The sequence below is a fragment of the Nostoc sp. genome (assembly GCF_036916735.1).
GTDB lineage: Bacteria > Cyanobacteriota > Cyanobacteriia > Cyanobacteriales > Nostocaceae > Nostoc.
In genome coordinates this window covers 1-51939 of sequence record NZ_JBALFV010000032.1, presented here as the reverse complement: position 1 = coordinate 51939, position 51939 = coordinate 1, and the positions used below count along the sequence as shown (strand labels likewise).

46 protein-coding genes, 1 tRNA gene and 2 pseudogenes are annotated in these 51939 nt (G+C 41.3%); 30 read left to right on the top strand and 19 right to left on the bottom strand.

Annotated elements, in window-relative coordinates; all coding sequences use genetic code 11:
* Positions 1 to 37: 37 nt before the first annotated feature.
* Positions 38 to 1045 carry a tetratricopeptide repeat protein gene (locus V7L20_RS08065; protein WP_442943512.1) on the top strand — a complete coding sequence of 336 codons (1008 nt, stop codon included), beginning with the start codon at positions 38 to 40 and terminating at the stop codon, positions 1043 to 1045.
* Positions 1046 to 1131: 86 nt separating this feature from the next.
* On the opposite strand, the gene V7L20_RS08060 is transcribed toward V7L20_RS08065, so the two are convergent.
* The 4 genes from V7L20_RS08060 to V7L20_RS08045 form a co-directional block, all read right to left on the bottom strand.
* Complete coding sequence (locus V7L20_RS08060; RefSeq protein WP_334743567.1) at positions 1132 to 1377, bottom strand: toxin-antitoxin system HicB family antitoxin; 246 nt, start codon at positions 1375 to 1377, stop codon at positions 1132 to 1134.
* The gene (locus V7L20_RS08055; RefSeq protein ID WP_334743566.1) at positions 1374 to 1802 is read right to left on the bottom strand and encodes a putative toxin-antitoxin system toxin component, PIN family; all 429 of its coding nucleotides are present in this window, start codon (positions 1800 to 1802) and stop codon (positions 1374 to 1376) included. The genes V7L20_RS08060 and V7L20_RS08055 overlap by 4 nt, the downstream gene beginning before the upstream one ends.
* Positions 1803 to 2139: 337 nt before the next feature.
* The gene (locus V7L20_RS08050) at positions 2140 to 2793 is read right to left on the bottom strand and encodes a (2Fe-2S) ferredoxin domain-containing protein (RefSeq protein ID WP_334743565.1); all 654 of its coding nucleotides are present in this window, start codon (positions 2791 to 2793) and stop codon (positions 2140 to 2142) included.
* Positions 2794 to 2859: 66 nt separating this feature from the next.
* Positions 2860 to 3111: an Asr1405/Asl0597 family protein gene (locus V7L20_RS08045; protein ID WP_334743564.1), complete on the bottom strand. Its 252-nt coding sequence runs from the start codon at positions 3109 to 3111 to the stop codon at positions 2860 to 2862.
* A 490-nt stretch (positions 3112 to 3601) separates the two neighbouring features.
* Here V7L20_RS08045 and V7L20_RS08040 point away from each other — a divergent pair, with 490 nt between their 5' ends.
* The 7 genes from V7L20_RS08040 to nblB all read left to right on the top strand — a co-directional run bounded on the left by V7L20_RS08040 (position 3602) and on the right by nblB (position 12641).
* Entirely contained in the window at positions 3602 to 4156 is a 555-nt protein-coding gene (locus V7L20_RS08040) for a Dps family protein (RefSeq protein ID WP_100898647.1), read from the top strand.
* Between the two features lie 510 nt (positions 4157 to 4666).
* The gene (carB, locus tag V7L20_RS08035) at positions 4667 to 7972 is read left to right on the top strand and encodes a carbamoyl-phosphate synthase large subunit (protein WP_334743563.1); all 3306 of its coding nucleotides are present in this window, start codon (positions 4667 to 4669) and stop codon (positions 7970 to 7972) included.
* A gap of 658 nt (positions 7973 to 8630) precedes the next feature.
* The gene (locus tag V7L20_RS08030; RefSeq protein WP_334743562.1) at positions 8631 to 9587 is read left to right on the top strand and encodes an RNA polymerase sigma factor, RpoD/SigA family; all 957 of its coding nucleotides are present in this window, start codon (positions 8631 to 8633) and stop codon (positions 9585 to 9587) included.
* Positions 9588 to 9878: 291 nt separating this feature from the next.
* Positions 9879 to 10223 carry a DUF760 domain-containing protein gene (locus V7L20_RS08025; protein ID WP_334743561.1) on the top strand — a complete coding sequence of 115 codons (345 nt, stop codon included), beginning with the start codon at positions 9879 to 9881 and terminating at the stop codon, positions 10221 to 10223.
* 595 nt (positions 10224 to 10818) lie between these two features.
* Positions 10819 to 11274 carry an 8-oxo-dGTP diphosphatase MutT gene (gene mutT / locus V7L20_RS08020; protein WP_334743560.1) on the top strand — a complete coding sequence of 152 codons (456 nt, stop codon included), beginning with the start codon at positions 10819 to 10821 and terminating at the stop codon, positions 11272 to 11274.
* A gap of 158 nt (positions 11275 to 11432) precedes the next feature.
* Positions 11433 to 11897 (top strand): CBS domain-containing protein, encoded by a 465-nt coding sequence (locus V7L20_RS08015; protein ID WP_334743559.1) that lies wholly within the window; start codon positions 11433 to 11435, stop codon positions 11895 to 11897.
* A gap of 78 nt (positions 11898 to 11975) precedes the next feature.
* The gene (gene nblB, locus V7L20_RS08010) at positions 11976 to 12641 is read left to right on the top strand and encodes a phycobilisome degradation protein NblB (protein ID WP_334743558.1); all 666 of its coding nucleotides are present in this window, start codon (positions 11976 to 11978) and stop codon (positions 12639 to 12641) included.
* A gap of 159 nt (positions 12642 to 12800) precedes the next feature.
* On the opposite strand, the gene V7L20_RS08005 is transcribed toward nblB, so the two are convergent.
* Together V7L20_RS08005 and V7L20_RS08000 are read right to left on the bottom strand one after the other, a co-directional pair.
* Positions 12801 to 13460 (bottom strand): PEP-CTERM sorting domain-containing protein, encoded by a 660-nt coding sequence (locus V7L20_RS08005; protein WP_334743557.1) that lies wholly within the window; start codon positions 13458 to 13460, stop codon positions 12801 to 12803.
* 551 nt (positions 13461 to 14011) lie between these two features.
* The gene (locus V7L20_RS08000; protein ID WP_334743556.1) at positions 14012 to 14530 is read right to left on the bottom strand and encodes a DUF456 domain-containing protein; all 519 of its coding nucleotides are present in this window, start codon (positions 14528 to 14530) and stop codon (positions 14012 to 14014) included.
* Between the two features lie 376 nt (positions 14531 to 14906).
* On the opposite strand from V7L20_RS08000, the gene V7L20_RS07995 reads away from it, so the two are divergent.
* Positions 14907 to 15821, top strand: coding sequence for a M48 family metallopeptidase (locus V7L20_RS07995; RefSeq protein ID WP_334743555.1), 915 nt, complete (start codon positions 14907 to 14909; stop codon positions 15819 to 15821).
* Positions 15822 to 16016: 195 nt separating this feature from the next.
* Here V7L20_RS07995 and V7L20_RS07990 read toward each other — a convergent pair whose 3' ends face one another.
* On the bottom strand, positions 16017 to 16655 hold the full coding sequence (locus V7L20_RS07990; RefSeq protein ID WP_334743554.1) for a cofactor assembly of complex C subunit B: 639 nt from the start codon (positions 16653 to 16655) through the stop codon (positions 16017 to 16019).
* Between the two features lie 138 nt (positions 16656 to 16793).
* Positions 16794 to 17522 carry a response regulator transcription factor RpaB gene (gene rpaB / locus V7L20_RS07985; RefSeq protein WP_100898636.1) on the bottom strand — a complete coding sequence of 243 codons (729 nt, stop codon included), beginning with the start codon at positions 17520 to 17522 and terminating at the stop codon, positions 16794 to 16796.
* 173 nt (positions 17523 to 17695) lie between these two features.
* On the opposite strand from rpaB, the gene radA reads away from it, so the two are divergent.
* From radA to V7L20_RS07970, 3 genes are all read left to right on the top strand, one after another.
* Positions 17696 to 19222, top strand: a complete 1527-nt coding sequence (gene radA / locus V7L20_RS07980; protein ID WP_334743553.1) for a DNA repair protein RadA — start codon at positions 17696 to 17698, stop codon at positions 19220 to 19222.
* A gap of 136 nt (positions 19223 to 19358) precedes the next feature.
* Positions 19359 to 20066, top strand: a complete 708-nt coding sequence (locus V7L20_RS07975) for a Uma2 family endonuclease (protein WP_334743552.1) — start codon at positions 19359 to 19361, stop codon at positions 20064 to 20066.
* A gap of 384 nt (positions 20067 to 20450) precedes the next feature.
* Complete coding sequence (locus V7L20_RS07970; protein ID WP_334743551.1) at positions 20451 to 20600, top strand: hypothetical protein; 150 nt, start codon at positions 20451 to 20453, stop codon at positions 20598 to 20600.
* Positions 20601 to 20682: 82 nt separating this feature from the next.
* Here the strand turns inward: V7L20_RS07970 and V7L20_RS07965 are convergent, their stop codons facing one another.
* Positions 20683 to 21009 (bottom strand): hypothetical protein, encoded by a 327-nt coding sequence (locus V7L20_RS07965; RefSeq protein WP_334743550.1) that lies wholly within the window; start codon positions 21007 to 21009, stop codon positions 20683 to 20685.
* A 20-nt stretch (positions 21010 to 21029) separates the two neighbouring features.
* A pseudogene (locus V7L20_RS07960) lies at positions 21030 to 21314 on the bottom strand (hypothetical protein); the annotation flags it as partial.
* Positions 21315 to 21740: 426 nt separating this feature from the next.
* Between V7L20_RS07960 and V7L20_RS07955 the strand changes: the two are divergent.
* Together V7L20_RS07955 and V7L20_RS07950 are read left to right on the top strand one after the other, a co-directional pair.
* A pseudogene (locus V7L20_RS07955) lies at positions 21741 to 22573 on the top strand (Uma2 family endonuclease).
* A 582-nt stretch (positions 22574 to 23155) separates the two neighbouring features.
* Positions 23156 to 24406 (top strand): serine/threonine-protein kinase, encoded by a 1251-nt coding sequence (locus V7L20_RS07950; protein ID WP_334743549.1) that lies wholly within the window; start codon positions 23156 to 23158, stop codon positions 24404 to 24406.
* A gap of 85 nt (positions 24407 to 24491) precedes the next feature.
* Here V7L20_RS07950 and V7L20_RS07945 read toward each other — a convergent pair whose 3' ends face one another.
* Positions 24492 to 25382 carry a c-type heme family protein gene (locus V7L20_RS07945; protein WP_334743548.1) on the bottom strand — a complete coding sequence of 297 codons (891 nt, stop codon included), beginning with the start codon at positions 25380 to 25382 and terminating at the stop codon, positions 24492 to 24494.
* A gap of 298 nt (positions 25383 to 25680) precedes the next feature.
* On the opposite strand from V7L20_RS07945, the gene V7L20_RS07940 reads away from it, so the two are divergent.
* Both V7L20_RS07940 and V7L20_RS07935 read left to right on the top strand, forming a co-directional pair.
* Entirely contained in the window at positions 25681 to 27570 is a 1890-nt protein-coding gene (locus tag V7L20_RS07940) for a serine/threonine-protein kinase (RefSeq protein WP_334743547.1), read from the top strand.
* A 127-nt stretch (positions 27571 to 27697) separates the two neighbouring features.
* Positions 27698 to 28591, top strand: a complete 894-nt coding sequence (locus V7L20_RS07935) for an SDH family Clp fold serine proteinase (protein WP_334743570.1) — start codon at positions 27698 to 27700, stop codon at positions 28589 to 28591.
* A 30-nt stretch (positions 28592 to 28621) separates the two neighbouring features.
* On the opposite strand, the gene V7L20_RS07930 is transcribed toward V7L20_RS07935, so the two are convergent.
* Entirely contained in the window at positions 28622 to 29302 is a 681-nt protein-coding gene (locus V7L20_RS07930) for a peptidoglycan-binding domain-containing protein (protein ID WP_334743546.1), read from the bottom strand.
* 539 nt (positions 29303 to 29841) lie between these two features.
* Here V7L20_RS07930 and V7L20_RS07925 point away from each other — a divergent pair.
* The 8 genes from V7L20_RS07925 to V7L20_RS07890 all read left to right on the top strand — a co-directional run bounded on the left by V7L20_RS07925 (position 29842) and on the right by V7L20_RS07890 (position 38811).
* On the top strand, positions 29842 to 31260 hold the full coding sequence (locus V7L20_RS07925; RefSeq protein ID WP_334743545.1) for a hypothetical protein: 1419 nt from the start codon (positions 29842 to 29844) through the stop codon (positions 31258 to 31260).
* Positions 31261 to 31540: 280 nt separating this feature from the next.
* Positions 31541 to 32002: a ribosome maturation factor RimP gene (rimP, locus tag V7L20_RS07920; protein ID WP_334743569.1), complete on the top strand. Its 462-nt coding sequence runs from the start codon at positions 31541 to 31543 to the stop codon at positions 32000 to 32002.
* Between the two features lie 270 nt (positions 32003 to 32272).
* On the top strand, positions 32273 to 33559 hold the full coding sequence (gene nusA, locus V7L20_RS07915; protein WP_334743544.1) for a transcription termination factor NusA: 1287 nt from the start codon (positions 32273 to 32275) through the stop codon (positions 33557 to 33559).
* Positions 33560 to 33707: 148 nt separating this feature from the next.
* Positions 33708 to 33977, top strand: a complete 270-nt coding sequence (locus V7L20_RS07910; RefSeq protein ID WP_334743543.1) for a YlxR family protein — start codon at positions 33708 to 33710, stop codon at positions 33975 to 33977.
* A 188-nt stretch (positions 33978 to 34165) separates the two neighbouring features.
* A complete protein-coding gene (locus V7L20_RS07905) occupies positions 34166 to 34372 on the top strand; it encodes a hypothetical protein (RefSeq protein WP_334743542.1) in 207 nt (68 codons plus the stop codon).
* A gap of 90 nt (positions 34373 to 34462) precedes the next feature.
* Positions 34463 to 37624: a translation initiation factor IF-2 gene (gene infB / locus V7L20_RS07900; protein WP_334743541.1), complete on the top strand. Its 3162-nt coding sequence runs from the start codon at positions 34463 to 34465 to the stop codon at positions 37622 to 37624.
* A gap of 105 nt (positions 37625 to 37729) precedes the next feature.
* On the top strand, positions 37730 to 38350 hold the full coding sequence (locus V7L20_RS07895) for a low-complexity tail membrane protein (protein ID WP_334743540.1): 621 nt from the start codon (positions 37730 to 37732) through the stop codon (positions 38348 to 38350).
* Between the two features lie 263 nt (positions 38351 to 38613).
* Positions 38614 to 38811: a hypothetical protein gene (locus V7L20_RS07890; protein WP_334743539.1), complete on the top strand. Its 198-nt coding sequence runs from the start codon at positions 38614 to 38616 to the stop codon at positions 38809 to 38811.
* Here the strand turns inward: V7L20_RS07890 and V7L20_RS07885 are convergent.
* Together V7L20_RS07885 and V7L20_RS07880 are read right to left on the bottom strand one after the other, a co-directional pair.
* The gene (locus tag V7L20_RS07885) at positions 38808 to 39095 is read right to left on the bottom strand and encodes an alpha/beta hydrolase (protein ID WP_334743538.1); all 288 of its coding nucleotides are present in this window, start codon (positions 39093 to 39095) and stop codon (positions 38808 to 38810) included. The two genes, V7L20_RS07890 and V7L20_RS07885, sit on opposite strands and share 4 nt — an antisense overlap.
* Before the next feature lie 8 nt (positions 39096 to 39103).
* Positions 39104 to 39343, bottom strand: coding sequence for an alpha/beta hydrolase (locus V7L20_RS07880; protein WP_334743537.1), 240 nt, complete (start codon positions 39341 to 39343; stop codon positions 39104 to 39106).
* Positions 39344 to 40087: 744 nt separating this feature from the next.
* On the opposite strand from V7L20_RS07880, the gene V7L20_RS07875 reads away from it, so the two are divergent.
* Complete coding sequence (locus tag V7L20_RS07875; RefSeq protein ID WP_334743536.1) at positions 40088 to 41782, top strand: DUF1565 domain-containing protein; 1695 nt, start codon at positions 40088 to 40090, stop codon at positions 41780 to 41782.
* Positions 41783 to 42212: 430 nt separating this feature from the next.
* Here V7L20_RS07875 and V7L20_RS07870 read toward each other — a convergent pair whose 3' ends face one another.
* Positions 42213 to 42506 (bottom strand): DUF3493 domain-containing protein, encoded by a 294-nt coding sequence (locus V7L20_RS07870; protein WP_334743535.1) that lies wholly within the window; start codon positions 42504 to 42506, stop codon positions 42213 to 42215.
* Positions 42507 to 42539: 33 nt separating this feature from the next.
* On the opposite strand from V7L20_RS07870, the gene V7L20_RS07865 reads away from it, so the two are divergent.
* Positions 42540 to 42611: transfer RNA gene (locus tag V7L20_RS07865), tRNA-Thr, on the top strand.
* Between the two features lie 716 nt (positions 42612 to 43327).
* On the opposite strand, the gene V7L20_RS07860 is transcribed toward V7L20_RS07865, so the two are convergent.
* Complete coding sequence (locus tag V7L20_RS07860; protein WP_334743534.1) at positions 43328 to 44386, bottom strand: 3-deoxy-7-phosphoheptulonate synthase; 1059 nt, start codon at positions 44384 to 44386, stop codon at positions 43328 to 43330.
* Positions 44387 to 44406: 20 nt separating this feature from the next.
* Between V7L20_RS07860 and V7L20_RS07855 the strand changes: the two genes are divergently transcribed.
* Positions 44407 to 44544, top strand: coding sequence for a hypothetical protein (locus V7L20_RS07855; RefSeq protein ID WP_334743533.1), 138 nt, complete (start codon positions 44407 to 44409; stop codon positions 44542 to 44544).
* A 121-nt stretch (positions 44545 to 44665) separates the two neighbouring features.
* Here V7L20_RS07855 and V7L20_RS07850 read toward each other — a convergent pair whose 3' ends face one another.
* A complete protein-coding gene (locus V7L20_RS07850) occupies positions 44666 to 46324 on the bottom strand; it encodes an alpha-amylase family glycosyl hydrolase (RefSeq protein ID WP_334743532.1) in 1659 nt (552 codons plus the stop codon).
* A 505-nt stretch (positions 46325 to 46829) separates the two neighbouring features.
* Complete coding sequence (locus V7L20_RS07845; protein WP_334743531.1) at positions 46830 to 47207, bottom strand: DUF1823 family protein; 378 nt, start codon at positions 47205 to 47207, stop codon at positions 46830 to 46832.
* A 349-nt stretch (positions 47208 to 47556) separates the two neighbouring features.
* Here V7L20_RS07845 and V7L20_RS07840 point away from each other — a divergent pair, with 349 nt between their 5' ends.
* The gene (locus V7L20_RS07840) at positions 47557 to 47859 is read left to right on the top strand and encodes an acylphosphatase (protein ID WP_334743530.1); all 303 of its coding nucleotides are present in this window, start codon (positions 47557 to 47559) and stop codon (positions 47857 to 47859) included.
* Positions 47860 to 48136: 277 nt separating this feature from the next.
* Here V7L20_RS07840 and tmk read toward each other — a convergent pair whose 3' ends face one another.
* A complete protein-coding gene (gene tmk / locus V7L20_RS07835; protein WP_334743529.1) occupies positions 48137 to 48796 on the bottom strand; it encodes a dTMP kinase in 660 nt (219 codons plus the stop codon).
* A gap of 93 nt (positions 48797 to 48889) precedes the next feature.
* Between tmk and V7L20_RS07830 the strand changes: the two genes are divergently transcribed.
* On the top strand, positions 48890 to 49270 hold the full coding sequence (locus V7L20_RS07830) for a hypothetical protein (RefSeq protein ID WP_334743528.1): 381 nt from the start codon (positions 48890 to 48892) through the stop codon (positions 49268 to 49270).
* Positions 49271 to 49412: 142 nt separating this feature from the next.
* Positions 49413 to 51503, top strand: coding sequence for a hydantoinase/oxoprolinase family protein (locus V7L20_RS07825; RefSeq protein WP_334743527.1), 2091 nt, complete (start codon positions 49413 to 49415; stop codon positions 51501 to 51503).
* Positions 51504 to 51939: the final 436 nt, after the last annotated feature.

Below are 51939 nucleotides of genomic sequence, written 5' to 3'. Positions count from 1 at the left end.
CTGGGCGATCGCAAGTCGTGGTCAAACTTATTGCTCAATGGAGCGTTACACGGAAGCTCTAGAAGATTTTGACCGCGTGATTGAACTTAACTCTAAATCTACCTGGGCGATCGCAAGTCGCGGTGAAACTTATCGCTTAATGGAGCAATACACGGAAGCTCTACAAGACTTTGACTGCGCCATTGAACTTGACCCTAAACTTGACTGGGCGATCACACTTCGCGGTGAAACTTATCGCTCAATGAAGCGATACACGGAAGCTCTACAAGACTTTGACTGCGCCATTGAACTTGACCCTAAACTTGACTGGGCGATCGCACATCGGGGTCAAACTTACCGCTTAATGGAGCGTTACCCACAAGCCCTAGAAGATTTTGACCGCGCCATTGAACTTAACCCCAAATCTGCCTGGGCGATCGCAAGTCGCGGTGAAACTTATCGCTTAATGAAGCGTTACCCAGAAGCCCTAGAAGATTTTGACCGCGCCATTGAACTTGATCCCAAATATGCCTGGGCGATCGCACTTCGCGGTGAAACTTATCGCTCAATGAAGCGATACACGGAAGCTCTACAAGACTTTGACTGCGCCATTGAACTTGACCCTAAACTTGACTGGGCGATCGCAAATCGCGGTTATACTTACCTGATGCTAAAGCTATATAATGAGGCTCTTGCAGATTTTAACCGCGCTATTGACTTAGATTCTGACAGTAATTGGAAATTGTATAATCGTGCTTTAGCCTACCAAGCCCTTAACCAACCAGATAAAGCACGGGCTGACTTAGCACTTGCCATCAAGCTTGCTAAACAGGATTACGAAAAAGATCCCCAAAACTGGAATAATGCCTTTAATTTAGCCCTTTACTATTTAGCTGCTCAATATAATCAACCAGCAGAGCAGTTATATCGCTATGTTTTATCTCAAAGTGCTTCCTTAGAGCGCATCCATGCAGCTATCCAACATCTAAATGATTTTTTAACCGTCTTCCCTGACCATGTGCAGGCTACATCCATGCGACAGTTGTTGCAGTCTTCTCTAACTTAGGTTATGTAATTTTCAGTAGAAATATTAAGCGATCGCCTTTATAACTGTGTCCTTCTAATGAGAGGCTGTAGGCGATCGCTTTGTTGTTAGGCTGTGGGTAATTGATCGTAAGATTCCGGTTCAATATTTGGTACTTTTGCTAAAACTGCATCGTATTTTTCTCGACTGCCTCGCTTTGCCAACTCCCTTAGATAAATTTCAGTTGTTAGTGCAGCGATTTTCTCCGCAACTGCTGTCGCCACAAACTGATCAATAGAAATGCCGTCTTGTTTGGCAAGTTCCTGCAAACTTTTGTACAAAGAGTCAGGAAGCTGGACGCTCAGGTTGCTCATGACAATGCTCCAATAGATTGCAAAAACTCCGCAGGTGTCAATATTTTTATCCCAAACTGCTCAATGCCATTAAAGTCACGAGCATTATATGTTATTACGCTATCACATCCCGCCTTGACTGCTAACTCCAGCACCATATCGTCTTTCGGATCAGGCAAGTAAGGTCGCCAGAGAAAGAAAATCTGATGCTGCGTTGCAACCGAGCAATGAAACTCGATAAATTCTTCAATGTCTAGTGCAGTAACATACAGATTTGGGAGTTCCCGCGATAATACTTCTTGATACTCCAAAACCAGTGGAACTGAAAGATGGATATCAAAAACACCTGTACCCACGAGCGTCAGCAGACGGAAAGCACTTCCTCGTTGGGAACGCAGACCAGCAACGATAACATTTGTATCAAGGACAACTTGTGGAACTGCCATAGAGGCATGATACTGGCTCTCACTTTAGGAATCAATGCTGTTTTGCAGTTCTAATACCAATTTAAAAATGATTACGAGGGATTTTACCTTTGGGATGACAAGCTGCATTGCGTAGGCTAGCAAGAACCGCAGGCATCGCTCAACCCAATTGAATACAAACAAATATTAAGCGATCGCTACTACTACTTTGCCTTGCTCATGACAAATCGTAGGCGATCACTTAATTTGAAACTCTTACAAATACTGGACTAAAACTGAATGCCGAGTATTAATGGAACACACTTAATGAAGATATTATGAAGCTTTTTCATGAAAATGTCAAGATTTCGCTATTTTTTCAGAAAAACTTAGCATTAAATATCGCCGCTTCCCTTAAATTTTCAGACTGTCTTTCTAAATTATTGTCACCAAAATGCTTATCCATCAAGGCCGGGACTTGTGTAGCTTCAATTCGGCTATGACGAGTTTTATCTGGCATAACTAGGTTAGGTCCAGCTTTACAATTCTTCATACAACCAGTGCCCTTGATTGTAACTTGGTCTTCTAAACCGCGATCGCTCAAAGCTGCCTCCAACGCCTGACAAACTGCTTTACCACCACGTTTTATGCAATCAGACTTTTGACACACCAAAATAGTAGCTTTAGTTTTAGCTGGTTTTACCTTGGCATTATCAATAGACGGGGGTTCTTGCACTGGGGTAGCCATCTGAATCCTCATGTCAGAACGCGCCGCCATTACCCGTTCAGCCTTCAGAGTAACAGTACCATCCTTTAAATCATGTTTTTTGTAACCAACAACTTGCAACCAAGTACCTGGTGGTAAGCGCAAGTCAAAAGCAGCCCGTAAATGTTTAGCCAGTTTAATATAAGATTCACCTTCATGAGTCCTCAGCATTAAGCCTTTAAGCTTGTACCCATCTTTAATAACAAAATCTATAAATCTGCCCTCAAAGCAAAATTCTGATACTTCTATATTGTGAGATCCACCCATTTTTTAACCTCCTTTTAATTAATACAAGCTATCAAGCGAGATATTCTCAGCAGCTAAAGATTAGAACTATTGGTAGCGACTTTTCCAGCAACACTCAAGAGTCCAAATCTGGTCTTGACGGGAGGCTGTTAATCGCCGTATCACACTCCAAAGTTGAACAGCTGTCATAGGAGAGCCAATTTCAACTTTCAATGGCTGGTTAGCCGTACAACTACAGGGAATGTCTAACTCCTTTAGGCGTTGATAGACTTGCCAGCGATCTGCCCAATTCACCTCTACAAAGTGGTTGCTTTCTATTTCTGAACTAAACGATTTCAAGAGAATTGCCCTCAAAGTGCAACAAACTTGCAGTAACTACTGCGATTTAACTCTCTGCTTTTTGAAAGTCTGAGAAGTTTAATCTCTTTAAACCAGCATACCTTAAGTGCAAACAATTCTCAGTAATTTTTGAAAAAAATCAAATTATTGTAGCTATCCCATGCTGATAGGGGGAAGAGGACAAGGGGATAAGGAGAATTGGGGACAAAGAGAAAGACTTGTTGCAAGTTCTCACCTTTTGTCTCCTTGTCTGCTTGGCCCACTGCTCTTATTCAGAAATATACATTTTTAGTCCATTTTGTCAATGGTAATGATAAAATTATGCAACTTGATCAGCGTGCCATCATCTAGAAAACAATAAACCTGAGATTTTTAGTAAGCAAAAATACAAAATCTTGAGATGGCGAATTGGCTTGCCCTTATTATTAAAATGTTAATATGTTAAGAATAAGCAGTTAAAATCTATAACTGTAAAGAAGAGAGGAACACAATGTCTGAAACGCAAACCTTGTTACGGAATTTTGGTAATGTATATGACAACCCTGTGTTGTTGGATCACAGTGTAACTGCTCCAGTAACAGAAGGATTCAACGTTGTATTAGCTAGTTTCCAGGCACTATACTTGCAGTACCAAAAGCATCATTTTGTAGTTGAAGGCTCAGAATTTTACTCTCTGCATGAGTTTTTTAACGAAAGCTACAACCAAGTACAAGACCACGTTCATGAAATTGGAGAACGTTTAGATGGATTGGGTGGCGTGCCAGTAGCGACCTTCAGCAAATTAGCAGAATTAACCTGTTTTGAACAAGAATCTGAAGGCGTATATTCCTCTCGTCAAATGGTTGAAAATGACCTAGCTGCCGAACAGGCAATTATTGGCGTAATTCGTCGTCAAGCTGCTCAGGCAGAGAGTTTAGGCGATCGAGGCACACGCTATCTGTATGAAAAGATTTTGTTGAAAACTGAGGAACGTGCATATCATTTGTCTCACTTCCTCGCTAAAGACAGCTTAACTTTAGGGTTTGTCCAAGCTGCTCAAAGCTAAAACTCTCATAATCTAGATTTGTCTACGTAGACTGAAACAAAAAGTTAGCATCTCTAAACTCTTAAAATATTATAAAGAATGGCAGAAGATGATATCCCTATCTCTCTGCCATTTAATTTAAGTAAACATAATTACATAATATTTAACGTTGGTAATATTTAGCAACTAGATAGTTAATAAAAATTTTTAGTTAAGAAATTTATTTATATTTAATAATTAGATAGATATATGTCAATATAGATAACCAACCCTTGCCAAATTTTACCAACTTAAATAATAAAGATTCGCAAAAACTTTAAATATCTTAGCATCGCAATTAAATAAAATTAGAAATACAAAATAATCATTAGGCATTAGGTATTGGTTATTAATTCTTCTCCCCCCTGCCTCCTTTACTCCCCACTCCCCTTTGTCATCAAACTTAGAAAACTTAATAATAAAAAGCACGAGAGGGGATAAAGACCCTTAAAATAATCAGGATTTGTATTCTCGTATTCCAAGGCAACTACTATGCCCCGCCGTGATGACCTCCGGAAGATTCTACTGTTAGGCTCTGGCCCAATTGTAATTGGACAAGCCTGTGAGTTTGACTACTCTGGCACTCAAGCCTGCAAAGCACTGCGAGAAGAAGGCTATGAAGTGGTTTTGGTCAACTCCAACCCTGCAACAATTATGACCGACCCGGAAACGGCCGATCGCACTTACATTGAGCCGTTGACACCTGAATTGGTCGAAAAAGTCATTGAGAAAGAACGCCCTGATGCTCTTTTACCAACAATGGGAGGACAAACCGCCCTCAACATCGCCGTTGCTTTAGCCAAAAATGGGGTGTTGGAAAAGTACGGCATTGAATTAATCGGTGCTAAACTACCAGCCATTGAAAAAGCTGAAGACCGAAAACTTTTTGGTGAAGCAATGGCAAAGATCAAAGTAGCCGTATGTCCCAGTGGCACAGCCGAATCTTTGGAAGAAGCCAAAGCTGTTGCCCGCCAAATTGGTACTTATCCCCTAATTATTCGTCCAGCTTTCACAATGGGTGGAAGTGGCGGTGGTATTGCTTACAACCAAGAAGAATTTGAAGAAATGGCACAGGTAGGTATAGATGCCAGCCCCGTTTCGCAAATTCTCATTGACCAGTCTTTACTCGGCTGGAAAGAATATGAACTTGAAGTAATGCGTGATTTGGCAGATAACGTGGTAATTATCTGCTCCATCGAAAACCTTGACCCTATGGGCATCCACACTGGAGACTCCATTACCGTCGCTCCCGCGCAAACCCTCACTGATAAAGAATATCAAAGGCTGCGGGATATGGCAATTAAAATCATCCGCGAGATCGGTGTGGAAACTGGCGGTTCTAATATTCAGTTTGCTGTTAATCCGATTAATGGGGATGTGGTTGTAATTGAGATGAACCCCCGCGTTTCCCGTAGTTCGGCTTTATCTTCTAAAGCTACTGGTTTCCCGATCGCTAAAATGGCCGCAAAATTGGCTGTGGGCTACACCTTGGATGAAATTAAGAATGACATCACCAAGAAAACTCCGGCATCGTTTGAGCCGACAATTGACTATGTGGTGACAAAAATCCCTCGCTTCGCCTTTGAAAAATTCCCCGGTTCCGACGCAGTCCTAACAACCCAAATGAAATCAGTCGGGGAAGCAATGGCAATTGGGCGGACATTTAACGAATCCTTCCAAAAGGCGCTGCGATCGCTCGAAACTGGACGCGCTGGTTGGGGTTGCGATCAAGCCGAAAAATTACCCAGTGGTGAACAAATCCGCGCCCAACTGCGGACACCTAACCCCGATCGCATTTTCTCTGTGCGCCATGCCTTCCAACTAGGGATTAGTGCTGAGGAAATCTACGAACTAACTGGTATTGACCCTTGGTTCTTAGATAAATTTCAGCAACTCCTAGATATCGAGAAATTCCTCAAGCGGACACCTTTGCAACAATTGACAAAAGAGCAACTTTATGAAGTGAAGCGGGACGGATATAGCGATCGCCAGATTGCTTATGCCACCAAAACCACCGAAGATGAGGTTCGCGCCTACCGCAAGTCACTAGGAATTATCCCAGTTTATAAAACCGTAGATACCTGCGCTGCTGAGTTTGAAGCGTTTACTCCCTACTATTATTCTAGCTACGAAGAAGAAACAGAGGTTTTGCCAGCAACCAAGCCAAAAGTATTAATTTTGGGTGGTGGCCCCAACCGCATTGGGCAGGGAATTGAGTTTGACTATTGTTGTTGTCACGCCGCTTATGCTTTGAAGAAAGCGGGGTATGAGACGATTATGGTCAACTCTAACCCAGAGACAGTTTCCACAGACTACGATACCAGCGATCGCCTTTACTTTGAGCCTTTAACAAAAGAAGATGTCCTTAACATCATTGAAACTGAAAATCCAGTCGGAGTCATAATCCAGTTTGGCGGACAAACACCACTGAAATTAGCATTACCGTTACAGGAGTATTTGCAAAGACTGGGGACACTTCGACAAGCTCAGTGCATCGCTGGGGAGATTTCTCAATCCCCAATCCCCAAGATTTGGGGTACATCACCAGATTCCATCGACATGGCAGAAAACCGGGAGCGGTTTGAAAAGATTCTCCAACAGTTGGATATTGCCCAACCGCCTAATGGTATCGCTCGGAGTTACGAAGATGCGCTGATTGTCGCCAAACGCATTGGCTATCCGGTGGTGGTGCGTCCCAGCTATGTGTTAGGGGGACGAGCGATGGAAATCGTTTATTCTGATTCTGAGTTGGAACGCTACATGACCTTTGCGGTACTAGTGGAACCAGAACATCCGATTTTGATTGATAAGTTTTTGGAAAATGCGATTGAAGTTGATGTAGATGCGATCGCCGATCATACCGGACGGGTAGTGATTGGTGGCATCATGGAACACATCGAGCAAGCAGGGATTCACTCAGGAGATTCCGCTTGTTCCTTACCTTCCATTTCCTTATCACCAGCAGTTCTCAATCAAATTCGCACTTGGACAGTGCAGCTAGCGCAAGCGCTGTCAGTCGTAGGGTTGATGAATATCCAATTTGCCGTTGTCGGCGCAAGCAGTTATTCTCCCCAAGTTTACATTCTCGAAGCCAATCCCCGCGCCTCGCGTACAGTGCCCTTTGTTTCAAAAGCAACAGGCATACAGTTGGCGAAACTAGCATCCTTAATTATGTCAGGTAAAACCTTAGAGGAGCTACATTTTACCGAGGAAGTCATTCCTACACATATTGCTGTAAAAGAAGCTGTATTACCCTTTAATAAATTTCCAGGAACTGATACAATATTGGGCCCAGAAATGCGATCCACTGGTGAAGTGATGGGGATTGACAGCGACTTTGGCCGTGCCTTTGCCAAAGCAGAAATGGGTGCTGGGGAGCGTTTACCATTAAGTGGAACTGTATTTGTATCAATGAGCGATCGCGATAAAGCGTCTGCCAGTAGTGTGGTCAAGGAATTTATCGATTTGGGCTTTACAGTGATGGCTACCCTTGGTACACGGCGAGTTCTTCTCGAACAGGGATTAAATATTGAATTAGTGTTAAAACTCCATGAAGGTCGTCCCCATGTTTTAGATGCAATCAAGAACCAGAAAATCCAACTTATTATTAACACACCTTCAGGAGAAGAAGCCCACACTGATGCTAGGTTAATCCGCCGCACAGCTTTAGCTTATAAAATTCCTATCATTACTACCATCGCTGGCGCAAAAGCCACCGTCGCCGCCATCCGTTCTTTACAAAATACGACTTTGGACGTAAAAACCATTCAAGAGTACTGCCCGATTGCGAGGGAGTAGGGACTGGGGACTGGGGAACTCGGGGCCCCCACGGAGTGGGGATTAGGGGCATGGGGACTAGAAAAAAGTTTTTTAAATACTCAATATCTAATATCCAATGCCCAATTTCCAATCCCCAATACCCAATATTCAATACCTAATACCCAATCACCAGTCCCTAGTCTTTAGTCCCCATTCCCCATCCCCCACTCCCAGCAAAAATTAAGTAATTCTTATAAGAGAATGACTATAGTTCTCATTAGAGATATTTTAACAAATATGAGGAAAATTATTTGAACCTGAGAATTTATCAAGTTAACTTCTAGTCAGCCTGGAGAGAAAGGGCGACGTTGCCTGAACTGGAACAACCAGGAAATTTCATGTCGCCATCTAGCCAAAATATTCTCATAAATGTTACAATTGTTAATAAGACTCCAATAGAAAAATGTTTAAGAAGCTACCTTTTATCTAACTGTAGATACTTGTAAGAAGTAGGAAATAACTGTAACTTTTAGCAGTTAAGAAGCCTAAATTTGATTATTATGAGCAGCCGAGTTTCTCGGATGTGTAAGTTGCAAACCATAGCATAAGTTCCCAGTCTGACTGGGTAGTACCCTAAAAAAGCATCTATCCCTTAATGACCCTACCGCCAAACCCATCATTACCAAAGAGTAGCGCCATGAAGACCGCTCAGACAGCCACAGACCTCGTGCGGACTTACCTGCGTGAGATTGGCCGTGTGCCACTCTTAACACACGAGGAAGAGATTTTCTATGGTAAACAAGTGCAACGTTCCTGCGCTTTGCACGAATCAAGAGAATCTCTTGCCACCCAGTTAGGTCGTCAACCGACTTTAGAAGAATGGGCCAAAGCGACAAATCTAGAATCAGCACAGTTGAACGAAGCGATCGCAGATGGTGAGATTGCCAAGCGTAAGATGGTAGAAGCCAATTTGCGGCTGGTAGTTTCCGTTGCCAAAAAGTACATAAAGCGCAACGTCGATTTACTGGACTTAATCCAAGAAGGTAGTATTGGTATGCAACGCGGCGTAGAAAAGTTTGATCCTACCAAAGGGTATAGATTTTCTACTTATGCCTATTGGTGGATTCGGCAAGCTATTACTCGTGCGATAGCCGAAAAAGCCCGCACCATTCGGCTGCCTATCCATATAACTGAAAAATTAAATAAAATTAAAAAGGCACAGCGCCAATTGTCTCAAAAATTGGGACGCGCTCCGACAGCTGGCGAGCTAGCTCAAGAATTAGAATTGACCCCCAAACAAGTGCGAGAGTATCTAGAAAAGGCGCGTTTGCCCCTTTCCTTGGATTTGCGGCTGGGTGACAATTACGACACCGAACTTGGAGAAATGCTGGAAGATCCAGGAGCATCTCCAGAAGAATTTGTCATGCAATCTTCCCTATCTTATGACTTAGATCGCCTGATGGGTGACCTGACGCCACAACAGAAGGAAGTGATCACGCTGCGCTTTGGCTTAACTGATGGGCAAGCCCTGACACTGGCTAGAATTGGTGAAATCCTGAACATCAGCCGAGAACGAGTCCGGCAAATTGAGCGGGAAGCTTTAACCAAACTTCGCAAGTCTAAAGCCAACATGGGTGAATATTTGGCAAGTTAGGAATAGAGACGCGATTAACCCTTGTCTGTACAGGAGTTAGGAGTAGAGACGCGATTAACCCTTGTCTGTAGAGGAGTGAGGAGTTTTTATTAACTTTTCACTCCTTATTTTATTTGTTGGGTGAGAAAATACGCTGACTTTGGTACGGTTACGCCTACTTCCACTCTTTAGCTTGGCTGTTACATTAGTTGACAGGAAGACAAAAGAGCTAGCTAAGTCTAATCCAAAACAGACATTTAATATTTAGATCACAAGCACCACAGCTAGCAGTGGTAGTTAAGGAGCTAAAAAATGAATAACTCATCCAATCGTGTCTCAGAATTTTTCAATAGCGAATCAGAAACTAGTGATTTATTATGGCAGTATGTTAAATCTTTGAGTCCAGAAACAGTTACACAACTATCTAAACCCAAGTCTGCCGAAGTTTTTCAGGTAATGGAACGGAATATTATAGGACTATTAGGTAATCTACCTTCAGAGAGTTTTGGGGTTACTGTAACTACTAGTCGAGAAAGTTTGGGTAGGCTTCTGGCTTCTGCTATGATTAGTGGTTATTTCTTGCGTAACGCTGAACAGAGAATGGATTTTGAAATCGCCCTACAAGGAACTGAAATCAACACCAGTGAAATTGACTAGAAATATAATAGTAAATTCAATATTCTTATTGGGTTTCTAGCTAGTTACAGTAATGGTGATACGAATTTAAAATAAACCTCTGCGAAGTCTTTGCTCCTAATTCCCAATTAAGAATCAGCTAAATCTTTTTAAAATATTCGAAACAATGACAAATTAAGATTGAAATTTAAACGCATAGGGGCTTTGCCGAAACACATACTAGGAGTGCAGAGGTTATTGCAGAAGTTTAGAATGTGGTTTTATATTAACTTATGTAGTTTGGTAATCAGTTGAATTAGAGGCGTATTTCTAAATAATTAATACCCAAGCTAGGTAAACTAACGACAATAAATCATATTCGCAATAAATTCAAACTCGGCAGAGTAATATAAACTCTACCGAGTTTTCTTAGGAGTCAACAGAGTATTTTAAATCAAGGTTAAAAGTTAAAAATTAGAAACTTATTGTAAATTAAAGAGTTTAAAACCCCAACCATTATATTATGTAGCATTAATTACCTTGCGGGATTTTGCTACAATCGGGATTTAAATCTCTGCTTGAAATGTCTTTAATTTTTAATTTTGAATTGTTAACTCTGCCCATCTCCCCATAAACTATGAGTAAAACCAACTCTCTTGCACCGCATAAAATCATTGGTGTTGCAGTAATTTGGAACGATCAAGAGCAAATTTTAATTGATCGCCGTCGTCCAGAAGGATCAATGGGTGGTTTGTGGGAATTTCCTGGTGGTAAAATTGAGCCTGGTGAAACTATCAGCGAGTGTATTCAACGAGAAATTTCTGAAGAACTGGGAATAGTAATTGAAGTAGGAGAGCATCTGATTACTATTGACCACACCTATACAGACTTACGCGTTACTCTCACAGTACATCACTGTCGCCATGTTATAGGTGTTCCCCAACCTTTGGAATCTGATGAAATTCGCTGGGTAACCTTGGAAGAACTAGAGGAGTTTACTTTTCCTAAAGCAAATATTCAAATTATTGCTGCCTTAAAAGGGAGTAGGGAGTGGGGGATGAAGGAGCAGAGGAGAATTGAGGACAAGAGGTGAGAACTTGGAATAAGTCTTCTCCTTGTCCCCAATTCTCCTTGTCCCCTTGTCCTCTTCTTAATGCCCAATACCGTAACAATCTATTAATTGCATTAGGTTGAGTCCCGCAATTTTCTACAATAAGCGCAGGGACTTTGATTAAAGGTGTCAATAAATAAATGCCTAAAACCGTTGCCGATGTGATGAGCCGCGATCCTATTGTTGTCCAGGTGGAAACTCCACTGAATGAAGCTATCCAAATTCTTGCAGAACGCCACTTCAGTGGACTACCTGTTGTGGATGATGTCGGTAAATTGGTGGGTATTATATCAGAAACCGATTTGATGTGGCAAGAAACTGGTGTTACTCCACCTGCGTACATCATGTTTCTTGATAGCGTTATCTATTTAAAAAATCCTGCTACTTATGAACGTGATTTGCACAAGGCTTTAGGACAAACCGTTGGGGAAGTGATGAGTAAAAACCCGATCGCTATTTCCCCTGATAAAACTTTAAGGGAAGCCGCTACAATCATGCACGATCGCAGCGTTCACCGCTTGCCAGTACTTGACGACACGGATCAAGTAATTGGTATCCTCACTCGTGGTGATATTATTCGGGCAATGGCAGCAAGTCAAGATTAGTCATTTGTCATTTGTCCAGAGTTTTTTGACTGTTGACTAATGACTATTTTTTACAACTTTGAAAATCAGGATAATTAGATGAGTATTACTCCGGAGTCTGTTAAGCAATTGCTCAGTTCTGAGAATTCAGGCGATCGCTTACGTGCAGTAAATCAAATCCGCGAACTGGAACCTGCGATTGGCTTTGAATTAATTCAAACTGCTATTGGTGATAGCAATTCCCGTGTCCGTTACTCGGCGGTGAGTCAAATGGATACACTCGGAACACAAGATTTACAGTTATCTTTGGATATCTTGCGCGATCGCTTGCTTCATGACTCTGAAGTAGATGTACAAGCAGCAGCAGCAGACTGTTTGGGCGCTCTGAAGTTACATGAAGCTTTTGAAGACTTGCAGCACCTTTACCATACAACTGGTGAATGGTTAATACAATTCAGTATCATTGCTACATTAGGAGAGTTGGGCGATCCACGAGCCTTTGAACTACTCAAAGAGGCACTTTCATCAGAAAACGAATTAGTCCAAACTGCTGCTATTAGTTCTTTGGGAGACTTGGGAGATTTACAAGCAGTTCCTTTGTTGGCTCCTTATGCTACCAATCCAGATTGGCAAATTCGTTATAGAGTTGTACAAGCCTTGGCTCGTTTAGGTAGTGCAGAAGCTAAATCTATATTAGAAACTTTGGTTAATGATGAAATGGAAGCGATCGCAACTGAAGCGAAACAATCTTTGCAATCAGTTTAAGTCTATCTCAGGTTAAAAAATTCACCTTCAAATAGATTTGTTTGACAAAAGAAAAAATTCGACTTGGTTGAGAAAATTTTGCATTCTAGCCAAATCGAATTGATAAATTAGAGTTACTTTTAGCAACTAAAAGTAACTTTTTTATATTTAGAATTAGGTTTATTGAACGAAACTTTTGCGTCGGCGAGACATAGCCATTACTGCACCTACTGCACCCAAGCCTAATAATGCAGCTGGTTCGGGAACTGTACTTACCGCAAGACCTGTAAAGGTTGCATCAAATGTTTTACCATCATTGTAAGTTGTTTGTGCATTAGTATCTTGAGTAACAAAAGTAATGTATCCTTCTGCATTGGTTTTGTTACCAAATCCATCATCAAAAAATCCAAGGTAATTCACTCTTACACTTGTTCCTGCGGTCTGTACAGAGAATGTCGGGGTATTGAAAGATGTTAAGTTAAATGTATTTGCTCCATCTGTCAGAGTACCAGGGGTTGCAAATACACCTAAGTCAAGAAAAAGAGAACCAGCTGTCAAAGGGTTAGTAGTAACGTTAAATATGTTAGCTGCGTTGAATGCTGTAAAATCTCCACTTTGTAATGCTAATGAGGCTAAACCAGGGCTAGGAGCAAATTGTAAAGATGTTTTTGACACTTTAACCGTAGTTTGAGGAAACCCAGCACCACCGTAATTAAAACCACCATTGAGTGCAGCAGCTTGTGCAGAACTAGCAGAGGTAAACAACCCAGCAGTAGCTAAAGGAATTGCAGCAGTAACAGCTAGAGTTGCATTTAGGAATTTAGATTTAAAATTAATCATTATTGGTTTAGAGTCCTAGTAATAACCTTAAATCAGAGCAATTGCTTTACTTTTAATCTCAGTAATTTATGGAAAATACTGTCAGTGAAAGCATAACTTACGTGATTTATTTCTTATATCCATAAAATCACATAGACTTAGACCCTGCAATATTTACTGAGTGGTCTTCATCACATCTTTAAGGCATTACTATCCTTCATGAAATTTTAATTTCTTATATATGTGCGCTTCGTATATTTCAGGCTCTCTAAGGTTTAGATTGTTGGCGATAGCTCTGGCTTTAAGAAAAGCTGTTTACATTGTCTAAACAAAATAGTAATTTTATATACTTATAATTACTTAACCAGATTGTAAATAAATGGAGTATGGAGTGTATATCTGATAATCTATCTAGTTACAAATACTTAGTAAAACAGTTCCTTTTGTAGAATAAAGGAGAGAACTTTTGTATTTGTATACTATGGATGGTCTTTGTTATAACATTGAATATTTGTAATAAATAGCTAACTGCTAGCTATTTATTACTCTTCTCAAATGTGTCCTTTGAAATGTTAAGAGCCAAATACCTGCGGCCAAGTTGTCACAACAAAAACTACAACTGCGGCGATCGCTAACAACCCTTGAATCAAATTTCCAACCAAAGAGCCGACTACAATTCCTATACCCGCTTTCAGCGCCAACCAGAATTCACGTCGGTAAAGATACTCACCGATAATTGCTCCCAAAAGGGGGCCTAGTAAAATTCCTAACAGTGGACCACCAAAAGGCAATGTTGGTAATAATCCTAAAAAACCCACTACTAAACCGACAATTGCGCCAATTTGCCCCCACTTGCTAGCTCCAGCTTGTTTTGCTCCTACATAACTAGCTAAAAAATCCACTCCAACACTAAGCAGTAAAACTATAACCGTCACAATTAGGGGAATCTTGATAGCTGCAAAGGAACTACTAACGATTCCCCAGATGATAATTGCAATTAAAATTAAGCTGCTACCAGGAATGGCAGGAACTACAGCACCAATGATTCCCACAAGCATTACACCAAGTAATAGCCAATAAATAATTTGCATAAATAGAATTTGTACATTTCTAAATTTACCAGTAGTAGGGGCGCATAGCTAGCTGTACGCCCCTATTGCATATTGTATCTGGGCAAGATGGTGATAAATACTTAAGACTTTCAACCTGAACCAAATATGATTTTCTAGTTCAATCTGTTAAAATTTCTCTCTAGATTGTTCTTGGCTCGTCTTAGGAATTGTCGGTTGTGGGGACTAATTAATTTGCTGGATAGATGCGATTTATATTTAAAACTTACGCAAAAGTATACGCTATAGCGGCAATTCATAAATCCCAAGCCCATAACCATAGGCGTAATGAAGGCACAAGCCTGTTCGTACTGAGTAACTCAACTTCGCAGATACTCCAAAATAAAGCTTAAAACCCATGACGAGAAAAATTTTAACTGGACTGAGTTCAGCAGCTTATGAACACCCTTTTGATCGCAAAGCCTTGGCTTCTTTGCAAAATATGCCTGGTGTTTCTCTGCTACTCAAAAAAATTAACGAATACGGCATTGATCGCTTACTCAGACTGCAAAGCCTTGGTAGTGAAATCAGAATTTCATCCCGTAATTTTCCCCAATTGCATCAGATATTTATAGAAACCTGCCAAATTCTTGATGTTGCTCCACTTCCTGAACTGTATCTGTTTCGAGGTACAGGTCACATTCAAACCTACATTGTTGGCGTTGAAAAACCCCTTGTTGGTATAAATCTAGATGCAATGGAGTGGCTTGGCGCAGATGAGTTGATTTACGTTTTTGGACACGAAATCGCTCGAATCAAGAGTCAGCACATGGTTTATCACCAAATGGCAATTGTTATGCCAAGTTTAAAAAATTTGTTGAGCAGTACCACGCTGGGTGTCGGTGGCTTGGTAGCTAGTGGAATGGAACTAGCTTTGTATAATTGGCGGATGATGGCTAGGTTCACTGCCGATCGCGCTGCAATGCTTGCTTGTCAAGATATTGACGTAGCAACCACTACACTGATGAAAATCGCAGGTTTGCCAGATGATTATTTGACTACTGCTGTAATTGAAGATTTCCTCGTTCAAGCCCGTGAGTTTGCATCGAATAATTTTGACAGTATTGATAAGGTTACCAAAATATTAAGCTATACAGAACCGGGACTTTCTTGGGTAGTTATGCGGGCTGGCGAGTTATTGAAATGGGTTGATTCAGGAGAATATGAAAATGTAATTCAACTGAAAAATTTAAAGATAACAGAAGAAGCCCAAGAAAAAGAAGGGAAGACACCGGAAGAAAAAGAAGGGTGGAATTTTTTGACTTCTTGGTGATTGAATTTTAGATTTTAGATTTTAGATTTTAAATTTTGGACTTCGACTCCTTTCGGCTTCTCTACGAGACGCTGCGCGTAGCTTGCTTCCCCGTAGGGGTACGCTCAAGGCAAGTCGCTCAGTCCTTCGACTTCGCTCAGGAGCCATCGAACGATTTTGGATTGCTAGTTTGAAATTAGATTATAAACTAGCGAATCACCTCAGAGCTAAGGTAACGGCTAATTTATCAGCAATTCCGGCAATCCAGTTTTCATCTTGTTTAGTGTAGCTGCGAGGAGCATTTGCGCCCAAAATTAGAGCGCCTTGGTTACCAATAGGTTGACAAATTACACCTTGAGTATTTTCTGGTAAATAATCAAATTCAAATCTACCTGGATATACTTTTAACGCCACTAGATAAATCGGCTTTTGTTTTTCGAGTACCTGTTTTAAGATTACTCCTGGTACAACCTCAGATTTAGTACCCAGAATGCCGCGACGCAACAAAACTTTACCTTGATAAAAAACTACTAGTGATCGCGTTACTGTATTCGTCAACAATAAATGAGATGCCCAGGCTAGCTCTGTTTTCACGGCTTCAGGTAAATCTGCTACTACAAAACCTTCTTCTCCAATTAGTTCTACAGTATCAGGCGATCGCGGCTGAACTTGCTGCCAAATTAAACCGATCAAAATTAACACCGCACTCAAAATCACACCCACCACATCGCCACGCGATTGAGATTGGGTTAGTTCTGGTGTTAATAAACGGTTAATCAGCAAAAGTATAGCGCCTAGCCCACCCACGACAATGGGTAGACGCCGCAAAACTCGATTAGGATCAGGTTTAGTCATTAATCATTAGTCATTAGTCATTGGTCATTGGGCATTGGACAATAATTAATAGTTTTTCTCCCCCTGCCCCCTCTCCCCCAATCCCCACTCCGTGGGGGCCCCGAGTCCCCCTGCCTCCTGCTCCCCTGCCTCATCTCCTCACTCCTCCCCTGGTTCAATAATGCGCTGGAAAAGATAACCAGTACCTCGTGCTGTCAAAATCAATTCTGGGTTGCTAGGATCATCTTCTAACTTTGCCCGCAAACGAGATATATGCACATCCACTACGCGGGTATCAACATGGCGCTCTGGTGTGTAACCCCAAACTTCCTGCAAAATTTCTGAACGAGAAAAAGCTTCTCCAGAGCGACTGACTAATAACTCTAATAAGCTGAACTCCATACCTGTCAATCGAATCCGCTCATCGCCTTTGTAGACTTGTCGCTTATTCGTATCGATTTTAATATTAGCGACATGGATTACCCCAGAACTGGGAATGCCAGAAGCACCGTTTTTGTCTACTCTCCGCAACACCGAGCGAATTCGAGCTTCTAGCTCTTTGGGGGAAAATGGTTTAACTACGTAGTCATCAGCACCCAATTCTAGACCGGTGATGCGATCGGCCACGTCCCCCAAAGCTGTTAGCATAATAATGGGGACATCTGATTCTTTTCGTAATTCTTGACATACACCATAGCCGTCTAGCTTTGGCATCATTACATCCAAAACTACCAGGTCAGGATCAGTTTTGCGAAAAATATCTAATGCTTCTTCCCCGTCGCCAGCCGTCACTACATCGTAGCCAATCATCGAAAGGCGCGTTTCCAAAATCCGGCGAATGCTGGCTTCGTCGTCTACCACCAAGATTTTTTCTTTATGGCTTTCCAAGTTTCTCAACGCTCCTTTACTAAAAATTTACATGATTAATTTTTAATACCATAATATTAAGATATTATTCCATGAATTGATTTGGAAAAAGCTCAAAACACTACTATTCTTATTGGTTTTTAGTTTTTTTCCAGAATTAAGTAAATATTAAGATTATTTAATAAGATTTAAGAATGCCAAAGCCAAAAACCTTTTTTGTTTGTAATGAATGTGGAGCAGAATCGCCCCAATGGTTTGGTAAATGTCCAGCTTGTGGCACTTACAATTCTCTAGAAGAACAAATTTCTATTCAATCCTCAGTAGATGTACCGAGTCGGGGGGGAGTAAGTGGTTGGCAATCAACTCAAACTAATGGCAAATCTCAGACTAAACCAGCCAAAGCGCGAGCCTCTTTAACATTTAACCAAATTACCGATCGCCAAATTGCCCGGTGGGAATCTGGTTATGGAGAATTAGATCGAGTGCTTGGGGGCGGGGTTGTCCCTGGCTCTATGGTACTGATTGGCGGCGATCCGGGTATTGGTAAATCGACTTTATTGTTGCAAGTATCAAATCAATTAGCACAGAAATATCGCATCCTTTACGTAACTGGTGAAGAATCGGGGCAACAGGTAAAATTACGCGCTTCTCGTTTAGGAGTATCAAAAAGCGTAAATGTGGTTAATGATGAGAATACCACAGTGGTAGTAGATGCTACACTTTCCATAGACCCTGACAGTATAGGTGCAGATTTATATGTACTGCCAGAAACAGATTTAGAAGAAATTTTACGGGAAATAGACTCTCTCAAGCCAAACGTGGCGGTGATTGATAGTATTCAAACGGTGTTTTTTCCAGCGCTGACTTCTGCACCAGGTTCGGTAGCTCAGGTACGGGAATGTACAGCAGCATTGATGAAGGTGGCGAAGCACGAAGATGTCACTATGCTGATTGTGGGACACGTTACCAAAGAAGGAGCGATCGCCGGGCCAAAAGTTTTAGAACATTTAGTAGATACGGTGTTGTATTTTGAAGGCGATCGCTTTGCCTCCCATCGGTTATTACGGACAGTAAAAAACCGTTTTGGCGCAACTCACGAAATCGGCATCTTTGAAATGGTCACAGATGGACTGCGGGAAGTTGCCAACCCCTCAGAGCTATTTTTAGGCAACCGTGACGATCCGGCCCCCGGTACTGCTATTGTTGTGGCTTGCGAAGGGACTCGCCCGATAGTTGTGGAATTGCAAGCTTTGGTGAGTCCCACCAGCTACCCTTCACCCCGTCGTGCTGGTACTGGTGTAGATTACAACCGCTTAGTGCAAATTCTTGCTGTGTTAGAAAAACGGGTGGGAATTCCCATGTCGAAATTGGATTCCTACGTTGCTTCTGCGGGTGGGTTGAATGTGGAAGAACCTGCGGTAGATTTGGGAATTGCGATCGCAATTGTAGCGAGTTTCCGCGATCGCATAGTCGATCCCGGTACAGTATTAATCGGTGAAGTTGGGTTAGGCGGACAAGTGCGATCGGTTTCCCAAATGGAACTGCGGTTGAAAGAAGCAGCTAAGTTGGGATTTAAACGAGCGATCGTTCCCAAAGGGCAAAAATTCCCCGATTTTGGGATCGAGATTTTACCAGTTGCCAAAGTAATAGATGCGATTATCGCCGCTATCCCTCATCAGGAACTAACAGACGACGATTTAAAATTCGATGAAGATGAGTAACTATAGCCGCTCCAGGACTGGGTACTGAGTACTGGAAAATTGTTCCAAAATTTGGAAGGGGTCAAAGCAAATTCCATAATTTTTACGAGTGAAAACCAGTCCCCAGTCCCTTTTACACACCAAAGGACAACCCACTATGACAGCCCTCACCCAAGACTATCAAATCACTTGGGAAAAACTACCCGATGATTACAAACTGCCAGATGATCCAGTGGATAACATCAACCAACCAGCCTTAGCTGCTGCACTCACAGAAAGCCTACAATTAGCCGGAAAAATTTCAGCCAACGCCCTAACAACAACTAATTACGGCATTTGTGCCACTCTAAACAACAAAATGGTCATTAAAGCTCCTGATTGGGCTTTCATTGCCAAAATTAATGTTAGTAGAGAAGAAGTAATACGCAGTTACACACCTCAATTACAGGGTGACATTCCTGTAATTGTGATGGAATTTGTTTCCGATACACAGGAAACAGAATATTCTATCAAAGCGACATATCCCCCAGGAAAATGGTTTTTCTACGAGCGCATCTTAAAAGTGCCAAACTACATTATCTTTGAGCCAGATAGCGGCAGTTTCGAGATGTATCGCTTGCAGAATACAGAACAATACATTTTGCAAGAGCCTGATGAAAATCAACGCTACTGGATAGCAGAAATGAATTTTTACCTTGGGGTGTGGCAAGGTACTCGTGAAAATCGCCCAGGAAAGTGGTTACGGTGGTGGGACGAACAAGGAAACCTTCTACCTTGGGGTTGTGAGTTAGCTGAACAAGAACGACAACGCGCCCAACGATTAGCAGCACAATTGCGAGCGGTAGGAATTGAACCTGAAGATTAGACTTCTTATAAATAATTTAGGATTGCTAGGTTTAGTTAAAAATTTGCTAAATCTAGCATTTTTTTATAGCAATAAAATTTTAAATAACTCGAATTGGAGCTAATTTATTGACATTGAAATTTCGGAATTATTGATAGAAATTTTTGAATTCATAGTTAAAAAGTATAATTTTATACATTAAACTCAAACCATGATAAAGGCGATCGGCCAATCCTGGAAAGATGAATGCGATCGCCCTTATCAGAAGATAAATACAATCATGACATAAGAAGAAGATTCTGCCCAGTCAAAATTAGAACAGTTCTTAAGTGAGTATTTAGATACACCTACTGTCAAACAATCAACTGAACAGCCATTTCCAAGAGAGAACCGATTAAGCATATATTGATTGGTTCAACCAAAGCTGTTACCAGTACAATTCACTATTTGCAGGTAATTGGCTACGCCAGTGTAGGGGATTGGAGTCCACTGGTATCCACTGCCAACTCAGATGAGGTAATGAGTATTTTAATCCGGCAAATTCTGATGCAATAAACCCTAATTAGATCCCCGACTCTTTAAAAAAGTCGGGGATCTGGAGAGTGCAAATTTTCACAAATTAGATAAGATTATTGGATTAATTTCTGTCTATTCCCATGTCACTGTTTTCTATCTCGTTGGATTCTTGCGCTTCATTAGCAATCATCCCATTGATGTAGGTAACAATTATCACTAATTCACCAATTGCTTCCAGTTCAGCCGCTTCTTCTGGTGTTTGAGAATTAGCTGTTTTCTTATCAACAAGTTCTTGCATCCGATCTGACAATTCATCTGTAATTTTAAATAAATTAATATTACTGACTTTTTCAAGTTGAATACCTTTCTCTAGCCAGGATGAGGATTTAATAGGTGCGATCGCCATAAATTTATTACGATTGAATACACTGCTTATTGTAGGCTGCATCAGAATCGCTTAAAGTTTAGGCTTAGGAAAAGAAGTAGTTGCAAGTTAGGAACATGGTATTTGATTGGTTGGCCCATTTCATTCAAGTCAAAAGAACGAGGTAAGAAGTCAGGGTTTTGTATACCGATTTCCAACGCCTTACTCACAAACGCCCGACTCTTATCCCCCAGCTTAGGTAAAGCTTTACGCTCCTCGGTTGTCAAATCAATCAAGAACGGTAACTTTTAGCGGATAGTAGTAATAGCTTGCATCACGGCTTCCCTGTCTGCGGAGGAAAGTTTTGCACTGACTTTATTCTCTGCCATTTTTCATACACCTTTAATGGTACTAGATTTCAGTATTCCCCAAGTTATTTAGGCAGTAACAGTTATTTATAAGCAATTCAGAAAAATTTTTATACCTTTCAATAAGTGATATCTCCCTAATTACCAACCTTGAGCAAGTTTCACGATTAGAATCCAGTAGCGTTTGACCCAAGGAAGCCAAACATTTAGAGATAATAGTAGCAGAGTTAATCTCAAAATTTAGCGTTAGCAGAGTGGTGCGCGAACACTTTGCAGCTAGTTGTGGAATAACATTATTACTTCTATAGGAATCTTATTTGATTGTGTGAAAAAACTCAGTACACATCTATTCGCTTCTGTTCCCTCTTAGAAGCTGTAAATTTAACATAATCAGTGCGGTAGAGCCATAAAAGTAATAGCCGAAAAATATCAAACCCAATTTTTATTATGACTTTTTCTCCCCATTACATCCCTCAATCTGACCCGCCGCTTCCTCCTTGGGAAACGCTACCAACGATGTATGATTTACCAAGTGACAACCCAGAGGAACCAGGCTTGCCAGACGATTTTCACTTTTTACAGCCTTTACTTTTATACTTAACTTTTCAGCCCATTAACTGGAATCCCGAACTAGTTTACAGTGCGGCTGACCTTAATCTCTACTATGATTTACAGCATCCTTTGTGGTATAAACGCCCAGATTGGTTTGGTGTAGTAGGTGTAAAAAGTTATACAAAGGCCAAGACTTACGGTTAAGTTATGTCACTTGGCAAGAGCCAGCAAATCCCTTCGTGATTACTGAGTTATTATCTCCAGGTACGGAAGACGAAGATTTAGGCACAAGAAGAGAAAGTGCAGCAGATAAACCTCCTAGCAAATGGGAAGTTTATGAGCGAATTTTGCGGATTCCCTACTATGTTGTATTTAGTCGCTATACTAATGAACTTAGGGCTTTTCAGTTAGTCGGCGGTCACTATGAACCGATGAATTTGACTAATGGATACCTACTAATGCCAGAGATAGATTTAAGTTTAGGCTTATGGCAAGGTTCATTTCGAGATATTGAAAGGTTGTGGTTAAGGTGGTTCACCTTGACGGGAGAATTAATTCCCGCACCTACAGAGGAAGCTGCTGCCGCAACTGAACGAGCTATGATTGCAGAACAAGAAGCTATAGAAGCTAAACAAGAAGCTGCTCAAGCCAAACGAAAAGCAGAACAATTAGCAGAACGTTTGCGTCAATTAGGCGTGAATCCTGATGAACTAGATGAATTATTGTAGCTTCACGAGTCTTGTCTGATACGCAGCATAATTTTCTGCTTTTGAGGAATTATCTGTACTGAAAACTTTGATAGCCGATGCCGAAGCAGCTATCTGATAATGATATAGGTTCTTAGAAAGATTAATTTTTGAGAGCGATCGCATATTCAGCACTTGAAATACATATAATAATTTTTTCGGTAAGTCTATAGCAATCTCAGTTTTTCTAAGAAAATTATGATATCACGCTATACCCTTACTGTTTTAAAGCTCAGTGCCAATTGATTTACTAGGGGTAAGATGTGGTAAGGGTACGAAGCTAAAAAGCCATGTCCAGAGCAGTTGCAGAGATTAGTGCAGACACTGATTATATTCCGGCTGCTAAAATACGTAAGTATGAGTAGCACTATCGAACTACTCAGCTAAAAATTGTCTATTTGGTCACACAAGACCGTCGAAAGATGGTAGAAAAGTGTATTTCCTAGTCTTGACACGATGCTAATCTCAATTTTAGGGATGTTATAAGCCTTTATCTGCTAGAGTTTCTCATTTTCAGCAAACTGAATAATTTATCAATAACAAAATCGCAAGGAGTGCGATGAGATGTCACAGTCCCATATCACAAGACCAGAAATAGCTGCTGGAACTCTAATCGATAACCGCTATATTATCCAAAAACTTCTGGGACAGGGAGGATTGGGGCGAACTTACTTGGCCTTTGACACTCGTCGGTTTAATGAAGCTTGTGTTCTCAAAGAGTTTGCGCCCATTGGCACAGGGGAGAGTGGACTGGAACAATATCGCAACTTATTTAAAAGAGAGGCAAAAATTCTTCATCAATTACAACATCCTCAAATTCCCAAGTTTTTAGCTTGCTTTGAAGGAGATGGTCGCTTATTCCTAGTACAAGAGTATGTTGACGGTAAAACATATTCTAGGGTGCTGGGAGAACTTCAACGTCAAGGAAGAAACTTTTCCCAAGAGGAAGTTATAGAGTGGTTAAAAAATCTCCTACCTGTTTTGGAATATGTTCACCAGCACAACATTATTCATCGAGATATTTCGCCTGATAATATCATGTTACCTGATGGCAAGGATCTGCCAGTGCTGATTGATTTCGGTGTAGGTAAGCAAATTGCTGACATGAATGAAGGCAGAAGTTCTAACCACCAGGTGACCTTTGTTGGCAAAATGTCCCTTGTTGGCAAAGTGGGGTATGCTCCCCACGAACAAATTAGCTTAGGTTTATGTTCTCCATCTAGTGACCTTTATGCTTTGGGAGTAACAGCTATTGTATTACTCACTGGTAGAGATCCATCCTTACTAATGGATCAATATTCGTTAGAATGGAACTGGCGTTATTATACCTATGTTACTGATGGGTTCGCTCAAGTACTTGATCAAATGCTGGCAGATAGACCTAACAAGCGATACCAAGCAGCTAGGGAAGTTCTTATAGATTTAGAGGGGATTGGAGAACCTGAAGTGGTAATGTCTCCTGTAATCATGCTTGATGATTTGCCCCCCACCGTATTTAATACTGAGTTCCAGCCTATACCGACAATATCGCCGTCATATAACCAACCTGAAGAAACAATTTTTAGTTCACCTACTTCACCGTCTATTCCACAAATTGGGCAAATCAAAGAACAGCAACCTTCGCTCCAACCAGCATTTATTAAACATTGCCACCAAGAGTTAGCTTACCACATTGGACCAATAGCAAATCTAGTCATAGAAGAAATATTAGATCAAAATCCTTACATTTCAGCCGACCAATTTATTGAACTCATAGCTAGGGAAATTCCTGATTTTCAAGCAGCTTTTGAATTCAAAAAAAGCATATTCTCGTAAAGACCAACTAAGCAGCGCAGTCAGTTTTGTGATTGAGTCTAAATCTACGCTGCACAACTGAATGACAAATTATGAATTACGAATTCTAAGTGCGTTTGATTCTTTTCATTGCCATTTCTAAACTTAACTGCATTCGCTTAAAGGCTTTAGCTAAATTACCGATTTCATCATTAGACATTTGCTCAAATTCAACTTCCATGTGTCCAGTACTAACTTCCTCGGCTATGCGAGTCATGCGTTTGAGAGGCATAACGACTTGTCGATTCAAGAAATAATTTACTAACAGGATAGTAGCTATAAAAATAGTTGATACAATTAGAATAATGAGTAAAGAAGACTGATGGGCTTTGTTGATGACGTTATTTGCTGGTACAGTAATAATCTGAGCGCCGACAATTTCATTCAGCTTCCACCCAAATCCATTAGCTGTACCATAAAGATTAATCATACTTGGAGGTGCAGCTTCGGGTACACTATGACATTTCAGACAACTTTGTTCAGTAATTGGTAGCGGACGAGCAATATAAAAGATATCGCCACCAGGAATTGAGCGAAATCCACTCACTTCTTTAAGGTCTGATTTATTTCTGAACTTTTCTACAATTTCCGTCTCAAAACCGTCAGCCTTATCCCGAAGATTTGTGGGATTAAGAGTTGCTTCTTTGTAAAAGAAATCACGGTAATCTGGTGTTTTTCGTAAAATCTCAAATACTTCCCGTGCTGAATATGCAGGCACACTTTGTGGCAAAAAGTCAGTTGCCAATTTATCAGCTAGCTCTGGATTAACTTGAGTATTCGTGTATTTACGAATAGAACTCATGGTTTGCATGAGCATAAGACCTGTTGAGCTAATATCTTGTTTAGCATTCTCTCTAAGCAGAGAAGAAAGAGTAAATCCACTCAAGCTCAAACCGAATGTCAGAATTACCAGTAGCAAAATTGTAAACTTTTGTTTTAACTTTAGATTTTTTAGCATAATTTTACATTATCTACGAGTCAAATTATTATGACAAAATATGGCTAAGGTAAACGATAGACTTTAGCATGAACAATTAAACAAAGTTTTGGTGTAAAGGTATAGTTTAGCTAAAACTATTAGGTATACCCAACTCTATATTAGTAAATATGAGTAATTATTGAGGTTAATGAAAATGTTCTCTAAGTAACTCATTCAAAAAGCTACAACAGTAGAACAAAATTGAATTTCCAAAAATTCGTGTTGACTGTTTTGATACCGTGCCAAAATAAATACCATAAATTGTCAAATATTACTAATGGTGTGGAATGCAGGAAAGTCTTTATTCGGTGGACGGTACATTATTGAAAGGCAACTAGGTGAAGGTGGAATTGGCATTACTTATCTTGCTAGAAATCAACGGAATCAACTGCGAGTGATTAAAACTCTTAAAGAAGAAATCCTGAATCACCCCGCCTGGATACTCCACCGAAACAAGTTACGGCAAGACTTCCGTGATGAAGCAGTAAGGCTGGCTGTGTGTCACCATCCTCATATAGTACAGGTAGAAACCATCTTTGATGAGGGAAATTTGCCCTGCATGGTGATGGATTACATCGAAGGCGAAGACTTAGGACAGCGCCTGAGACGGATGGGAGTGCTATCAGAAGCAGAAGCGCTACTGTACATCAAACAAATTGGCGACGCTTTGACCCTAATTCACTCTAAAGGGCTGCTGCATCGGGATCTCAAACCACGTAATATTATGATCCGTATTAATAAATCAGAAGCAGTGCTGATAGATTTTGGCATCGCTAGAGAATTTATTCCCAATATGATCCAAAGGCATACAGTATATCGTACTCCTGGTTTTGCCCCACCTGAGCAGTATGAATCAGAAGCGCCACGAGGAGAATATATTGATATATACGCCTTAGCTGCTACTTTGTATAATTTACTTACCGCAGTTATACCGACAAGTGCAGATGATAGACGTCACAAAGTTAGTTTAGAACCACCACAATATTTTAATCCTAAAATTAGCGACAGGGTGAATCAGGCTATTTTGTGCGGCATGGATTTGGAGTCAACATATCGTCCCCAGTCTGTGCAGGAGTGGTTAGATTTATTGGGTTCTGATACTGGCGATAAGATAGCACCAATATTATCTACCTTGGTGATAACACCCAAACTTAAACCACCTCCACCTGTTGTATTAGCTCAACAGAAGTGGCAGTGTGTACAGACCCTCAAAGGTCATTCTAGTATGGTTCATGCGATCGCCATTAGCCCAGACGGGCAATTTATTGCTAGTGGCAGTAATGACAAGACCATCAAACTTTGGCAAGTGGGCACTGGCAAGCTAGTACGTCAACTGGGTCGTTGGTCTTCTAGTCATTCCAGTATGGTTCATTCCGTCGCCTTTAGCCCAATCTCTCCAAACCTTTCTTATCAAGGGGAGTCTGGCAAATCTGCAACTTTTGCAGACCTGAACCGGGGAATCTTAGTTAGTGGGAGTTGGGATAATACAATCAAATTGTGGGATGTCAGCACAGGTAAAGAAATTCGTACCCTCACTGGTCATGCTAATTGGGTGAATTCCGTTGCCTTTAGTCCAGATGGCAAATTTCTGGCTAGTGGCAGTGCTGACTGCACAATTAAACTGTGGCAGGTACAAACAGGTATAGAAATCCAAACTTTCACAGGTCATTCTGACCCAGTTTCGTCAGTCGCTTACTCTCCAAGAACGCCTGCAACTAATAGCCAGGAGAGACAGCTAGTGGCTAGTGGCAGCAATGATTACACGATTAAACTCTGGCAAATATATACGGGCAGAAATATTTACACACTCACAGGCCATTCCTTCTTTGTTAACTGTATCGCCTTCAGCAAAAATGGTGAAATTCTCGCCAGTGGTAGTGGTGACAACACAATTAAACTGTGGCATATAAATACAGGCAAAGAAATTCGTACTCTCATTGGTCATTCTGATTCAGTTTGGTCAGTCGCCTTTAGCGAGGATGGACAATTTCTCGCTAGTGGCAGTTGGGACAACACTATCAAGCTGTGGCACATACACAGTGGCAGAGAAATCAACACACTTACAGGGCATTCCAACTATGTTAGATGTGTTGCCTTTAGTTCCAATGGCCAAACCCTAGTTAGCGGTAGTGATGACGACACTATTAAAATTTGGCGAAGGGAGTAGTAAATAATTCGTAATTTGTAATTTGTAATTCGTAATTTTCGTATAAACCTACAGATAGAACTGCGATCGCCCTAAATTTGTGACAATAATGACGACAACCGTTATTTTTGAACAAAAATTAATATTTATGGGCTTTGGTATTGGTGATTTCTTCTGGATTTTCCTGCTTCTGACTTCTTTGCAACCCCTTTGGCAAAAACGTCAAATAGAATATCGCCGCTTGCGTGCTTTACGAGAATTTCAGCAGGAACGCAAAAGTCGGGTGATTTTGCTCATTCATCGTCAAGAATCCATTAGCTTTTTGGGAATTCCCATATCTCGCTACATTACTATCGAAGACTCAGAACAAATATTGCGAGCAATTCGCCTCACACCCCCAGATGTGCCGATTGACTTAATTTTGCATACTCCTGGTGGTTTGGTTTTAGCTACAGAACAAATTGCCCGAGCCTTAATTCGCCACCAAGCAAAAGTTACAGTCTTTGTACCTCACTATGCCATGAGTGGCGGTACAATGCTTGCGATCGCCTCTGATGAAATTATTATGGATGCTAACGCTGTCTTAGGGCCAGTTGATCCACAACTGGGCAATTACCCCGCAGCCAGTATCCTGAAAGTAGTTGAAGATAAACCCATCAGTGAGATTGATGACCAAACCTTAATTATAGCTGATCTCTCACGCAAAGCAATACAGCAGGTACAGGGATTTGTGCGAACTTTGCTAAAAGACAGTATACCTAAGCAAAAAGTTCTGCCAGAAAATATCGAATCGATTATCGAAGCTTTGACAACTGGTCGTGTCACCCACGACTATCCCATCACTATAGAAGAAGCAACAGAAATGGGGCTGCCCGTAACTGTCGGACTGCCCCATTCTATTTATGATCTTATGGATCTGTTCCCACAGCCGCAAGGAGGCCGACCCAGCGTCCAGTACATTCCTATCCCTTACAATGACCCTCGTCCAATTCTACCTACACCCAAGGGCAGACCCTTAGAAGAACCAGATCAAATGACTTAAAAGGTTTTGGGTAGGAGTTTTTGGTGGCGATTAGGGTGTAGTTGTTGGCGTAGCTGTTGGCGTAGCCGTCGGTGTAGCCGTCGGTGTAGCCGTCGGTGTCGCTGTTGGCGTAGCTGTTGGCGTAGCTGTTGGTGTCGCTGTCGGCGTAGCTGTTGGCGTAGCCGTCGGTCTAGTTCTTGGTCTATCTGTTCTTGGTCTACCTGTTGGTGTAGGAGTTGGTGTAGCTGTCGGCTGACTGAAGACTGTTTTTGCTTCTTCATTCAGCTTTTGGCGCAGTGCTAAATTAGCAATTCCAGTTTCTTGCAACTGATATTTTTTCTGATACTCCTTCACCACTTCTTCTGTGCGAGTACTATAAAAATGATCGCGCGGGAGAGGAGGATTTGGCTTTACTACTCCATTCAAATTTGTATGCAGAATTTGAATGATGTTAGCAGCATAAGCTTGGGTTTTTGGCCCGGCTATCCCATCAACTGGTTTTAGCTTATAACCCGTCTGAAATTCACGAATTGCCTTTTTAGTTTCCTGATCCGTCAAAGCACCATTTGTTACCTTGACGTTATAGCCTAACCCTCGCAACACAGCACGGAATTGCTGGGGGGTATAGCTACGTTGAGAGGCTGCGAAACCTGTGTCTGCAATTACGACACTAGCAGTTATCAGGCAAGTAACAGCAAAGTTCGCGCTTGATTTTCCAAACCCACACCACATACTTAAAACTCCTTTGAGTTAAATCAGCAGGATTATAAATGTTAACAGCTGCATTTTAAGTTTGTTTAATAACTTTTTTTGCTATTTTTTAATATTTTTTGAATAATTGTGATTTATTTTGTCAAATTTAACTCGATTTACATAAACTAATTTTTGTCATCCATCCAAAGAAGTATATTGTATGAGCAGAGATATAGCGGTTATCATTTGAATCGAATCCACCCCTTGAACACTAAATTAGTGTAGTTTATACATCTGTCACCTGTGTCAAGTTAAAGCCAGGGTAATCGGAGACGTTTCCCGAACACAGAGGGTTTTAACCTTCGTCAAATTCATTCTGTTAGCGGTAGCGGGGCGTTTAGCCCATTCTGGCGACTAATGCCTTTATTCTGTTTCCATAAATGGGCTGTTTACGGACGCGCTCACTTCCGTTATGGATGGAAGAAACTAGTCAAATCCTCTTCCCTTGTGCCTCCTGCCTTGTTTCTTGAAAGAGCTTATATTCCAAACATTCAAAAACGTATAATATATGACAAAGCATGAGAAATATCAAATCTTATAAACAGCAGAATCTTTGTTTTAAAAGAATTATGGCAATTTTAGCCACCGTAAATTTAGGTTTATTTTTGTTTGATTTAAGTTACGTACATTGGCGAGATTTTTACTTGCGAAAACTTCCCCAAATTATCCAGATTTATGACCCCATAAAAGGTATCGAACCCAATCGAGACACAAAAAGTTATCTAGAAACAGTAGACGCATTAGAAGAACAAGTCAGGCAAACAGGGTTAGAGTCTTCTCAGGTAAATAGCAAGCTAATACAAATAAGTCGTCTTAGCAGCGAGATGATTGACAGTAACCCGTTTGCAGGAGTGAATAAGAGTGGGACTCTGGAAAAAATTAAAAAGCGGATGCGATCGCACATCGGTAACGAATCTGCAAAACAGTCCTTTGCCACTTTCTGGAGTCAGTCTTATTTATCACAAAATGGCTGGGAGCAACAAATTAGTTTTTTTAACCAGAGCATCCGCCCTTTGATTGCCTCTAACTACTTCCGCCAAATCGGTGAAAATGGCGAATTTATTGATAATTTCTGGATTATTGACTTACCCTTTGTGATTTTATTTGGCGTAGAATTGCTGGGGCGTACCTTCTTGCTTAGACGCCAATATCCTGGTTTTAGCTGGTTGGAAGCACTATTGTGGCGTTGGTACGATTTATTTTTACTAATGCCATTTTGGCGGGGGTTGCGAATCATATCTGTATTAATTCGCCTCGATCAAGCGCGGTTATTGAATCTGCATCCAGTGCGAAAGCAAATTAATCAGGGGATTGTCGCTAATTTTGCCGAAGAACTTACAGAAATTGTCGTTGTGAGGATAATTAATCAGGTTCAGAGTTCAATTCAGAAGGGTGAGGTAACACGCTGGCTACTGCAACAAGAAAATTTACGTCCCTACATAGATATTAATAATGTAAATGAAGTCGAAGCGATCGCAGGGCTTTTAGTAAAAACAATTGTCTATCAAGTGCTACCCGAAATCCAACCTGCGATCGTAGCTATTTTGCGCCACAACATCGAAACCGTATTTGAGCAAGTCCCCGTCTACCGCAACCTCCAGAATATCCCTGGCGTAGGACAAGCCCAAACCCAGTTAAGCAAACAACTGGCAACCCAAATCACAACTAATCTTTACAAAACGTTAGTTAGTGCTGTTGAAGACCCTGTGGGTGCAAAACTCACTAGTCAACTAGTAGAAAGCTTTAGCAAAGTCTTAGGATCTCAAATAAAGGAAAAACACGTACTCTTAGAAATTCAGAGTTTACTTTTTGACTTCTTAGAGGAAATAAAACTCAACTACGTCCAGCGTTTGTCTCAAGAAGACATAGACCAAATTATCGAGCAAACCAGACAGTTACGAACACAAGTATCAGTTCCAGCAGTAGTGAAAAGATGAGGAAGCAGGGAGAGCAGGGAGAGCAGGGGGAGCAAGGAAAGCAGGGGAGGCAGGGGTAGAAGAATTATTAAACCAATGCCCAATGCCAATACTTCGGCTTACCTCAGCTTTGCTCGGCACAAGTCGCTCAGTACAAGTACCCAATGCCCAATGCCCAATGATTATTAAATGCGCTAAACTCGAATTAGGCGAATCATCATTGGTTCGTCATAAGACTTCTTGGAAGATATACCTATCGCAGGAAGTGGGTCAGTGCCCACTTTTTTTATTGAATTCTCTCATGGCTCATCCTTTAGTTCCACAAATTATTGATTTGGCGACACCAGTAGCAGAAGAACTGGGATTGGAAGTGGTTGGCGTGGTTTTTCACACTAACCAAAGTCCACCAGTATTGCGGGTAGACATTCGCAATCCTGAGCAAGACACCGGGTTAAATGATTGTGAGAGGATGAGCCGTGCTTTAGAAGCCTCTTTAGATACTGCCCAAATCGTTCCAGATGCATACGTCTTGGAAGTGTCTAGTCCTGGGATTTCGCGGCAACTGGTAACAGACAGGGAGTTTATTTCCTTTAAAGGATTTCCTATCATCATCTCCACTTCGCCACCCTACGACGGACAACAAGAGTGGACTGGTCAGTTGATTCGTCGGGATGAGACAGCACTTTACTTAAACCAAAAAGGTCGTGTAGTCGAAATTCCCCGCTCCCTAATTACTAAGGTGCAGCTAGACGAGCGCCGATAAACAAAGGGCTAAGGCTGGTTGAGTTAGAGACTAAAGCACCTTGGCTCAAGGTCACAGGCTAGGAGCTAGAGGTTAGGGACTAGTGTAAAGCTATTCTCTAATCTCTGGCTCTAATGCGTAATTTTCAGTCCTCAGTCTCCAGTCCCCAGCGATGCACTGAGTTTCGACTGCGCTCAACTATCGCTTGTCGTTCACGGAGCGTCTCGTTGGCGCAGCCTCTCGTAGAGAAGAGAAGTGTCCCCATTCCCTAATTTTTAAAGGAGATTGCTTATGTCAATGGTTACTTTACCTGGATTAAAAGAATTAATTGAAAGTATAAGTCGAGAGCGGAATTTACCCCGTCTTGCAGTTCAATCAGCTATTAGAGAAGCACTACTTAAAGGCTACGAACGTTATCGTCGCGCCCAAAATTTAGAACGCAAACAGTTTGACGAAGATTATTTTGAGAATTTTGAAGTAGAACTCGATATTGAAGGAGAAGGATTTCGCGTTCTTTCCACCAAAACCATTGTCGAAGCAGTCAATAACACAGACCACCAGATTTCCCTAGATGAAGTTCAACAAGTAGCTCCCGAAGCGCAGTTAGGGGACTCTGTGGTGCTGGATGTGACCCCCGACCAAGGAGAGTTCGGTCGGATGGCGGCGATGCAAACTAAGCAGGTACTGGCGCAAAAATTACGGGATCAACAGCGCCAAATGGTACAAGAAGAGTTCCAAGATTTAGAAGGAACGGTACTGCAAGCAAGAGTCCTACGGTTTGAGCGGCAATCAGTAGTTCTAGCAGTTAGCAGTGGCTTTGGTCAGCCAGAAGTAGAAGCCGAATTACCGAAGCGGGAACAGCTACCCAACGATAATTATCGGGCAAATGCCACCTTCAAGGTATATCTCAAAAAAGTCTCCCAAGGTCAGCAACGAGGGCCACAATTGCTTGTGTCTCGGGCCGATGCTGGTTTAGTGGTTTATCTGTTTGCCAACGAAGTTCCAGAAATCGAAGATGAAGTGGTACGGATTGTTGCCGTAGCTAGGGAGGCAAACCCCCCCTCCCGTTATGTCGGTCCTCGGACTAAAATAGCAGTAGACACCCTTGATCGCGATGTAGACCCAGTAGGCGCTTGTATTGGAGCCAGGGGATCACGAATTCAAGTGGTAGTCAACGAATTACGCGGTGAAAAAATAGATGTAATTCGCTGGTCACCAGATCCGGCAACATATATCGCTAATGCCTTAAGTCCAGCCCGCGTAGATGAAGTACGCCTGATGGACCCAGAATCCCGGCAAACTCACGTACTAGTGGCTGAAGACCAATTGAGTTTAGCCATAGGCAAAGAAGGACAAAATGTTCGTTTGGCAGCCCGTCTGACTGGTTGGAAAATAGACATCAAAGACAAAGCTAAATATGACTACGCAGGAGAGGATGCCAAATTTACACTTTTAAGAACAAAATATCAATCAGAGGATTCCGATGAAGACGATCTTGACTTTGAGGAAGAATTAGAGGATGAAAATCAGGACGAATTACTAGAGGAGGATACTTTTGACAATGAGGATGATGAATAATTTATTAATTTTGTAAAGTTTTGATACTGTAGATTGTAGTCTCAGTCTCAAGGATTATTTTCTCAAAAGCTACTTGGTATAAGTAAAAAATAGTAATAATAAACTTATTTTTACATCCAGAATGCTGGACTGAGATCACCCAGAAACGATGAAACCAAATTATCGGCGCTGTATTAGTTGCCGGAAAGTAGGCTCAAAAGATGAGTTTTGGCGGATTGTCCGCGTCTTTCCATCGGGAAAGGTACAATTAGATCAGGGCATGGGGCGTTCTGCCTATATTTGTCCACAAACAAGTTGCCTACAAGCAGCTCAAAAAAAAAATAGACTAGGGCGATCGCTACATGCATCAGTGCCAGAAACACTGTACCAAAGCTTGTTGCAGCGTCTAATCCAGAGCAATACCCAAAATCAAATTTAATTGGAACAACTTTGTGACGTCATCACCAGAAGAATTGTGCAAAAGCCGAAGTCGCGCTTTCATGACAGCCTCTGTTGACCGTTAAGGTTAGTGCCAAAATAGTAAATGGGTGTAAAAGGCATTCGGCTCTCCAATAATTAAGAGGGGCGAGGCAAGATTATCAGAGTAAAGATGTAATCGATTGTGTTGTGGAAGGCTCAGAATCACCAAAACAAGAAACTACAAAATGGCAACCTGGTAGCGCTCAGGCGCAGTTCGGCGTCAGGGGTTCCTATAAAAATCTTTTTTATTTAAAAAATTTTTATGGGTGTCCCTCAACCATCATTCCTGGTGGGGATGCCATTATTAAACCGAAACATCTCTCTTTCCTGATTGGAGGCACCGGCAAAAACTGAACGGCAGTCTAAAAACAGTAATCCAAGGATGGAGATGTCGCACTTCCAGGCAACCATCCGCTAAAACTGTAAATTAAAGGGGAAGAGTGGATGAACAACGGCAAAGTTAGAATCTATGAATTATCAAAGGAATTGAATTTGGATAACAAAGAGCTACTAGCAATTTGCGACCAGCTCAACATCGCGGTCAAAAGCCATAGCAGCACGATTTCAGAATCCGAGGCAGAAAGCATTCGCACGGCTGCAGAAAAACTCGCAGCAACTAATGTCTTTGCCAAAAAGGAACTACGTACAACCAGCCATAAAACAAACTCATCATCAAACGGTGGACCTGCGCGACCTGCTGCACCCCACAAACAGCAAATTTTGGAAATACGCAAACCCAAAATATTGAGAAATACTACCTCCAACGCCCCAGAGGCGTCAGTTGCTACCAATACCCAAGCTGCCTTGTCTGAAGCTAATCCTCCCTCACCTCCACGGCCCTTCGCTACACCTGTCTCACCCATGAAGCCGACGGCACCAACTCGACCTGTACCCCGGAATCAATCTGAGACCCCAGAGCAAACTCCTGCCCCAGACTTGGGACAAACGCCAAATCCTAATCAGGCGTCGGAAAAAATAGTATCCCAAAAACCGGAAAAAATAGCTCCAACCAGAGCGAAACCGGAAAAGCCTCAAAAACCGCAACTAGTTGCCCCTCCGGCAAGACCTGCGGCAGAAACCCAAGGGGCAGATGAACCGGTATCTCAGACAGATAAACCGATCCTCAAACGCGACCAACGGCAACGACCCGTCGAAGGTGATCGCGAACAAATTATTAAACCAAAAATCGCTAAACTGCCAACTGACCAGTCAGTGCAACCTGCACCACAAAGACAGGCTAGACCTACCCCTGCACCTACTAGACCAGAGCAGAGGGGCAATAGACCATCTGCACCATCACAACTAGGAGAGGGGCAACGACCCAGACCAGCACGTCCTGGTGAAGCAGTAGCAGCTGCGATGCCGATCGCCGCTACTCCACCCAGACAGATATCAGGAATAGCGGGCAAATCTCAAGGATTGGGTGATGAGCCAATCGTCACACCCGATCTCCTTGATTTAAAACGCCCCACTCCGCCTCGCCCGACCAAAGGCGGCAAAAAGTGGGTAGAAGAGGAAATAATTGACGAAGTTAAAGAGAAGGCAAAAACTGGCGTTAAAGGCAAGCGGATTAAGCCGATATTGGATGATGAGTTTGAAGAAGATTTGCTAGATGATGACGATCTAGACTCACCAGCCACCGTTCAAGTTAGCCTTTCCATCGCCCGCCCTCCCAAACCCAAAGCGACTCGACCTGTGCAAATGCCAAGTGCAACCCTTGCTAGCACCCCAACTGCTAGAGGAAGTAGAAAACCTGGTTCTAAATCTGGTTCTGGGCGTGACAATCAAAATAACCGTCGCCAACAAGAAGCCGATACAAAGCGTGACCGTCCCGAAAAGGTCACGATCACAGGTCCGTTGACTGTGCAAGAACTGGCTGATGTTTTAGCCGTTCCCGATACAGAGATTGTGAAAATCCTGTTCCTTAAAGGCATGGCGGTAAGTATCACCCAAAATCTGGATATTCCCACAATTACCCTAGTAGGAAAAGAACTAGAAATAGAAGTCGAAACCGCCGAGAGAGAAGCAGAAGCTCGGAAAATTACCGAGATGGTCAGCGCAGAAGACCTAGATTATCTCCACCGCCGTCCACCAGTCGTGACAATTATGGGTCACGTAGACCACGGTAAAACAACCCTGCTCGACTCAATCCGCAAAACAAAAGTGGCTGCTGGCGAAGCTGGTGGGATCACTCAGCACATCGGTGCATACCATGTGGATGTAGTACATGAGGGCAAACCACAGCAGATAGTCTTCCTGGATACTCCAGGTCACGAAGCCTTTACAGCAATGCGAGCCAGAGGAGCGCGGGTAACAGACATTGCCGTGTTGGTAGTAGCTGCTGATGATGGCGTCCGTCCCCAAACCGTTGAAGCCATTAGCCACGCTCAAGCTGCGGGAGTGCCAATTGTTGTTGCAATCAACAAAATTGACAAAGAAGGGGCACAGCCAGAACGCGTTAAACAAGAACTCACTCAGTATGGTCTGACCTCAGAAGACTGGGGTGGTGATACGATCATGGTTCCCGTGAGCGCGATCAGAGGTGAAAACCTGGATACGCTCTTAGAGATGATTTTGTTGGTAGCAGAGGTTGCAGAACTATCTGCTAACCCAGATCGTACCGCCAAAGGAACTGTAATTGAAGCACATCTGGATAAAGCCAAGGGAGCAGTTGCTACCTTGCTAATTCAGAATGGCACCCTGCATGTGGGAGATATCTTGGTAGCTGGTTCGGCTTTCGGTAAAGTCCGGGCAATGGTGGATGACAGAGGCAAGCGAGTAGACATTGCTTCTCCTTCCTTTGCTGTCGAAGTACTAGGTTTAAGTGATGTGCCAGCAGCAGGCGACGAGTTCGAGGTCTTCGAGAACGAAAAAGAAGCCAGAGCGCTCGCTAGCGATCGCGCAGACAGACAACGCCTATCCCGTTTGTTACAGGGTCGTGTTACCCTTACAACCCTGTCGGCTCAAGCCCAAGAAGGGGAGTTGAAAGAACTCAACTTAATCTTGAAGGGAGACGTACAAGGTTCGGTGGAAGCCATTGTGGGAGCGCTCAAGCAAATCCCGCAAAACGAAGTCCAAATTCGGATGCTCTTGGCTACTGCTGGAGAAATCACCGAAACAGATATCGACTTAGCAGCTGCCAGTAACGCTGTGATTATTGGCTTCAACACCACCTTCGCCAGTGGCGCCAGACAAGCCGCCGATGAAGCAGGTGTAGATGTTCGTGAATACAACGTAATCTACAAACTCCTAGAAGATATCCAAGATGCCTTGGAAGGTCTTTTAGAACCAGAGTTAGTGGAAGAACCCTTGGGTCAAACCGAAGTCCGTGCCGTCTTCCCAGTCGGTCGCGGTGCTGTTGCCGGTTGCTACGTTCAATCTGGCAAACTAGTTCGCAACTGCAAAGTCAGAGTTCGACGTGGCGGTAAGGTGATTTATGAAGGCGTCCTTGACTCCTTAAAAAGGATGAAAGAAGATGCCCGTGAGGTCAACGCCGGTTATGAATGCGGTGTCGGCATAGATAAATTCAATGATTGGGCTGAAGGTGACATCATCGAAGCCTATCAAATGGTTACGAAGCGCCGCACTCTCACCTTAACAAGGTAGTGTTGAGGGTAAAATGGTTAGAAGTTAGGAGTAATAAATTAGGAGTTAGGAGTTAAAAGCTGCTAATTCCTAACTCTTAACTTTTAACTCATAACTTTTTATAATATGCATTCATTTCGCTCTGAACCAATTTTGTGGATTCACGTCGCTGGATTGGCGACGTTGCCTGTTTTTTTAGTACTCTGCTTATTGTTCCTGTCTGTAGGCGAGCCGTTTTTACCAGTCTGGATGGAGCTACTTTTAGTTGCTGCCATTGGTATTCTCCCTCTGCTATGGATGCAGTTGCGTCGCCCTTTTTATATATTTGCTCTTTTAGGAATAGCCCTAAAGCCAGAAAATCTGACCGAGCGGCAGCGAAAAATTCTCTGTTTAATTAATACAAAGTTAAATCGTATCCTGGCATTAGTGGCAGCAGTATTGTCGGTTTGGGTGCTGTGGCAGCTTTACCAAATTGCCCCATTAGTAGCAAATTCAGCTAAATTTCTTCCACAATGGCGCAGTGTTGCACTAGTGCTTGCAGGGTTAGCCTTTTTAGGCAGCAATTTATTTTTACAAATACCTGTGAGTGTAATGCGAGTTTTAGTAACTAATGACACAGAATTCGCTGGCATAGAGCCATTATCTTTAGAAAAGATTAAGCAGAATTTCACAATTTTAGGAGTACGGGTTAATCAAATCGTGCCCCGATTGCTGGAATCGTTGTTTAAGATTAATAAAGATTCATAGCAGCCCGTAAAGTATATTATTTCAATTTAAAGGGCTATAAAGAAGTAGCAGAGGAGCAGGGGAAAAGAATAAATTCCTAACTGCTGACCAATTTACTAATGACCAATGCCCAATGCCCAATATTTCAGCTAACCTCGGCTCCGGTTCCATCGAGCGAAGTCGAGATGCTCGGCACAAGTCGCGGTTCCTGAGCGTAGTCGAAGGGCAGTACAAGTGCCCAATGCCCAATTACTGTTGAAGTTAAAATAAAGGAATGAGAAACTATGGCTCAAATTCCAGCTTCTAGCGATCGCCAATTTTCTGCTGATACTGAAATTTGGTATAGCCTCAAATGTGCGATCTCCACTAGTTCCGGTTTTCAACGCTGGCAACTAGAACGCGATGCTCAATTACACGGAATTCGCTTGGAACAGCAGGTACAAGGGTATTTAAGGGAAACTTTAGAAACTTTAGCTTACTAAACACCAAATAAATCTTCTAGGCTTGTTTGCAAGCCGCGGAGTTGACGGTATGCACCCTGCAAGCGTTTTCCATCAACTTTGACTTCATTTGTGGGATAATTCTTAATAATTTCGATTAGCGACACCTGTCCATCTTGACTCGCAGAAAGTACCAAAGCGGATCGCAAAGCCTGGCGATCTGCTCTGCGAGACTGTGTATAAATAACTTGACTAATTTGATCCAAAATAATATTACCAATCCGGCTATTGAGCACTTTATCTAAAAATACAATGTTTACCTTCATCGGCTCTGTCAAATACTGACGGATGGCTTTGGGATCCGCGCTAAACCCAAATTAACTCGTAGTGAAGGTGAAAGTTCACCTGTTTGGGCAAAGGTAGATAACTCCTCCACTGAAAGTGATTCATGGAAAATACCATAATTTAGCACCACTCGTTCCCCAGCAAAGACAGGAGTGGACAAAAAAAGTAGAAGACCGATACTACATACTAAAACTAAGCCGCGACGCAGTCCTAAAAATTGAAAACGCATTTCTTCCCATTTCCAATAGGTTTGCTTTTCCTGTGATGGTATTCCAGGAACATTTGCAATTTGCTTTAGTTACTACTGGCTTGTCACTAACCGAAAACAATTTTGTGGTTGTTTAATCTTTATTAGCCCCATTAAACCAATTCGCTGCTTTTCGCAATTACATTTTGTAACAGATATTTTGGTTAGGCGTTTAACAGTTATTATTTAAAAATTTGTTACCTGTGATAACTGTTGACTATTCACTGATTTAATTCGTTCTGCACGAATTACGCAAGAGCAACTTTAACTGAACATAATTGGTTAACTTTTGAAATTCCCTAGTCCAAGAGTGCGATCGCAATTTTGATTTCCGACCCATTTTTGTGGTGACGTGAGCTTTGTCAGGGCATAAGCTACGCTGCAATCAACCAATCGCACACTACAGATGTACACCCTGTAGCAAAGTTAACCAAAAGAAATGACTAGTACAGCTTGGCGCAAGTGAAGCTACTATTGTGAGTCTTGAAAAAATCTCGGTTTTTAGCCTTAGAAAATTGTAAGCGTATTTACGCCGCACGGTACTAGTAGAATTTTCTGAATAAAATAATATAACTAATGTATAAGTTCTGTGATCTATCTAAGGAATTTAGCTGAATCAGTGGTAATCATCCAGTATAGTTTTGCATGGGTTTTATAGCAGCTACAAGGCTGCTATCTTTAACCTTATTCGACACACTGTAATTCAGCACATCACAGACGGAAAAAATGAAATACCGGGGTTTTCACATTTCTCTAGCAGAGATTTTTCGCCTTTTTTCTAGCAGCCATCTCAGATATACTTTGCGCGTGGGAGCCGGACTAACGGCAATGCTTGTTGTCTCTAGTGGGTCAATACTACTACCTGATGAGGTTAATGCTGGTGCGACTCATTCAGAAGGTATCGCCCCAACTTTCACAGCGCAAGCTCCTGCAACTGCCTCAGTAATTTACGTTAATTCAGCAACTGGTGCAGATAGTCCTGGTGCTGGTGCAACCTCAGCTGCACCTTTTAAAAGCATAAGTTTCGCTCTCAGTCAAGCCCAATCAGGTGCAGTTATTCAATTAGCACCTGGCAACTATAACCAGGAAAGTGGCGAAACCTTTCCACTGTTGCTTAAACCAGGGGTAACATTACGGGGTGATGAAGCTACTAAAGGTCAGGGGATATTAATTACAGGTGGAGGTTTCTACACTAGTCGCACCTTTGCCAGACAGGACATTACCGTGCTCGCTGACCAAGATACCACGATCGCAGGTGTCACCGTCACCAACCCAAATAGCCGGGGTACGGGTGTGTGGGTGGAGTCAACTAATCCGATTATCACAAACAGTACTTTTACTAACAGTGTTAGAGAGGGTGTTTTTGTCACGGGTACAGGCAATCCCAAAATCGAAGGTAATGTCTTTGTACAAAACAAAGGCAATGGGATTTCAGTTGTTAGAGCTGCTCAAGGAGAAATCCGGAATAACTTATTTCAGGATACTGGTTTTGGTCTAGCGATCGGTGGCACTTCCACACCCCAAATTGTGGAAAATCAAATCGTCCAAAACAAAGATGGTCTTTATATCTCCGAATCAGCAAAGCCCGTATTGCGTAAGAATGTCATTCAGAACAATAAGCGGGATGGTGTAGTAGCAACTGTCAATGCTCAACCCGACCTTGGCACTAACGAAAATCCTGGTGGAAATCTTATTCGCAATAACACTCGTTATGATGTGAACAACGCCACAAAAACTAGTCAAATTGTCGCTGTTGGCAACGATATCGATCAGAAAAAGATTTTCGGCTCAGTAAATTTCGTTGCTGCAACTGTTAACGTACCCCCTGGAGGGTCTGTCGCATTTAAAGATGTGCCAGCAAATTACTGGGCAAAAACCTACATCGAAGCTTTAGCCTCCCAAAATATTATTGCTGGCTTTCCTGATGGCAGCTTTAAACCCAATGATCCTGTAACCCGCGCTCAATTCGCCACTATTGTCACTAAAGCCCTAACACCACCAACCAAACGCCCAGCAATTAAATTTAAAGATGTAGCAAGCAATTTCTGGGCTAACGCTGCAATTCAATCTGCCTACCAGAGTGAATTTGTTTCTGGTTATCCCGATGGAACTTTTAAGCCACAGCAAAAAATTCCCAGAGTACAGGCGTTAGTATCTTTAGCTAATGGTTTGGGCTTAACTGCGAATAATCAGAGTGTCCTTTCCTTTTACACCGATGCTGCCCAGATTCCTAATTATGCGATCGCTCCTGTTGCTGCGGCAACTGCACGGCAATTAGTAATCAACTATCCCACAGCAAAGCAACTCAATCCTAATCGGGAAGCGACTAGAGCCGAAGTTGCTGCCTTTGTTTACCAGGCACTCGTCAATGCTGGACGTGCCCAACCAATTCCTTCATCCTATTTAGTAACAGTTCAGTAAATGCCTAGTCCCGCAGGACAAAAGTCAAAAGTTAAAAGTCAAAAAGCTTATAGAGCATACTTTTTGGCGATTTAGAATGGGTGGTTTATTTCCGCCGTGCTGTACTAGTTAGCAAATTGGAAGCGCCAGACTAACAAATTATCAGTCTGGCGATTCCAATATTGTGAGTTTTATTTCTTTTAGGGGTTTTTAAATATAAAATTTGGGATCTTTAAATATAACTGACCCCGTTTAAATGTGATTGGTTTTATGGTCAGGGTCTTTATATTGGCTGACCCTGTTTCAAAGATTTCTAGTTTCTCAGAAATTTTTGCTTTTTGAAATTTCCTAATAATTTTTTTATTTTTTCTTTTGAGATTTTAATCTTCATCAAAACATTAATAAGTTTGAAGAATATAAAGATATAAATTAACAACTAAACCTTCTCCCTTCAGGAATTAGAATTTTTATCCGATTGGGGGCGTCGTTGCCGACGCTGTTCCCAACGCCAGAGGAAGACCATTAGGGCAACTATTCCTACTTGGAGAGCTAAACTAGGCAAAGCACTCTCAATATTGCGTCCGGCAAGCACTTGGAAGAAAAAAACGAATGCACCGAGTGAGCCAGAAGCACCGAAAGCGATGTAGAAAAATTGTCGTAAGCCGCGATAAGGAGCGGCTATTTCTGCTTTGAGGCTGGCGTATTGTTCAGGGTTAAGACGATTTTTGCGATTTTGATCTACCATGATTAAATCATGTTATACTCTTAGATTGTGTACGCCGATGTGGCTCAGTGGTAGAGCAGCTGATTCGTAATCAGCAGGCCGTGGGTTCAAATCCCATCATCGGCTTTGATGAAAGTATTACTCAACACTAACTTAGATGTACCTAATTTGTATAGTGACAAATTACCTGTCGTCGGTGACAGATTAATGTCATCGTGACAAATTATTGTCATCAAACCTAGTAATTCGCTTCCATATTTACAGGTGACAAGTTATTGTCATTTTTCTGAAAAGCAATAATTTATATTGGAGCTTAGATAAATTTAAACCCTTATTATTACGCTTTTAAATTCAAAAAGCTCTTTTAAGTAGTCATGCAAGTTTAAATTATATATTGTCATTACAACTGCTTCATTTTGTTGGCAATGACATAAATACTTTTACATCCCCACTTGATAACTTATATGGATAACTTCAGCTTAATGACTTTAGCTAAAAGCCGATGGTAGGATTTGCTTTCAACCCTTTCATTCTTGGTAATCAATTATAACATCAGCCAGGTAAAGCAGTTTCATCTCAGGTTAGTTTTCATCCATAAGCGGCTTTACTTTTAATGCTTTGAATTAATCTGGTGTAGCTCCAGGAATGGACGTTAACTCAATACTATTTGGCGTATTTTTGTTGAACTAATCTTTGGGCATCCACTTCTACTACAGATGCGATCGCATTCAATTCTTGCTGACTAGGACGAGCGTTAAAATGAAATCTTTCCCACCGTGCCAATGCCCTATGCCCTATTCCCCATGCCCAAAAACTCCAGATAGCAAGTGGCGTGGAGTTTTTTATTTAAGTTTTTCGTGAGCAGCCAGAATAATTTTTTCGGTTTCTTCCCAGCTAATACATTTATCAGTTACAGAAATTCCATATTTTAATTCTTCTTTACCAGTAATTGGTTGACTACCTTCATACAAATGCGATTCCAGCATCATACCAATTATTGATATATTACCATCTACTATTTGCTGAATAATATTTTCTAAGACAGCACTTTGTAATTTGTAATCTTTATTGGTATTGCCGTGGCTACAGTCAATAACAATTCTGGGTGGTAAATCTGCCTGTTTTAACTTCTCTTCTACCAGTTTGACATTTGCTGCATCAAAGTTAGGCTGACTACCACCCCTTAAAATTACATGACCGTAGTCATTACCTTTAGTTTGAAAGACACTGACCTGTCCGTTTTGATTAATTCCTAAAAAATTATGCGGGTTTCTAGCTGATTGTAGGGCATTCAAAGCTACTTGAATATTGCCGTCAGTACCGTTTTTAAAACCCACAGGCATCGAAAGCCCACTTGCCATTTCGCGGTGAGTTTGTGATTCGGTCGTGCGTGCCCCAATGGCAGACCACGTAATTAGTTCACTAATATATTGAGGTATGATTGGATCTAGTGCTTCTGTGGCAGCAGGTAATCCCAATTCTGTAATTTTTAATAATAGATCCCGTGCAATTAATAACCCATTTTCTACATGGAAAGAATCATCCATATCTGGATCGTTAATTAACCCTTTCCAGCCTATGGTTGTTCTTGGTTTTTCAAAGTACACTCGCATAATTAATAGCAGCTTATCTTGGACTCGCTCGGCCAATCTTTTCAACCTTTGAGAATATTCGAGGGCTGCTTTTGGGTCGTGGATTGAGCATGGGCCAACTACTATAAATTTTCGGCGATCCTGAAAATCTAGGATCTGTTCTATTTCTTGCCTATATGCTAAAACCCTTTGCTCGGCTAATTGTGTTAAAGGTAATTTTGATTTGACTTCATTGGGAGTTAATAAAATATGATCGTTCTCAATGTTAGCGTTCTCGATATTACTATTAATAAATAATTTGTTGTGCATGGTGATGCTCTGGCAATTCTATGTACGCACTTCAAATCAAAATTGTAACACAAACCTATGAAATTTTAAAACGGTTGTTTCAGGCTGTTCTTGGCTATCCTGCGATCGCAAATAGACCATCTGTAGCAAACATTGCCGTGCCCTTACGAAATATGTAGTTTTTACACTTACACATATTTGGTATTTCTTGTCAATGCGTAACTCATAATAACTGAAAAAGGGAAAATATTCCCCTTTTTCTTTACTATTGGACTACTGACTCAGTAATAGTGTATATAATTACTGCCATACAAACACTTTGGCTTCGTATGGGCCCAAGTCAGTTATGATGCCATCGTCACCAGTTTCCACATCATAATTGCCTGTCCATTCATGCCATTTACCAGCGCTAGGAAAGTTAGCAACATGATACTCACCGAGGAAGTTTTCTGAGAAATTTGCAATTACGACTACACGAGAACCTTCATCATTCCAACGAGTATAAGCTAATACTTTTGCTTCGGCATTTTCGTGGATAAAATCAATATTTTCTGTGTAAAGGGCATGATTGCTTTTACGCAGGTTAGTTAAACCTTTGTATGATTCAAATAAACCACGATTTAAATCATTACCTAACAACGTCCAATCGATTTTAGCTGATTCAGGTTGTTTAGGTTTATACTCACCAAATTCTTCTCCCATCCAAATCAAAGGTATGCCAACAGCAGTCATTAGGATGGCTACTCCTAATTTAGCTCGCCTAAAGGCTTCTTCATCAAAAATCTCACGGTTCCCCAGTTCTACCATGATATGATTATGGTCGTGGTTGGTGAGGTAATTTACTACATTGGTGGCACCCAAGAAGCCTTGGCGCTTGCAGTCAATAACATCTTTGAGACGCTCTAAATCAAATGTATCACCGCAAATATGTTCTAAAATGCAGTGATAGAAACTGTCATGCCAACAACCATCCATTGGGCCATCTACATTGGTAATGCTGGCAGTTTCAGGAATGTGTTCAGCAACGTTGTAAAAAGGCTTCATGCTAGCAGTTTTTTTGGCTTCCTGAACAATCCAGTGCATGAAATCGTAGTTAGCAATTTGCCGCGCGGCATCATAGCGAATACCATCAAGATGATATTCTGATATCCAAAAACGGATTGTTTCACCAATAAATTTCCGCGCTGGATGAATATTTAATTTTTCGTCATAATGTTCATAATTAAACTCAGGCCCCCAGTTATTATCAGGATCGCGAGGTTCGTGATGATACCAATAATCGTGGTCAATTTGTGTTAAAGGAGCAGATGCTTCTGAGTGGTTATAAATACCGTCAATAATTATACGAATACCTCTACCATGACACTCATCAATCAAATTTTTTAACTCAGCAGTAGAACCATAACTAGATTCTGTTGCAAAGAAGTGGCGAGGGTTATAACCCCAACTATAATCACCAGGATATTCTTTAAGTGGCATCAACTCAATAGCGTTGATTCCCAATTCACATAGATAATCTAACTTTTCAATGACATGTTTGTACTTGCCTCGTGCATAAGGATCATCCTCGCCACCAGAAAAATCACCAACATGCAATTCATAAATTACTAATTCCTGGTCAGCAGGTAAAGGTTTATCATCATGTTTCCAAATGTATGTATCGGTAATCTTTTTACCATCTTTGACCCGGATAACACCATCATCTTTTCCACTCTGTTCATCTATATCAGTTGCCTCAGGGTCTGTAACATCAACCCATTGTTCTGGCTCCAAAAACCATGAATTTGACTGGACGCGGAATTTATATTTATAAACACCGTCTTCTAGTTCAACACTTGTACGAAAATAACCATCATCACCTTTATCCATTGGAATTTCTTGCCAATCAGAAAAAGAACCAATTAATGTGGCTCCTTTATTGTAAGGTGCAAATAAACTAAATTCAATTGGCTTTGCCATAGAACTGTTTGTAATATCAAGGGTTGATAAAAGTATTTTCTAATACTTAATTCAGTTTACAAATCGCTCTAGAGAAATAATTATATAACTAGTGCTTCTGCCTTGAGGATGATTTTATAAAAATTTTTAAAATAAACTATTTTTTATCAATTTTTGACTAATTTTATAATTTATTTTTTAACTAATTTCTAGATTATATTTAATACACTTACTCTTTATAATACTAAAACTTAAAAATTTTTATTAAATTATTAATTAGCAGATATTAAGTAAAACTATGACAATCCTATTTGAGTTTTAAAAATTATCGAACCGCCAAGTCACCAAGAGCGCCAAGAGAAAAAGCAGAGAAGTTTATAAATTATTTAGGACTGCTATATAGCGGTTTGCAGTTGAGTAAGATACAAAAAATTTACTGAAGTGATTTTACAGTAGGGACTTTGATATTCTCATTCAATTGAGAAACGCTATAAAATAGTTATTGCTAAATATCTGCTGTATAAGATTACTCAATTTTGTCGTTAGTTTGTTGCAAATAACTTAACAACCAACCTGCTGCTGTCGCTCTGCGAGTTTGCCGAGGCCCAAATTCCCCAATTTTGTAACCTTTGAAACCCAGTTTGTCTTTGAGCAATTGTTTATTTTCAACAGGAATGGAACGAGTCAACTTGACTGTTGCGGGGCGAGATTCAATAAAATTTGGTGGTTGGGGGTAATCATTTTGCCATTCTGGTGCAACTAAGCTAGTATCCCATTGTGCAGTTGAGGAATCATAGCGATAGCCTAAATAATGCCATAACAACTGGTTGACTGTGGCATCATCAAGTTTTTCGTCAATAATTGCCCGAATTGTTTCTGTATTGAGTGGTGGCAAGTTAGACATAAGCAAACAATTCAAAATTCCAAGTTTAAAAACTGATTACTGATTAATTAAATTAACTACAGTTAGTAGGTATTGAAAAATACTTTATCACTACTCTGCAACACTCCCAAAGATAGACAAATTACTAAAGTGACTCTGAATAAGGAGATTCGCTAACTCAGGAGGAAAATTAGAGGGATAGTCAGTGGCAAAGAAACAACGTGATGAAGAATGAGATAATCGCGATCGCCAGTACAGATATCGCGGTGATAATGGCGAAAGTCGAGATTAATTTCGCTAGTTGGAGCTAAAAGCAGCTTGTGTGTACACAAACTAGGTAGACTGGAAATCGTAAAGATTAGACCAGTCTATGCAGAATTCCACAGCACTGCCAAAGCTCATCCGCGCCCATGTATTCATTTCTGGCCAAGTCCAAGGAGTCGGTTATCGCTATTCAACTGTGGATACAGCGAGCCAGTTGGGATTAACTGGCTGGGTGCGAAATCTCCCTGATAACCGAGTCGAAGCAGTTTTTGAAGGGGCGCGAGAAGTTGTAGATAATATGGTTCGCTGGTGTCACTCTGGCCCACCTGCTGCTGTAGTTAAAGATGTTGTGGTTGAGTATGAAGAACCGGAAGGGTTGCGGGGATTTGAAGTTAAGCGGGTTGAGTAAATAGTTAGTCATTAGTCATTAGTCATTAGTCCTTTGTAAATTTTGTAAATGACCAATGACTAATAATAATCAATTGGTATAGGACTGATAAGCTGTTCCACAAATAACCTTGCATATCTTGGGCAGGCGAGACGCCTACCCTACAATAAATATCCAATTTCAGATTATGCAGACTAGATGTGGTTTAGCTTATTTGATTTTTGAAATACACAAAAGCGTTTGCATCTACTGATGGGAATAGTTCAAAAAATTTTGCCTTTAAAATTTGAGGCAATGCCTATGGCAACTCCTTCAAGTGTACGCGCAAAATTCCTTGAATTACTTGTTGTACAGCTTCTTTACTCAAGCTGCCATCTATCCGCACAATTCTTGAAGGATAGGATGCTGCTAACTCTGCGTATCCTTGCTGAACGCGCTGATGAAAAGCGATTGTTTCTTGTTCAATGCGGTCTAAACCTATTCCATCTCTCTGTTTACGGGCTAGTCCGACTTCGACATCGATATCTAACCAAATAGTTAAGTCACTTTCTAAACCAGCAGTGGCAATATGATTAAGCTGATTGATTAAACTCATATTAAGACCGCGACCATATCCTTGGTAGGCAATGGTAGAGTCAGTGTAGCGATCGCATAAAATATATTTCCCTGCTGTAAGATTTGGTTTAAGTTCTTGTTCAACGTGTTGCGATCGGTCAGCAGCATACAACAAAAGTTCTGTTACTTGTGCAACTGGCTCGCCCTGAGCAAAGCCGAAGGGTTTATCCTCTGCCTTCTCTAATAGCAAACGCCGAAGATGTAAGCCTAATTCTGTTCCTCCTGGTTCACGAGTAACCACCACTGAAACACCTAGACTTTCCAACCACTGACAACAAAGCTGTATTTGGCTGGTTTTACCACAGCCTTCTACCCCTTCAAATACAATTAATTTGCCATTCATGCTTCTTTATATTCACTGCTTTAAAATAACTTTTACATATAAACTCTTTGTTCAGAACCTTTAAGACGTAGTAACTCTAACTAATAAGCTTATATGTTACATCTGGGGCTTTGGCTACGACGCGATCGCCCGGAAGTTTTGTTTCCTCGCATATCTCTAGCCATTTTGCTGTTAGAAGTTGTGGTGCTAGTGGTGGATGGACTTACCTGGGGTTGGCTCAACTTACTAATTGGGCTATTATTTCCTATTAGTGTCATGGGAATAGATGCGGTGGTTCGCCGCGTGAACTTCCCTCCCTTCTATCCCAATTGGTGGATGCCGCGATATAAATCGCGCCCTGTGGTAATTATCAAAGACTCAGTAGTTCTCCAAGTCAGTATCTTGATATTTTTACTGTGCAGCACAGTGGGAGTTGGTTATTTGGTGACAAATTTAACAAAGTTGCAAGTACGGCAGGCGAAAATCTATTTGTAGTGCTACTGATGACGGTGGCATTTGTAGGAGTAGCGATCGCTTGTTGGATAAGTTTACCTCAAGTGGTAGCGGTGAATAATTCTAATCATTTGAGATAAATAACGATTACAGCAATATATCACAGCATTAAGGAAACAGAATAATGTTAAAGGTTTTTGCCGATCGCGGTGGTACATTCACAGATATTGTTGCTGTTACTAATAATCAAGCAATTATAGACAGACTCTCAAGACATCCTGAACGTTTTTTAATTCTGACTTTACCTAATCAGCAATGGATTATAGTCTACAAGCTGCTTTCAGAAAATCCTGAACAATATCAAGATGCAGCTATCCAAGGAATTCGGGATATCATGGGTATTTTCGGCAACGAACCCATTCCTACTGAAGCGATAGAAGTAGTAAAAATGGGGACAACAGTAGCAACAAATGCACTGTTAGAAAGGAAAGGAGGTAGAGTTGTTCTTCTCATCACCAAAGGTTTTAAAGATGCGCTGCGAATTGGCTACCAAAATCGTCCTAATATCTTTGCTCGTCATATCGTTTTACCAACCATGCTTTATGAGCAAGTGATTGAGATTGATGAACGTTATGATGCTCATGGCAATGAATTAATGCCTGTAAATATTGAACAAGCGAAAAATGACTTACTAGCAGTTTATCACACAGGAATTAAAAGTTGTGCTATTGTTTTTATGCACAGCGATCGCTATCCTAAACACGAACAAGAAATAGCCAAAATCGCGCAAGAAATCGGCTTTACACAAATATCTGTATCTCATCAAGTTAGTCCCTTAATGAAATTAGTCAGTCGAGGAAATACAACAGTAGTCGATGCTTATTTAACTCCGATTCTCCGTCGCTATGTCAACCAAGTAGCGAGTCAGTTACCTGGAGTCAAATTAATGTTTATGAAATCTGACGGCGGTTTAGTTGCAGCCCAACAATTTCAAGGTAAAGATAGTATTTTGAGTGGCCCGGCTGGAGGTATTGTCGGTGCAGTTCAAAGTAGTAAAAGAGCAGGTTTTGAATTAGTTATTACCTTTGATATGGGAGGGACAAGTACAGATATCGCCCACTTTAAAGGAGAGTATGAACGACAGCTAGATTCGGAAATTGCTGGGGCGCGGATGCGAGTTCCCGTATTAGCAATTAATACCATTGCGGCTGGAGGTGGTTCAATTCTCTTTTTTGATGGTTCTAGTTATCGTGTCGGCCCTAAATCTGCTGGTTCAAATCCTGGCCCTGCTTGTTACCGACGTGGGGGGCCATTAGCGGTTACTGATGCTAATGTAATGTTAGGCAAAATCCACCCACAATATTTTCCCTCAGTTTTTGGAATTGATGGGAATTTACCTTTAGATAAAGATACTGTCATTCAGCAATTTACCCAATTAGCCCAAGATATTCAAGGCGCTACATTAAATCATTGTACTCCTGAACAAGTAGCGGCTGGATTTATTGCGATCGCAGTGGAAAATATGGCGAACGCAATTAAAAAAATCAGTCTACAACGGGGTTATGATGTCAGCCAATATGTACTTTGTTGTTTTGGCGGTGCTGGCGGGCAAGTTGCTTGTTTAATTGCCGATACCTTGGGGATGAAAAAGATATTTCTACACCCTTATGCTGGAGTTCTCTCTGCTTATGGAATGGGATTAGCTGATGTACGGGCGATTAGAGAAGGGGGAGTAGAACAGCCTTTAACTCAAACATTAATTACTAAATTACACCACTTAATAGAAGATTTAGAAACTCAAGCTAGAAGTGAAATAGATGAAGATAATATCCAAGCAGAAATAGTTTGCAAAGTCAACTTAAAATATGAGGGGACTAACTCTACATTGACCGTTAATTTTACTGATGAAGTAGCAGTGATGCAACAAGAATTTGAAACTGAACATAAATCTCGTTATAGTTTCGTTCAATTAGAGAAAACCTTAATTGTTGAATCTGCCTCAGTGGAAGTAATTCAGAAAATGGAGACTCCCGAAGAACCTTTAATTATTCGGACTCGCCCTTTAGATGAAGCTCCTGTATCTGTTGAGATAGTAAGAATGTTTAGTACTGATAGATGGTATGATACTCCTGTTTATCGGCGAGAAGATTTACAACCAGAAGATAGGATTAATGGGGCTGCGATCGTTGTTGAAAAAATTAGCACCATTGTAGTTGAACCTAACTGGCAAGCAAGATTAACTCAACAGAACCATCTAATTTTAGAACGTTTATAAATCGGCTGTTGTTCTCGAAAATACTCACCCTCGCTACAGGAAATGCGAATTTACACCCGCGCCGGATTCTCTACAATAAGCGAAATCTTGCATATTTCGCTCCTGCCCAAGTAGATAGTGATAGCTAGTAGTAAACACTGAAGTGTTTAAAAAAGTGCTTAACTCAGATATCGCACCAGTGAAAAAACATCAGTAATAGCAAAAAAGAGACAGAAATTAATGCAGTACAAACACACTATTTACAAATAAGCCAATTCGCTAGTTATGAAAGACAATAAGGTTAGTATTTAGAGTACAATCTCTTTACCATAGACAATATCCTCGCTCGCTAACAACAATAAGAGTAAATCAGTGAAAACGACTAGTCCTGATCATAGTAAGATTAGCCCGACTGCCAAGTTGGTGGCTTATTTCCGGCAATTTTCAGATATTCCCT

Bases quoted from the DNA above. Each gene is read 5' to 3' on its own strand.
- tmk (WP_334743529.1), bottom strand. From the start codon at position 48,796: ATGAATGGCAAATTAATTGTATTTGAAGGGGTAGAAGGCTGTGGTAAA.
- V7L20_RS07870 (WP_334743535.1), bottom strand. From the start codon at position 42,506: ATGGTAGATCAAAATCGCAAAAATCGTCTTAACCCTGAACAATACGCC.
- V7L20_RS07825 (WP_334743527.1), top strand. From the start codon at position 49,413: ATGTTAAAGGTTTTTGCCGATCGCGGTGGTACATTCACAGATATTGTT.
- V7L20_RS07990 (WP_334743554.1), bottom strand. From the start codon at position 16,655: ATGACTAAACCTGATCCTAATCGAGTTTTGCGGCGTCTACCCATTGTC.
- V7L20_RS08060 (WP_334743567.1), bottom strand. From the start codon at position 1,377: ATGAGCAACCTGAGCGTCCAGCTTCCTGACTCTTTGTACAAAAGTTTG.
- V7L20_RS07890 (WP_334743539.1), top strand. From the start codon at position 38,614: ATGGCTCAAATTCCAGCTTCTAGCGATCGCCAATTTTCTGCTGATACT.
- V7L20_RS07910 (WP_334743543.1), top strand. From the start codon at position 33,708: ATGAAACCAAATTATCGGCGCTGTATTAGTTGCCGGAAAGTAGGCTCA.
- V7L20_RS07855 (WP_334743533.1), top strand. From the start codon at position 44,407: ATGTACGCACTTCAAATCAAAATTGTAACACAAACCTATGAAATTTTA.
- V7L20_RS07840 (WP_334743530.1), top strand. From the start codon at position 47,557: ATGCAGAATTCCACAGCACTGCCAAAGCTCATCCGCGCCCATGTATTC.
- V7L20_RS08015 (WP_334743559.1), top strand. From the start codon at position 11,433: ATGCCTAAAACCGTTGCCGATGTGATGAGCCGCGATCCTATTGTTGTC.
- V7L20_RS07850 (WP_334743532.1), bottom strand. From the start codon at position 46,324: ATGGCAAAGCCAATTGAATTTAGTTTATTTGCACCTTACAATAAAGGA.
- mutT (WP_334743560.1), top strand. From the start codon at position 10,819: ATGAGTAAAACCAACTCTCTTGCACCGCATAAAATCATTGGTGTTGCA.
- carB (WP_334743563.1), top strand. From the start codon at position 4,667: ATGCCCCGCCGTGATGACCTCCGGAAGATTCTACTGTTAGGCTCTGGC.
- V7L20_RS08030 (WP_334743562.1), top strand. From the start codon at position 8,631: ATGAAGACCGCTCAGACAGCCACAGACCTCGTGCGGACTTACCTGCGT.
- V7L20_RS07950 (WP_334743549.1), top strand. From the start codon at position 23,156: ATGTCACAGTCCCATATCACAAGACCAGAAATAGCTGCTGGAACTCTA.
- rimP (WP_334743569.1), top strand. From the start codon at position 31,541: ATGGCTCATCCTTTAGTTCCACAAATTATTGATTTGGCGACACCAGTA.
- V7L20_RS07830 (WP_334743528.1), top strand. From the start codon at position 48,890: ATGTTACATCTGGGGCTTTGGCTACGACGCGATCGCCCGGAAGTTTTG.
- V7L20_RS07885 (WP_334743538.1), bottom strand. From the start codon at position 39,095: ATGAAGGTAAACATTGTATTTTTAGATAAAGTGCTCAATAGCCGGATT.
- V7L20_RS08025 (WP_334743561.1), top strand. From the start codon at position 9,879: ATGAATAACTCATCCAATCGTGTCTCAGAATTTTTCAATAGCGAATCA.
- V7L20_RS07860 (WP_334743534.1), bottom strand. From the start codon at position 44,386: ATGCACAACAAATTATTTATTAATAGTAATATCGAGAACGCTAACATT.
- V7L20_RS07895 (WP_334743540.1), top strand. From the start codon at position 37,730: ATGCATTCATTTCGCTCTGAACCAATTTTGTGGATTCACGTCGCTGGA.
- nusA (WP_334743544.1), top strand. From the start codon at position 32,273: ATGTCAATGGTTACTTTACCTGGATTAAAAGAATTAATTGAAAGTATA.
- V7L20_RS08050 (WP_334743565.1), bottom strand. From the start codon at position 2,793: ATGGGTGGATCTCACAATATAGAAGTATCAGAATTTTGCTTTGAGGGC.
- V7L20_RS07940 (WP_334743547.1), top strand. From the start codon at position 25,681: ATGGTGTGGAATGCAGGAAAGTCTTTATTCGGTGGACGGTACATTATT.
- V7L20_RS07995 (WP_334743555.1), top strand. From the start codon at position 14,907: ATGACGAGAAAAATTTTAACTGGACTGAGTTCAGCAGCTTATGAACAC.
- V7L20_RS07845 (WP_334743531.1), bottom strand. From the start codon at position 47,207: ATGTCTAACTTGCCACCACTCAATACAGAAACAATTCGGGCAATTATT.
- V7L20_RS08040 (WP_100898647.1), top strand. From the start codon at position 3,602: ATGTCTGAAACGCAAACCTTGTTACGGAATTTTGGTAATGTATATGAC.
- V7L20_RS07925 (WP_334743545.1), top strand. From the start codon at position 29,842: ATGAGAAATATCAAATCTTATAAACAGCAGAATCTTTGTTTTAAAAGA.
- V7L20_RS07875 (WP_334743536.1), top strand. From the start codon at position 40,088: ATGAAATACCGGGGTTTTCACATTTCTCTAGCAGAGATTTTTCGCCTT.
- V7L20_RS07930 (WP_334743546.1), bottom strand. From the start codon at position 29,302: ATGTGGTGTGGGTTTGGAAAATCAAGCGCGAACTTTGCTGTTACTTGC.
- radA (WP_334743553.1), top strand. From the start codon at position 17,696: ATGCCAAAGCCAAAAACCTTTTTTGTTTGTAATGAATGTGGAGCAGAA.
- V7L20_RS08055 (WP_334743566.1), bottom strand. From the start codon at position 1,802: ATGGCAGTTCCACAAGTTGTCCTTGATACAAATGTTATCGTTGCTGGT.
- V7L20_RS08065 (WP_442943512.1), top strand. From the start codon at position 38: ATGGAGCGTTACACGGAAGCTCTAGAAGATTTTGACCGCGTGATTGAA.
- V7L20_RS07965 (WP_334743550.1), bottom strand. From the start codon at position 21,009: ATGCAGCCTACAATAAGCAGTGTATTCAATCGTAATAAATTTATGGCG.
- nblB (WP_334743558.1), top strand. From the start codon at position 11,976: ATGAGTATTACTCCGGAGTCTGTTAAGCAATTGCTCAGTTCTGAGAAT.
- V7L20_RS07880 (WP_334743537.1), bottom strand. From the start codon at position 39,343: ATGCGTTTTCAATTTTTAGGACTGCGTCGCGGCTTAGTTTTAGTATGT.
- V7L20_RS07945 (WP_334743548.1), bottom strand. From the start codon at position 25,382: ATGCTAAAAAATCTAAAGTTAAAACAAAAGTTTACAATTTTGCTACTG.
- V7L20_RS07935 (WP_334743570.1), top strand. From the start codon at position 27,698: ATGGGCTTTGGTATTGGTGATTTCTTCTGGATTTTCCTGCTTCTGACT.
- V7L20_RS07975 (WP_334743552.1), top strand. From the start codon at position 19,359: ATGACAGCCCTCACCCAAGACTATCAAATCACTTGGGAAAAACTACCC.
- V7L20_RS08000 (WP_334743556.1), bottom strand. From the start codon at position 14,530: ATGCAAATTATTTATTGGCTATTACTTGGTGTAATGCTTGTGGGAATC.
- infB (WP_334743541.1), top strand. From the start codon at position 34,463: ATGAACAACGGCAAAGTTAGAATCTATGAATTATCAAAGGAATTGAAT.
- V7L20_RS08005 (WP_334743557.1), bottom strand. From the start codon at position 13,460: ATGATTAATTTTAAATCTAAATTCCTAAATGCAACTCTAGCTGTTACT.